Here is a 57,671-nt window from a genome sequence, read left to right as displayed (position 1 = left end):
ACCGAGTATCCAGACTCCGGCAAAAAGAAGGCCAAAATCGCCTAAAGCAGCACTGGCATTCCCAAAAATGGGTAAAATGAATACATCGCCAAGAAATGATACGCCAGTTAATAATACGCTGGTAAGCAAAATATCGCCAACAGAAACGCCATAAAATGCACCTAACACAATCCATAATACTGCAGTTATCATGACCAATTTGATTACCAGCGCTTTTACATAGTCCATTCTTCAGTCCTCCCTATTATTATACTGCAATTATCTTTTCCTTTAGGTTATATTTCATTCGGACGATATGGATGAACTACGTACTGAAAAACGGGACAAAGGGACAGGTTCCTCGTCCCACTTGAATTGAAAATGGGACGAGGAACCTGTCCCTTCGTCCCATGGGAATTGGCTAGGATGACAGAACCCTAGCCAATTCCAACCTTATTCATATTCAAAATAACTACACCCGATAAAATCAGCAGGATACCGAGCACACTTGCTAACGACATTGCTTCTTTCCAAACCACTACACCAATAATAATTGTCAGAGCGGTTCCGATACCGGACCATAGGGCATACCCGATGCCTAATGGGATTGTTTTTAGTGACATGCCCAATAAGAAAAAAGAAAGAACATAGCTCACAACGACAATAATAGACGGGAACAAGTTACTGAAGCCATTGCTTGATTTCAGTGCCGTTGTTCCAATCACCTCAGCGATTATTGCGATAAGAAGGTACATCATGCCTGCCATCACTTCATTCCTCCTTTGTTAGCTGAATCAACCTTTCCAGCACAAGCTCCCGCTGCCGTTTTTCGAGCGGAGCTAACCCAAAAATTTCAGAAAACCAAAGACCATCCACTGCAAGGCGCAAAACAGTCGCATTAACCGGATTAAGCCCATCGTTTTCGATGTTATCTTGCCATTTCTCATAGGCGTCTTGGATAGGTTTCAGCAAATCAGGGTTGATGGCTGCTGCTGCCATTAAGCCCGCATCCATGTTTTTGCTTGGAGTGCTCTGCAGAAATGTTTCTTTAATAAAGGCACGAGTCCATCGACCTTTTTCTGCAGTGTCCTGATCAGCCTCTTTCTTCATATTTGCAGCATAGCCTTCCATTAGATGCTGAACCATTCCCTCAATTAATGCGTCTTTGGAAGGGAAGTGATACAGCAGACCGCCTTTACTGACACCAGCCTGTTCCGCTGCAGCTTCCAAGGTTAAATCCAGTATTCCATCCTGTTGTACAATGTTTGAAGCAGCCTCGAGAATTTTATGTCGTGTATCATTTTTAGCCATCGTTATTTACCTTTCTTTGGTGATTTTCTAAATTTAGTATACCGTCTGGACGGTTTTATTGTCAAGAAAATAATTTAACGTCCGTTGCCGTAATTGACTCGGTTAATAGTGATTGTCTTACATTTATTGGATTGTTTAACTTAACAAATTTTCTTTCATTTGCCGAAATTGTATGATAAAGTAGTATCATTATTTTTAACATCAATGAAAATTAAGAAAGTTGCAAAGTGCTCAACGTTATGGAAATGTTCATAACGTTAATTGTATATTTATAACTTTATAGATATGTTTATGCACTTCTGCAAAGCTAGATTAGTGAACAAAGGATTGCATCGCAATTCAAGAATTTCATTAATCTTTTCATTTACATCACGAAAAGGGGGAAGTTTTTTATGCTAAGTAATCCACTTATAGCAACAGTAATCATTTTTGCGTTAATCGCATTGGGGGAATGGATTTCCATTGTTTCCAGAGCAAGAGTGCCGATGCTTTTAACCGCAATGGTCGGTTTTCTTGTCTGTAAATGGACGGGCATCTTTCCGGCAGATATATTGGAAAAATCAACGTTTGCCGCTTTGGGGGCTATCCTGGTTGGTCCGGCCATTTTGCATATGGGGACGTTGATACCTTTATCGACATTGAAGCGACAGTATAAGGCTGTTCTTGTTGCACTGGGCGGCATGCTTGTATCAGGTATCCTGATTTTAACAATTGTACCGCTTGTTTACGATTATCCGACTGCAGTTGCCGGGGTTGGTCCGGTCAGCGGAGGAATTATAGCTTTAATTATCACGTCCGAAAAATTGACGGAACTGGGACTTACCAGTCTGGTTGTCATCCCCGCTTTAATTGTTGCGTTCCAGGGTGTTCTGGGGATGCCATTGGCCATGAATTTTATGCGTCGTTATGCAGTTGGTTTGAAAAAAGAAATGGACAATGGGACATTCAAGGCTACTGGCGGGCAGGAAAAAAAGGCTACAGAAAATAGCGGTAAAAGAGTGAGTCCGCTGAAATCCAGTATGACATTGAAATTATTCTTTATTTTCGTCGGTGCTGCGATTGGTACCGCGCTGGGAGAAGTAACCGGGATTCATTACAGTATATGGTGTTTGACTATTGGTATAATTGGTTTGAAACTGGGACTATTTGAAGAAAGATCTCTTGAAAGAGCAAACTCATTTACGATTACTATGATCGGAATCATTTTTGTTGTAATCGGTACAATGGCAAATGTAAGTCCGCAAGATGCGCTGGAAAACCTGCCAAGCATCATTTTGATCCTTCTGCTAGGGACTATTGGGCTTAGTATTGGCGGATACTTTATGTCCAAGATAGTTAAGTGGCATCCATATAAAGGAATGCCTGTAGCATTAACAGCACTGTTTGGATTTCCAGGCGATTATATTTTGTGTGAAGAAGTAAGCCGTAGTGTTGCCGAGAATGAGGAAGAGGAGAAACAAATATTTGACGAGTTATTATCACCAATGCTGATTGGTGGATTTACAACAGTCACCATCGTTTCCGTCCTTATAGCTGGAGTTCTTGTTCAAACTTTATAAATGGGAGTGGTTATTAATGACAAAAACAGTTATTAAAAATGGTTTATTAATTGATGGTAATGGAGGAGAGCCACAGCAGCATGCCTTGGTGGCGATTGAGGAGAAAAATATCGTATACGCTGGGCCGGAAGATGACTACACCTTTACGGGTGAAGAGACTATTGTCGATGCGAAAGGCGGTACTATTTTACCTGGCATTATTGATTCACATGTTCATATGATGATGGAATTTGCCCCGATTGCCAAGCGTTTGGAAACACCATTTTCGTTTATGTATTATCAAGCTGCTGAGTACTTGAAAAATACGCTGCAAGCTGGTGTTACCTCTGTTCGGGATGCATTAGGCACCGATCGTGGTGTGAAAAAGGCTGTAGAAGAAGGGCTAATTTCCGGTCCGCGTTTACAGTTAAGCATCAATGCGCTGACGATTACCGGCGGGCATGGCGATGGTTATACCGTTTCCGGCAGTGTTCAGGATCTTCTGCCTTCTGGTCACCCCGGCATGCCGCATGGACAGTGTGACGGGGTGGAGGAAGTGCGCAAGAAGACCCGTGAAATGCTGCGTGCAGGTGCTGAAGTGATCAAAGTTCATGCTACAGGAGGAGTTCTGAGTGCGACCGATCATCCGGAATTCACCCAATTTTCCTTGGAAGAACTTCAGACGATTGTTCAGGAAGGTCAATTTCGCAAAGGTGTTAAAGTCATGGCTCACGCGCAAGGAGCAGAGGGTATCAAAAATGCTGTTAAGGCAGGGATCCACTCCATAGAACATGGCATCTTTTTGGATGATGAATCCATTGAAATGATGCTGGAGAAAGGGACATTCCTGGTTCCGACATTGCTGGCTCCGGTTGCAGTGTTAGAAACGGCCGAGGAGAAAGGCATGCCGGATACAGCTGTTGAGAAATCCAAAGAAGTCATTGAATACCATAAAGCCAGTATTGAGAAAGCTCACAAGGCCGGTGTCAAGATTGCAATGGGAACAGATGCCGGCGTCATGAAACACGGTACCAACTTACGGGAGCTTGGACTAATGGCTGGCATTGGCATGTCACCAATGGAGACGATTGTAGCTTCCACCAAAACTGCTGCAGAATGCCTGGGCTGGGAAGATAAAGTTGGAACATTGGAAGAAGGAAAACTTGCTGATGTGATCGTTGTTCAAGGAAACCCATTGGATGATATCAATGCTTTGGCGGATAATGATACCGTTCAGGTTGTTGTAAAAGACGGCAAGATTGAAAAGAACGTGTTAGGTTAATCAGTTTAAGGGAAATGCGCCGCATATTCGACGCATTTCCCTTTTATGTTGAAAGATTTTATTGAAAGTTTGCAGGGGTGATTTTAATTTTAAACAACAAACCAGAGCTTAGGTGTTCTCAATCTCTGGTTTGTTGGTGTGCCCCACTGTTGCACAATCTAGGTGGTTTAAATCCACACGGTAACTTTGCCCTTTTAAGTACCGTAGCCGAAGTAAGGTCCTCGCCAAATAATGGCAGGATTGACAGGGTGTCCTCTGCGAAGAGGAATCCGGAAGGTCTGCAGGCAAAGTCCAGCCCGGAACAACATGTGAACCAGAGGTGGCGGCGATGATGGGTGACCCGCCCAAAAAACGGGGAAACCTGTGCGGAGGCATATCTTATGGGAAAACTGGAAAAGGGAGACGACCTATAGGACACATCGACGTGATTAGGGTCAGGATGGATGGAATAGAATGTGTAATTACTGGGGGAAGCACTGTAGGCTCCTATCGGTAAACATCGATAGGTAGGGGAGGTATAACCCTTGAGGGAAAGCCAAACCGATGGCACTGCAGGTGGCGGATGGCTCCGTAGTAGTGAAGAAATCCGAGCCAATGAAGGCTGGCGACAGTACGGAGGGGAAAACTCGGATGAGTGGGTGCATGAAGTTGCCCAACCCATTACGGAATCAAAAGTTCCATGATGGAGGTGAAGGGACCTGCTTTGTCAACATTGTGAATGGAAGTGAGTGGGAAACGTAGCGCCTTAAATGAAAAGAGGTTCTTCAAGAGGGGATATCCCGCCAAACATGAATAGCCATGTAAGGACACAGAGGAACTGGCGACCTGAGTATATCGTAGAGGGATAGGGGCGATTGGTTTTACCTAGACACGCAATGCCTTGCGATGGAACAAGAAAGGAATCGTTTCCTGTAGCGACTGTAAGACCAATGTGGTGAGTAAGCGCGAAGGTGGTGATATGTATGCGACCGAAGCGCAAATATTATTCCATTATTGATAAGGTATACCGAAGAAACAACTTAAATAACGCATGGAACGCTGTGAAAGCCAACGAAGGAAGTGCCGGGGTAGATGGTGAGACGATTATGTGGTTCGAGACTCAGCTTGACCAAAATCTGGGAGAAATAGAACGACTTCTGAAGCACAATCGTTATCGGCCGGAGCCGGTATTACGACACTATATCCCAAAAGGTGATGGCAAGAAAAAGCGACCCTTGGGAATACCCACTGTAAGAGACCGAATCATTCAACAAGCAGTACGACAGATGATGGAACCTTTATTTGACCGAGACTTTTATCCACACAGTTATGGATTCCGAAAGGGACATTCGCAACATCAGGCGTTGGATGTAGTTAGGCGTGCTAAGAAAAGTGGGTATGAGTACGTAGTTGATTTAGATATCAAATCGTATTTTGACAATATCCCACATGACTTACTGATGGAGAAAATCAAGGACAAAATCGCCGACGGGCGGGTGCTTGATTTAATAGAAATGTGGTTAAAAGCTGGTGTCATGGAAGACGATCGGTTCTATGACACGCATCAAGGATCGCCGCAAGGAGGCGTCATTTCACCATTGTTGGCGAATATATACTTGGATGAATTTGATTGGTCTATGAAGAAAGCAGGCTTTCCAGTGGTACGTTTTGCGGATGATGCGGTCATCTTCTGTAAGTCGAAGAGACAGGCAGACCGGGCGTATAAACAAGCTAAAGAAATACTTGAACAAAGGCTCCAACTGACAGTACATCCTATCAAAACAAGAGTTGTCCATTTTGATGAAGGTTTCCGGTTTCTGGGGTTTGACTTTTGGAAAGATTACATGGTACTTCCAAGTGACAGAGTTCAAAAGTTTAAGGATAGGATCAGGCAGCTTTCAAGAAGACAACAGGGTAAGAGCTTATTCGAGATGATTAAGAAACTCAATGAAGTCATCCGGGGCTTTGCCAACTATTTTAGGATAGGAAATGTCAAGAAGAAGTTCGAGCGTTTGGATGAATGGATTCGAATGCGGGCGCGAGCCTATATGAGAAAGAAACGTTCGATGGAGTCGAACTGGCGTATACCAAATAAAATTTTAGCACAAGCTGGCTTAGTATCAATGGTCGGCTTACTCACTAACCGTTTCTAATCCGAGGATGAAATAATGAAAACTCACTCCCGGAAATGGGGAACTGACAAAGTGAAAGCCGTATGCGGGAAATCTGCACGTACGGTTTGACGAGAGGTCGGAGGGTGAAAACCCTCCTCCTACTCTACTTTAGATATTTATTAAATCAAACCTTGCATTTGTAACACTAATTCCGCTATAAGTGCTGAACCAAGAAAAGTTCCCAGCATTACCAGGCTTGCTACGATAATTGTTTTCCAGCCAAGTTGCACAAAATCTGTCCAGGACCTTCCGATTGATATTCCGGCATATGCAAGAATTGGCGTTGTTAACGCAAGCAGTTCAACTTCTGTTGTCCACGCTACTACTATTTCTGATCCCGGCATCCATGGCATGGAAACCAGAACGCCGATAAGGGCAATATATGCAACGCTTGGAAAATCAATAGGGATTACTTTATTCAAAATAAAGCCTGCTAAACAAATAAGAATAAGAATGATCATTCCTGGAAGAGCTTCCAAAGGTAAGATGTTATAACCTATCCAGTTACTAATGATTGAAATAAATCCAAATATGACTAATAATAGCGTCCATTCCTGAATATTTCGAAGCATGAAATCCCTCCCTTTTATTTGATAGCTTCCTTATTCTTACGCCGGTTTGTCATGACACTATACAGTTTTTCTGTTAAAGGTAAACCTATAAAAATACTTACATAAAGTCCTGTTGATAAAGAAAGCAGATTACTTGCTCCGGCAAAAGCAATAATTTGTGTTTCCAGTTCCGGAAAAATAGCAACTAATGAACCACTTGCAGCGGCCATCATACTGCCACTTCCGATACCTGATGCCATTGCAAATGATAAAGGATGAATCGGCGTTAAGGTTGCCAGAAATCCGGAAATTAGCCCCATAAATACGGCACCGAACACAGTACCAAAGATGTAAACTGCCAAAACCCCCCGTGTTTCCGCTGAGTCCATTCCGTATTTATCCATTACCAACCCCACATTTGGTTCGCGAGCCACAGAGTGAGTCATTCCAATCGTTTCCCGCTTCAATCCTAGCCAAACAGCAACCGGTAATGCTAAAAAGATTGTCCCGAGGTTACCTAATTCCTGCAATAACAATGCGGGTCCTGCCTCGATTAACTGAGGAAGGGAAGGACCTATGATGACTCCAATTTTTGCAAGCAGTAATGCCACACCTAAAATGATAATCGGTTCGGCATTTTTCGATTGTTTTTCCTTTACCAGAGGGGTGAAATACAAAATTAATCCAATTATCAACGCATATAACATGGGTAAAAGCAGGATAACTCCCGGACCTACTGAAAAACTGTATGTTCCAATTGCTTCAGTCACAATTACCGTTACCAACACCAGTGCGTGCAGACGCCAGTCCTTCCACAAACCTTGTGTCATTTCGCTGTCCATCGTTCTACCTCCTTGTATTATTGTATTTTTAAAAATAGCCTAACAGTGCTTTCATGCTCTGTTAGGCTATTTATCTATTTATCCTGGTAAGCAAAATACGCTGAAATCAATGTTTTAGCTGCAACTGGAATAGCCCGTTCATCTATATCAAATTTTGGGTGATGATGCGGGTAAGGGTTGTCCTCTTTTTTTGCACCGGTGAAGAAATATGCCCCCGGTTTTTCCATTGTATAATAGGCAAAATCTTCACCACCCATAACAGGTTTAATATCTTCTGCAGTATCAATCTCATCGACTTTGCTGCTTGCCTTCATCACCAGTTCCGCGTCTTCAGCATGATTTTTTAATGGAGGATAACCTTGTACGTAATTAAATTTGTAAGAGGCATCATATCCCTCACATGTCCCCTTAATTATCCTTTCCATTTCTGCCATTACCTTTTTCTGAACGTCTTTGTTTAAATACCGGACAGTGCCAACCAGTTTAGCGGAATCTGCAATAATATTGAATGCTGATCCACTTTCGAAGATACCAATTGTTAAGACAGCCGTGTCAAGCGGATCTAATCGCCTGCTGGTAATCTGCTGAAGATTGGAAACCAGTTGCGACGCAATAACAATAGCGTCTTTTGTCTCGTGCGGGTAGCCACCATGTCCGCCTTGTCCTTGGACTTTTATTTCAAAGCGGTCGACACCCGCCATAAATACATCTTTGGAAGTTTGTAATACACCAAATGGGGTGGTAGCCCATAAGTGTGAGCCGAAAACCGCATCCACATGATCGAGTTTTCCGGATTCAAGAATAGGTTTAGCACCACCTGGAGCGTATTCTTCAGCATGTTGATGAACAAAAACTATTGTTCCTGATAAGTCCTGCTGGAAAAATTTCATTGCTTTTGCAAGTGTAAGCAATGAAGCTGTGTGCCCGTCATGACCGCAAGCGTGCATCACTCCATCTACTTTTGATTTATAGGGAACATCATTTTCTTCTTGAATTGGAAGTGCATCGAAGTCTGCCCTGAGAGCAACTGTCTTGCCGGGTTTTTCACCCTTTAACGTCGCAATCACTCCGTTACCGCCAACATTTGTTTCATAGGGGATGTCCAGTTTTTCATAATAGTCTGCAATATATTGAGCTGTTTTTGTCTCATGGAATGAGAGCTCCGGGTATTGGTGCAGATATCGTCGTATTTCGATCATTTCCGGAAAAAGTGTATCAATGAAGTCATGTATATCACGTAACAACGTAATCCCTCCTTATTAGAGTGATTATACCATATCAGTAGTTCTGGTGGGGACTGTAAATCATGGTAGAGTAATAATCTATCGAACCCTTTGTCAGAATGGTATGGACTATGTATTATTTTTCTTGCTTTTGCATAGCTGATTAATTATGGACCTGATCGAAAAGTCGTTAGTTAATGATCTTGGATCAGTCTTTTTTATGCGAAATTTAAGCGATAAGCCTGCAGGGGGTGTCGATTCCAAAATTAAACAAGTGAAAAAAGTGGAAAAATTATAGACATAACTGAATATTTCTAGTAATATACCTTTAAGGAATATAAAAGGAAAAATTCCTTTAATGAAATGACGGCTTATGTATTATTTGATGATGATTCTGTGAGAGGGGGTGGATATATTGCGTATTACAATTGGTATAATTGGGCCTAGTGAGTCAGTCAGTCGTATATTGAAAGTTGCAGATGATTTTCTCGGGGTTGAATTTAAACCCTTCATATATCTGGAAGTAAATGAAATCGAATCTATTTTAAAAAATAACAGGTTTTTGGTTGATCAGTGGTTGTTTTCCGGAATTATGAATTATTCATTAGCAATTGAAAGAAAATATATTACCCAAGAGGAAGGTAGTTATCCAACATTACATGGATCCAGTTTCTTCGGCATTTTAATGGAAGAACAACTCAACAAAGGAGTCATTTTTCGAAACATAAGCATTGATTCGATTACAGATGAGGAAATGTCCAAGGTAATGTCGTTTTACAAATTAGACTCACTTTCGTATTTTAATGAGCCATATGGGGGTTACGACAGGATTGCGAACCTTGCTAAATTTCATAAGGAACTGTATTACGAAGGTAAAACCGAGGCTGCTATAACTTCTATTAGGTCCACTTATAATGAGCTAAGGAAAGAAGGTATCCCTGCTTACCGCCTGACACCTTCTTTTATATCGATCAAATCAACCATTGAGTTGTTGATAGAGAGAGCACAAGCCAATCGGTATGAAAGTATGCAGATGGCAGTCGTAGGGTGCAGGGTGGTGACTGAAATTGTCGAAAATGAAGCATATGATTTATTTAAGTGGAAACATCATGAACTGGATATCCAAAAGTCCTTAATGTATCTTACCGAAAAGATGAATGGGTCGTTTGTAGATGTAGGGGACGGATTATACTTTATTTTTACTACGAAAGGTGAAATGGATGATGAGGCGATGAAGAACTTATTTCATTTCATTCATGAATTTAAGGTAAGAGATCACCTGTCCATTGGAGTTGTAATTGGCTATGGAGAGAATGTATCCCATGCAGAACAGAATGTCCGTTATGGTTTAAGCGGAATGAAGCCGGATGATCGTGCGTCTATCGTAGTAATTGATGAACAACAGTCGAGAACCATTAAATATCCGAATGATGAAAACGCTTCACTAAACATAAAACATATTGAACAGGTGCTGCGTGAAAAGTTTAGTGAAAAAATTAATATACGTGATGCTGTTCGGCTTATCATGTATTCGTATAAATACAATAAACAGGCTTTTACATCCCAGGATATATCCAGGTGGCTGCAAAGTACCGATCGTAATGGAAGAAGGATATTGGCAAATTTGGAAGATGCCGGAGTTATTGAGAAGTGTGGTACTACACATTTAAAACAAAAAGGGCGTCCGAAAATTATGTATCAGTTTGTCGAGGATATTTCGCTATCACCATGATTTGGATGGCGCTTGTATATTAATTCGAAAATGAGGTAGTGTCATGCTCAATTTACAAGAATGGATAGAACAAAAACTATGTGAATTAAATTTGGTTGAACGAATGGAGGACCCGCACGGCTATAATCGTTTGGGTTATACAGAAGAGGAACGCAAATCACACCAGCAATTTATACGTATTGCCAAAGAGTTAGGGCTGAATACGTACCAGGATAGGGTGGGGAACCAATGGGCGATATGGAACGTTCATAAGACTGCTCCCACCATTGCCTTGGGGTCTCATCTTGACACAGTTTACAATGGCGGTGGGTATGACGGCGTAGCGGGTGTGTTATCTGCTCTGGCAGCGGTTAAAATTCTGAAAGATAATCAGTTTACCCCCAAAAAAAATATTGCGGTTGTTTGTTTTATATCAGAGGAGTCAGCTCGTTTCGGTGTCTCGACTATTGGAAGCAAAGCTATTTCGGGTGAACTGATGATTGAGGAATTAGAAGGAGTCAGGGACAGAGATGGTATTACTGTAAAAGAAGCCGTAGAGCAAATGGGAGTGAAATGGGAAGACTTAACTGATGCTACTCTGCCACTATCACGGCTGGAACAATTTGTGGAATTGCATATTGAACAGGGAAGAAAATTACAGGACTGTCATGCTGATTTAGGCGTAGTAACAGGCATCGCACGTCCTACCCGATTGTTGGTAACGGCATCTGGCATTGCCAATCACACCGGGACTACATCGATGAATAATCGAAATGATGCACTAGTTGCCATCGCCCCACTGGTTCAATATGTATCAGAATTAACAAAGCACATAAATAAACAGGAAGATCCGCACCTTGTAGCTACGGTGAGTACAGTTGATGTAAAGCCAAATTCGATGACAAGTATTCCATCGAAAGTAGAGTTTGGCATTGATATCCGCAGTGTGGATGATACAGCTAAACAAAGCCTTGTAACGAAAATCAAGCAATTTTGCAAAGAAGCGGAAAAGAAACACCAGGTGAAAATTGAAGTGGAAACACTGGTGGAAAATAAATCGGTCTTTCTTGACGACACAATTAAATCAAAATTACTTGAAACGGGTCATCAGCTTGGGTTTAAAACGGAATTGATGGTAAGTGGTGCGGGTCACGATGTGATGAATATGGCTACAAGGTGGCCATCGGGCTTATTATTTATTCCCTGTCGTGACGGTATCAGTCATCAGCCAAAAGAATATACGGAAATTAGCAATCTGGTAAATGGAACGAAGGTATTAACGGAATACCTGCAAATAGAAGCAAAACAGTAATGTAATAGAAACATAGTCGGAGGAATCGAAAATGAAAAAGTTTGTTGAACAGTATTTAAAAGATCATGAATCCTATTTCAAAGAAGTTAGTTCATTTATATATAATCATCCGGAAACAAGGTTTGAGGAGTATACTTCAGCCGAATATTTGGCAAAGGAATGTGAAAAACAGGGGTTTACGGTGAATCAAAATGTTGCCAATATTGAAACGGCATTTAGCGCAACGTATGGCTCCGGTCAACCGGTTATTGGCTTTTTGGGCGAATTTGATGCGTTATCAGGTTTAGGTCAGAAACCGAATGAAACATCCTATCAGTCAACGGAGCCTGATGTTGGTCATGGCTGCGGACATAATCTGTTAGGAACCGGCGCTTTTGCTGCGGCATGTGCAGTGAAAAGTTACCTTAAAGCAAACAATTTTCCTGGCACTGTGAAATTTTTCGGGTGTCCCGGGGAAGAAGGTGGATCTGGAAAAACCTTTATGGTTCGAGAGGGAGTATTTGAGGGTGTGGATGCAGCATTAACATGGCATCCTTCCCCGGCCAATGCGATTATGAGCCTGTCGAGTCTGGCAAACTACCAAGTATTTTTCAAGTTTAAGGGTACAGCAGCACATGCTGCTAATGTCCCACACTTGGGAAGAAGTGCGCTGGACGCAGTGGAGCTTATGAATGTTGGTGTTAATTATATGCGGGAGCATGTCATTCCGGAAGCACGCATTCATTATGCCGTTACGAATACAGGAGGTATTTCACCGAATGTGGTCCAAGCGAATGCGGAAGTTCTTTACCTCATACGTGCCCCAAAGGTTAAACAGGTAGATGAGATGTATAAACGAATCTGTAAAATTGCTGAGGGTGCAGCGATGATGACGGAAACAGAAGTAACAGTAGAGTTTGATAAAGCATGTTCCAACTACATTCAAAACCGCAGTCTGGAAAAATTGCTGTATCAGAATTTGAAAGAAATTGGGGCGGGAAGTCCATCGGAAAGTGAAAAAGCGTTTGCTAAAGAGATATGGTCTACTTTTAAGGAGTCTGAACAGGAAAATTATTTGGATCCGATGACAGGTTTTGGATATATGGGTGATGGTAGTGAATTTGACGGAAAATATCTAGCTGACACTATTTCGCCTTATGTTGAATCCAGGGGGATTCTGGCGGGATCTACAGATGTTGCTGATGTAAGCTGGGTTGTACCGACTGCACAGTTGACCTCTGCAACATCAGCACTGGGAACTGCACTACACACGTGGCAAATGACATCACAGGGGTTAAGCAATTATGCAAATCGAGGAATGCTCCGGGCAGCTGCAAGTATGGCTTTAACCGGGATTAACCTATTTGAATCTGAAGAAGATTTAAATAATGTTAAAACGGAATTTCAGCATTTTAGGAAAAAAAATGACTACACCAATCCTATTCCAAAAGGTGTAAGTCCTTCCAAATTGAATGAGCGTTAACAATAATTTTCAAAAGTGAGGGATTTGATGAAAAACAAAAAGGGTTTGTTTCAAAGATTTCTGGATTTGGTTGAACGGGTTGGAAATAAGTTGCCGGATCCATTTGTTTTATTTATTGGTTTGGCTTTGCTCATGGTTGTTATTTCCTATTTTCTTAATCTTACGGGTGCCTCAGTAGTTCATCCGGGAAGTGGCGAGGAAATACCAATCAAAAATTTACTTTCTGAGGAAGGTATACAGTTTATTCTCACATCGTTGCTGGAAAATTTCACTGGATTTGCGCCATTAGGACTCGTATTAGTTATGATGTTGGGAATTGGATTAGCTGAAAAGGTTGGGTTATTGGATTATGCCATTAGAAAGACAATATTAAAGTCACCTCCTTTTCTGCTCACATATACTGTGGTTTTCGTAGGTATATTGGGTAACTTAGCATCTGATGCTGCTGTTGTTCTAATACCCCCTCTAGGTGCATTGGTTTTCTACAAAGTGGGAAGGCACCCGCTTGCGGGTTTAGCAGCTGGTTTCGCTGGTGCCGGAGCAGGTTTTACCGCCAATCTATTTGTTGCTGGTACGGATGCCTTGTTGGCAGGGATATCAACGGAAGCAGCTGCACTAATAAATGATTCCATTACGGTTACTGCTGTAGCTAACTGGTACTTTAATATTGTTTCTACATTTATGTTAACTATTGTTGGCGGACTGGTAACTACCAAGATTGTTGAACCAAGGTTAGGTGAATATAAAGGGGGCGCAGTAGAAGAGGAAGATACGGAGGAACTACCAAATGCTAAAAAGGGTTTTATTAATGCCTTAATTGCAGGTCTTGTATACTGGGCAATTGTTGTGACTGTAATATTTCTGCCTGACAGTCCGCTGCGCAACGACGAAGGTGGGATTGTACCATCTCCATTTTTGGACGGAATCGTTCCAATAATATTTGTGTTCTTTGTAGTAATTGGTGTTGCCTTTGGTATAACTGTTAAAAAGATTAAATCCGGTAAAGATGTAAGTGATTATATGGCTGAATCAATGAAAGATATGTCCAGCTATATAGTTCTCGTATTTGCGATCGCACAGTTTATTGCATTCTTTAATTGGTCCAATCTGGGTACATGGGTTGCAGTAAATGGTGCCGAATTTTTGAAAGACATTGAATTTACGGGAATTGGATTGATTATCGGATATATTATTTTTACTGGTTTAATGAACTTCCTGATCACATCCGGTTCAGCTAAATGGGCAATAGAAGCACCTATATTCGTTCCAATGTTTATGCAGTTGGGATATTCTCCGGGATTTACACAGGTTGCTTATCGTATTGCGGACTCGTCCATCAATATAATAACACCATTGTTTCCTTATATGGTTATTATTCTTGCTTTTATGCGCAAGTATGATAAGAATACTAATATCGGAAGTTATATCTCACTGATGCTGCCATATTCTATTACGTTCCTTCTTTCCTGGATCGTATTGCTGTTAATCTTTTATTTCACAGGTCTTCCATACGGTCCTGGTGTCCATACGTATATGTAATAAATTTATCCTAAAATTATTTGGGGAGAGAGTAAAATGAGTAAAGAGGTTTTAGCACAAAACTTAGTGAAGTGGAGAAGGGATTTTCATCAATATCCGGAAACCGGCTTTTTGGAAATGCGAACAGCATCTATTGTGGCAAGTATTCTTGATGATCTAGGATTTGAATTGCAAATGGGTAAAAAAGTTATGTCGGCGGATCACTGTATGGGGAAACCAAATGAAACGGAGACAAAGAAACACCTTGCCTGGGCAAAAGAGAATGGTGCGAATGCTGACTATCTCGATTATTTTTCAGAGGGCTATACTGGAATCGTTGCAATTCTGGATACGCATAAGAGTGGTCCCACGATTGCTTACCGGGTTGATATGGATGCACTTCCTATCTATGAATCTACCAGTGAAAATCATGCACCTTTAAAAAAAGGCTTTCGTTCCATCAATAATAATATGCATGCTTGCGGTCATGATGCACACACATCGATTGGACTCGGGCTGGCCTCCTTACTTGCGGCAAAGAAAGATGAGTTACGCGGCAAATTCAAATTAATTTTTCAACCTGCAGAGGAAGGAACCCGCGGTGCTAAATCGATGGTGGAGGCAGGTGTAGTATCTGATGTTGATTATTTGATTGCTTCACACATCGGAATCGGTGTACCGCATAATCATGTTGTAGCTTCCAATAATGGGTTTTTATCCACTTCCAAATTGGATGTTTCATTTAAAGGTGTCGCTTCGCATGCAGGAGGAAATCCGGAAGAAGGAAAAAATGCATTATTGGCAGCAGCGAATGCTGCAATTAATCTGACTGCAATCTCCCGTCACTCTAATGGCAAAACAAGAATTAATGTTGGGGAGATGCATGCAGGTAGTGGTCGAAACATAATTCCGGATAATGCTGCGTTGAAAGTGGAAACGCGTGGAGAAACTTCCGAAATTAATGAGTACGTAAAAAAACAGGCTGAGTCCATTGTGGCTGGTGCAGCCGCTATGTATCAGCTGGAATATGACATTGAACTTGTTGGAGAAGGAAAAAGTTGTACCTGTTCCACAGAGGTTGCTGCAGTTCTTCAAGAATGTGCGCAGGATGCTGGTCTTACCGGTGTTCTTGAAAGTAATGAAAGTGCTGGGTCAGAGGACGCTACATTCTTTATTGATGCTGTTCAAAAGAGGGGCGGTTATGGAACCTACTGTATATTTGGAACAGAATTAGCCGCAGGACATCACAATGAAAGGTTTGATATAAATGAAGATACACTTTTACAGGCAGCAGAGATTTTATTTGATTCAGCGGCCAAGTTGAGTACGATAGAAAAATAATACAATAAGAGCCCTATCCTTTTTGGAGGATGGGGCTGTTTTTTTGGTAGTTAAGAAAGTCTAAAATCCTTTCTTATTGCATAAGTGCAACTATGGTTGTCACCCAAAGGCTTGGTGACAACCGAGTTTTCTAATTGATTATCATGTTCTGATAGAGTACACCATCCATCCGACACTATTCCCCGGGAAATAACAAATTTAGACGACAAATATGCAACTGACCGGTATTCCTTTCTACCAATCCAAGAAAACGATATAATATCAATAGATTCAGTCTGAAAGGAGATGTCATATGCCCGAAAACACACAGCATCAATCTAAAATTGGGAGCGAATTTTCAATAGAAGAAAGACGGGCGGCACTGGAGCAATGCTTTCCAGAGTGGCCACGGCATACGGTTGCGGAGCATTTTTCAGAAATGTGCCGGCAATACGCGAACCGGCCATTCATTTACATAGAGGATGACACGGTGACATATGGGAAGGTATGGACAGAGGCACTTCGTTATGCCAAATCATTCCTGAAACTCGGTGTAAAACGACGTGAGCATATCGCTGTGTTAATGGAAAATGATAAGGTCTATCCATCGCTGATGATTGCCGCATCAATAGTTGGGGCTGTTTTTATCCCAATCAACACGATGTTAAGCCGGGATGAACTGGGGTATATCCTGCAACAATCTGATTCCAGCTATCTTTTGCTTCATGATCGGATTAAAGGCAATGATACTGCTGGTTTTGTAAAGGATTTATTGGATGATCCGGCATTTCAGGAAGCTAGTGTCTTGGAGCATGTTGTATGTATGTCCACTGGAGATTCTGCAGATCAGTTTTTTATAGACTGGGATGATTTTTATGCCGGGGGCGAGGCTGCTTCAGAGGCAGAACTGGACGCGAGATATAATGCATCATTATATCCGGATGAGGTGGCACAGATCATGTATACATCGGGCTCAACCGGTAAGCCAAAAGGCGTGATGCTGACCCATGATCATTTGCTGCGTTGTTCCTACAGTACATGTTTGAGCCGTGCGATTGAAGATGGCCGTGTAACATTTGCGCCGTTGCCATTTTACCATTGTTTTGCCATCGTTGAAGGTATTTTGGGAATGTCGTTTGTCGGTGGATCGTTAATATCGGCATCACGGTTTTCCCCGCTTTCGGCGTTGGAAAAAATGGAGGCGTACAAGGCGAATGATTTTCTTTGTGTGCCATCGATGCTTGTCCCACTGCTGAATGAACCGGAGCGGGTGTCCGAATTTGATTTGTCACACTTGTTTGCAATATGGTGTGGTGCGGCACCCGCTCCGGTTCATGTGTGGGAAAATGCTGTGAAGACGCTGGGCTTAACGGAAATTCTCACCGGATATGGACAGACGGAGGTGACGTCATCTGGTGTGACGACTGAGCTGGATGATCCTATCGAACGAATTGCGACACGTGTCGGACGGCCAAAACTTGGAGGCGCCGCTGGGCTTCCCGAATTTAATGGCAGTACGGTTCAATATAAAACAAGCGATCCGGAAACGGGTGAGGATTTGGAGCCGGGTTCTGTTGGTGCGCTAGTCATTAGGGGCTGTACGGTTACAAACGGGTATTATAATAAACCTGATGAAACGGCCAAGGCAATTGACAAAGACGGCTGGCTGCATACGGGTGATGTCGGGCGTATTGATGAAAATGGATACATTGAACTGCTTGGGCGGACAAGTGACTTGTACAAGGTATCAGGGGAACTCGTGGCACCGAGAGAGGTGGAAGAAGTGATTGCTGAACATCCTGCGGTTAATCAAGTTTTCATCGTTGGTGTTCCGGACAAGGTAACAACAGAAGCAGGCGCTGCTTTTGTGGAATTAAAACCTGGTGAATCGTGTGTACGCCGGGATATTATTGATTGGTGCTCATCGCGTGTTGCACGGTTTAAGATTCCGCGCCACGTCTGGTTTATCGAAGCATCTGACTGGCCGTTAACAAGTACGAGTAAGGTACAGAAATTCCGGTTGAAAGAAATGGCGGAGGAACGAATTGAGCGGAAACGCTGAGAACAGGCGAAAGGTTTAAGCGATGTACAGACAGGAGTGATAATGGTGGATGAGACTTGGCATGAACATTTACTGCGTGTTTATTACAAAGATACCGATCAAATGGGTGTCGTGCATCATGGCAACTATGTTAACTGGTTTGAGATGGGCCGGACAGAGATGATGCAGGAGGCTGGCATTGCCTACAGTGATATCGAGGATTTGGGACTGCTTTTGCCAGTCCTGAATCTGGATATTAATTACCATAAGTCGGCAGCCTACAATGAATGTGTAGCAGTGTATACTAAAATTGGACATTATACACCAATTAAACTGCAGTTTGACTATGAGGTGCGCAAGATTGACGAAGAAAGGTTTTTGGCGCAAAAGGTTTCAGGCGAGGGGGCTGGCAAAGAAAAGGAGGGAGAGCTGCTTGTAAGCGGAAGTACGCTCCATATGTGGCTCAACAAAAAGTGGAAACCTGCCCGGATTGATAAAACTGCTCCGGATATTTTTGAACGAATCAAACGTGAGGTATCCAATCAATAAAGGAATTGGTATCGCGAAAAGGAGTTGACTTGAATTTGATAAATCTTGAGCAGATTCATCAAGCAAGAGAAAATATTTCCGATATCGTAAAAATGACGCCGATGATGACTTCCAATATGATTTCTGCCAATGCCAGAAATCAACTTTTTTTAAAGTGTGAACACTTGCAAAAGACGGGATCGTTTAAAATAAGAGGTGCGACAAACAAAGTAAAGGATGCAGCAGCACGATTGAATCCGAACTCAATCATTGCTGCATCATCCGGCAATCATGGCCAAGCAGTTGCCTACATTGCAAATCAGCTTGACATTCCATCGACAATTGTTGTTCCAGAAGACGCTTCGGTTAATAAGCTTAAAGCAATCAAAGCATATCATGGTAACGTGGAGTTTTGCGGAACCACGTCAGAAGAACGTATTAAAAGGGCAAAGGAAATTTGTGAAGTGGAGAAAGGGACGTATATTCCGCCCTATGATGATCCCCTGATTATGGCTGGTCAAGGAACGGTAGGACTGGAAATAATTGAACAAGTTAAAGACATCGATGAAGTATATGTACCAATTGGCGGTGGCGGATTAATATCCGGTGTATTAACAGCAATAAAAGAAACCAAGCCGTCCATCCGGGTGATTGGGGCAGAACCAGCAATAGCGAATGATACATACTTATCACTCAACAAAGGTGAACGCGTAAATATTGGCGGTACGACCACCATTGCGGATGGGCTGCGGACTTCAATACCGGGAGAACTAACATTTCCGGTGATCCAGCGTTATGTGGATGACATTGTATTAGTAGAAGAGGAAGCGATTAAGGAAGCTTTTAGCATGGTGTTAACAAGAATGAAGCAGGTTATTGAAGCCTCCGCTGCAGTTTCCGTAGCGGCTGCTTTAAGGAGCACGCCAAACGGTAAGCGAATGGTTGCACTTGTCTCAGGTGGGAATATTGATAATAATGTGATTCAATCGTTGTTATGAAAGGGTTAAATCCGGATTGAGTCCGGAATTGAAAGGAGATAAAATAATGGATTTGGAATTACAAGGAAAATCAGTGATTGTTACAGCTGCAAGTAAAGGGTTAGGGAAGGCAACTGCAAAAAAGTTTGCCGCAGAAGGTGCGCATGTGTTAATTTCCAGCCGCAGTGAAGAAGAATTGAAGAAAACACGGGATGAAATTCGTTCTGAAACGGGAAATGATCATGTTGAAAATACCGTTTGTGACATTACAGATATACAGTCGATTAAAGATTTAGTATCAAAAGCAGTGGAGTTAAACGGAAAAGTTGATGTGCTGATAAACAACGCTGGTGGCCCGCCGGCAGGGATGTTTGATGACGTTAATGATGATGATTGGTATCAGGCATTTGAACTGAACCTGCTAAGTTTTGTACGGACCATCAGGGAGGTGTTGCCACATATGCGTAAGCAGAACCGTGGCCACATCATCAATCTAGCGTCGTCATCGATTAAACAGCCAATCGAAAACTTAATTTTATCGAATACATTCAGAGCAGGAATTGTCGGGCTTTCGAAAAGTTTGTCACAGGAACTGGCACCGGATAATATTTTAATCAACACAATTGGCCCAGGACGTATTGGCACAGATCGGGTAGCGCATTTGGATAAAGTAAATGCGGAAAAAACGGGCAAACCTTACGAGGAAGTCAAGGCGGAAGCGGAAAAATCGATACCAATCGGGCGCTACGGCCAGCCTGAAGAGTTTGCCAATATGGTTGTGTATTTATGTTCCGGCGCAAATTCTTATGTTACCGGGCAAGCATTGCTTGTTGATGGTGGAATGGTAAAGGCGTTGTAATTTGCTTAGTGGATTGGACAACGTATGGTGTTAAACCTCTTACAGTTGGTGTAAGAGGTTTAGTTTGAATGAAATAGTTTTGTGGCAAAACTCAGAATCTAGCACACTTCCTGATTTTGAAAATAGAGGTAGATTCAAATAATATAGTTCTATATTATTTGTTTCCTGTTTTTGATAGTTTTAGTGCAAAGCTTAAAAGTACTGTTGCAATTATTGTTAAGCTTGTTAAGTACAGCCATCCGAACATGTATTCAGTTGAAGTTTCCACAATATATCCGAAAATGGGAGGTCCAAATACAATACCCATTGTTCCCAGCATAAGGCTTATTCCGCTTGCAGCACCTGACTTTTCACGGGGGACAATTTCAGTGGCTGCATTCATCCATATCCCGTTGAAGCCGGATATGCAAAACCCAAAAATGATAATAATACCTATTACGAATGAAAAAGGAGTACTTTGTGGTAAAAATGCAATTGTCAAAGAAGCAATTCCACTAATAACAGCAATAATAATTAATGCAATAACTCGTTCTCCCTTAAATATTTTATCGCTTATCATACCCCAGCCTATCCTTCCAAGGGATCCGCTTATTTCCGAGATGACAAGTAGTATGCCAGACAAAAATATAGATAATTGGAGCTGTTCATAGGCAAAGAGAACTATGTATGTATTAAGAATTAACTGACTGCTACATAAGGCCATTGCAGCCATGCTAATTAAAATCAACGTTTTTTGTTTAAATACCGAAATAAAAGAAGAGAAAATACTTTTTGGTTGAATCAATGTTTGTTGTTTTTTAATAGATGATGGTTCTGAGTAGTAAAAAAAGGCTATCGTTCCAAAAACCATTAATACAATACTAGCGACAAAAATCGTTGGTCTCCATCCAAAGGAATTGGAGAGCGGCAGTAAAATAAGTGCAGATAAAGCTGACCCCAGTGTTACGCCCATCTGTTTCATCCCCATAGCAGTACCACGGGTTTTTGTTGAGAACCAATAAAGAACACCTCGATTGGAAGTTGGCTGCATTGCCCCATAACCGGCACCACTTATAAATAGCAATACAAGAAGAAGCACTAATCCACCTGTAAAAGTTGCCCCCATAAAACTAAGTCCAAGACAGTATGTTACGAGAATAATCATCTTTTTGGAACCAATCGAATCAGTTAAAAGTCCCATGGGAATTGATGTTATAGATTGCCCCAGGTAAAATGCCGCAGGGAGTAATCCAATTTGTGTTTTGGACAATGACAAATCTTCACCAATAACAATACCTAGCGGGGAAATACTTCTGCCAATTAATGCTACAAGAATCTGAAGTATAAACAGGCAGATAAGCATATTCCATGCACTAAGCCTTTTGGAACCGAAAATTGTTGCCTTTTCCATATTTCACTCATCCTGTTCGATTTTTAAAGTAGATGTAACTATTATAATATACCAAAATTTAAAACAGTGTAAACTGTTGACAAAAATCTGATAACAATTTACACTCTTATAAAAGCGCTTACATTAAAGCTGTTTATTTAAAAGAGATAATCAACAGGATCTTCACATTCATAAATTTGTAATCTAATTTAAATATTGTTAATAGGATGGGTGATGATGAGACAAACATTAGAAGGTTTAAAGGTTGTTGAACTTGGAAGCCTGATTGCTGGTCCATTTGCCGGCAAGCTAATGGCTGAATTTGGGGCTGATGTAATAAAAGTTGAGCCTCCGGAAAAAGGTGATCCCCTCCGTGAATGGCGACATATTTATGAAGGACAGTCTCTATGGTGGAGGTTACAGTCCAGGAATAAAAAATCAATCACGGTAAATATGAAAAAAGAAAAAGGACAGGAAATAGTTCGGTCATTAGTTAAGGAAGCGGATATCGTTATAGAAAATTTTCGGCCGGGTACGCTTGAAAAATGGAATTTGGGCTATGATCAGCTTTCTGAAATAAATCCCGGTTTAATATTGGTTCGTGTATCCGGTTACGGGCAGACAGGTCCTTATCGGGATAAACCCGGCTTTGGCAGTGTTGGTGAATCAATGGGGGGTATCCGTCACGTAACAGGTCATCCAGACCTTCCCCCAACAAGGGTGGGAATAGCACTAGGCGATTCACTTGCAGCGATGTATTCCGTAATTGGCGCGTTAATGGCGGTTTACCATCGGGACGTTGTTGGAACCGGGGAAGGACAAATCATTGATGTGGCACTTTATGAATCTGTATTTAGTTTAATGGAGGGTATGCTGCCGGAATACGATAAGTTTGGAACAATCAGGGAACGAACAGGTACATCTTTGCCTGGAGTCGCACCTTCCAATACGTATCAGTGTGGTGATGGAAAATATATAGTGATTGGTGGAAATGGTGATGCAATATTTAAACGTTTAATGAATGTTGTTGGCAGGCCGGATTTAGCAGGAGTCCCACAATTTTCGAGTAATGATGGCCGAGCACGTCAAGCTGATTTTCTTGATGATGTTATTGAGAATTGGACAAAGACGGTTGATTACGAGACTGCTATAAAAGAATTGGATGATGCCAGTGTTCCAGCAGGTCCGATATATAATATTTCGGATATAGTCAAGGACCCACAGTATCTTGAAAGGGAGATGATTCAGGAGTTTGATTTGAACGATAAAGAAAAAATTAAAATCCCGGGTATTATACCAAAGATGAGTAAGACACCGGGTAGAACGAATTGGTTAGGGCCCGAACTCGGCGAGCACACAAATTCTATTCTTAAAGACTTTCTGAATTTGGACGATACGGAACTATCAAAACTTAGGGACCAGGGTGTAATATGAATCTTTTAATAAGAAAGGTGATACGTTTGAAGCAAATTTATCTGAATGATGTTGTTGGAAGAGACGGGCTCCAAAATGAAGATGTGTTTGTTCCGACTGATGACAAGATAAAATTGATTAATCAATTGAGTGATGCGGGAGTTGACAAAATTGAAGTGACATCATTCGTTTCACCAAAAGCTGTTCCCAATCTACGGGATGCAGAGGAAGTTATGAGAGGGATTAAGCGTAAATCTGATGTCGTATACAGTGCATTGGTACCCAATATGAAGGGAGCTGAACGTGCCCTGGATTGTGAGGTCGACGAGATCAATCTTCTTGTGTCTGCCAGTAATACACATAACTTGAAAAATGTCAGAAGATCTACGGATGATACTTTTGAAAATTTTAAACCAATGATGGAGTTTTTATCCAATAAGGATGCAGCAATTAAAGGTTCTTTGGGTACTTCGTTTGGTTGTCCATTTGAGGGGGATATTCCAGAAGAACGGGTGTTGGAACTTATTGAAAAATATTTGGAATTAGGTGTTGATGGGGTTACATTAGCGGATACCACAGGCATGGCAACACCTAATCACGTATATAATTTGTGTAAAAATATATTAAAACAGTGGCCGCATCTTGATATTACGCTTCATTTTCATAATACAAGAGGAATGGGGCTTGCCAATGTAATGGAGGGAATAAGGGCTGGCGTTAATAGTTTTGATGCGTCCCTCGGCGGATTGGGAGGATGTCCATTTGCACCAGGAGCTACAGGTAACATTTGTATGGAAGATCTAGCTCATATGCTTTATTTTATGGGATATGAAATTGAGGCTGATGTCGATAAATTGATTGGTACCTCAAAATATTTGCAAACGCTTGTAAATCATGAACTCCCCGGACAGGTAGTTAAAGCCGGTAAAATTGCGGATCTGCATTCAGTAGCGACTTTCTGACAAGGCCTGATTGGATAAGCAGTCATTGTCTGGATGACATGGAACAGATAATGACTGCCTGGAACGAAAAGAACCTTGTATGGATTTATGCACCACTATAATTCTGAATCTTAGGAGGAATAGGAATGTTAAAAATTAAGAAGGAACCAATTAAAAACTGGAAGCTGTGGGTTGTATTTGGTGTTCTTTTTTTGCTGAGTGTTCCCTGGTATCTGCCTACTGGAAGCTATAAGCCGGTGATTTTGGGAATCCCTTATTGGGGCTGGATTGTACTGATTGTTTCTGTAGCTTTTTCAGCAACCATTACCTTTGCAATTAAACGTCTTTGGGTTACAGAAGAAGATACAACCGAGGGGGAAGAGTAATGACTGATAATTTGGCTTTTGGTGGTTGGTCAGGTATTGTCATAATGGTTGCTTACGGGTTACTGATGCTTGGCATTGGGCTCGTAACTTATTTGCGAAACAAAAATATCAGAGAGAGTAACGAGGAGTACTATCTGGGTGGAAAGGGCCTTAGTGTCATGGTTCTATTCTTCACTTTTTACGCAACACAGTACAGTGGGAATACGATTATTGGTTATGCACCTCAAGGTTATCGTATGGGTTTTGAATGGCTTCAATCCATTACATTTATGATCTTAGTGATTGTTGGTTACTTATTATTCGCACCAAGGTTATATGTACTTAGCAGAAAGCACAATTTCATAACCCCGACGGATTGGTTGGCAAAACGTTTTAGATCAAAAGGAATTACTATACTAGGCTCGATTTTAATGCTTTATGGGCTGGGGAATTACCTTCTTGAACAACTGGTTGCTGTCGGACAGGGCGTTTCCGGATTGACTGGTGGAACTATTCCTTATCAAATCGGCGTTGTGTTCTTTATTGTAATTATGCTGATCTACAGTTGGCTTGGGGGAATGCGTTCGGTTGCATATACTGACACCATGCAGGGTGTAGCACTATTGATCGGTGTCTTTGTGCTAGTCATAGGATCGATCATATATTTTGGAGGACTTCCGTCGGCTACAGATTATATGGAAGCTTTTGCGCCTGAAAAATTGGGTGTTCCTGAAATGGATGGTATTGTTGGGTGGTTTAGCATGCTAAGTCTTGTGACGATTGGGGCTGCTATTTATCCCCACGCAATTCAGCGGATTTTTGCTGCAAAAAGTGAGGATACCTTAAAAAAATCATTGATTGGTATGTCATGGATGCCTTTTCTGACAACGGGTGTTATTTTCCTTGTAGGGATAATTGGTTTAAATGCATTTCCGGGAATGGAAGGCATGGAGGCTGAAAAATTAGTCGGAATGATGGCAAATGTGATTGCTTCGGAAAGTTTAATCTTTTATTGGGCTATGATTTTGTTGTTTGGCGGAATTATCGCCGCTATTATATCAACTGCTGATTCAGTATTGCTAACATTTTCCTCAGTCATTTCAAAAGATTTATATAGTCGATTTATAAATCCTAAAGCATCTGAACATCAACAGATTTTGGTAGGGAAGATAGTAGGTATTATAGCAGTAGGACTGTTACTTATTATCGCATGGTATCCCCCCGCGACACTGTATCAAATTTTTGTCTTGAAATTTGAACTGCTTATTCAGATTGCACCTGCATTTATTCTTGGACTGTATTGGAACAGAATGCATACCAGATCTGTCTTTATTGGAATGCTTGTGGGTACCATTGTTGCAACGGTCATGACATTTACAAATTTTACACCACTCGGAATTTTTAGCGGGTTATGGGGATTGTTAATAAATCTGATTATATGTGTTGGGGGTAGTCTTGCATTTGATGTATCTGAACAAGATGAACAGGAAAATAAAAAGGTAATTGGTTTATAGGAAAATTTTTAAATTAAAGTGCAGAGTGAGCACCATATGTTGACTCTGCACCTTTTTAAGAGGTGATTATGGTGAATCGTATTGTGAAATCTGAACCTTTTCATATTCAAGCATACAAAAGTATTCAAAAAAGTCTATTGGAAAATGAATTCATACCCGGTCAACGGATAACGGAAACGGGATTAGCAGAAAAAGTGGGAGTAAGCCGGGGGCCAATCCGTGAAGCAGTACGGATGTTAACTCACGATGGTCTGCTGTATCAGGAAAAAGGACATATTTACGTTTTTGATCCAACTTTTGAAAATGTAGTGGATTTATATCTTTGCAAAGAAAGATTGGAGCCGCTTGGAGCTAAATTATCCGCCCAGAAAATTACAAACTCAGATAAGCAGAAGCTAGAGAAAATAATTACCGATACGAAAGATGCGCTAAAAAATGGCAATCAGGAATCGGTTGTCGAGCTGAATACAGAATTCCATGATCTGATTGCTCAAACCTCAAATAACAATCAATTAGTACAGTTTATGGATTTGATCCGGGCCAAAACCATTTATATGAGAAATAATATTTTAAGCGATTATATTAAAGGAAATTCCTTTTTAGAGGAGCATCAGAAAATAGCTGAGGCTATTATTGATGGGGATAGTGAACTGGCAGAGGCTGAAATGAGACAGCATATCCATCATGACATTAAAATGCTGGATGAAGTTTTTTCAAAAACAGAGCACAAATTGTTTTAACGGCGCAGGAAATGATTTTAAAAAGCTGAAAGGGGAAATAGAAATGACACCGAGAACACTTTTTGAAAAAGTCTGGGACAGTCATGTAATTAATGCATTAGATTCGCCATTAATTTATATTGATCTCCATTTAATTCACGATGTCACATCACCTCAGGCTTTTTCATTGCTGAGGGAGCAAGGACGGGAAGTGCGGCGTCCTGATCTAACGTTTGCATCAGCAGATCATAATGTTCCTACAACAGATAGAAAATTGGAAGATTTTAAGGATATCCTGGCGAAGAAACAGGTAGAAGCCCTCATTAATAATTGTAAGGAATTCGACATTACGGTATATGATACACAGCATCAAGATAATGGAATCGTTCACATTATTGGTCCGGAACTTGGGTTAACTACCCCTGGAAAAACAATCGTATGCGGAGATAGTCATACTTCCACTCATGGTGCGTTCGGAGCATTTGCTTTTGGTATCGGATCGAGTGAAATCACGCATGTTTTGGCGACTCAAACACTCCCGCAGGCAAAGCCGAAAACAATGAATATCCAAATCGAGGGAGAAGTACCTGAAGGAATCAGCAGTAAGGATATTATTATGCATATTATTGGTGAAATTGGAACAAATGGTGGAGTTGGACATGTCGTGGAGTTCACCGGAAGCACTGTTAAAAAAATGTCTATGGAGGAACGAATGACGATTTGCAATATGATTCTTGAGGCCGGTGCACGTTCTGGTATGGTTGCTCCTGATGAAAAGACATTTGAATATTTGAAAAGCAGAAGTTTTGTTCCAAAAGGAGAAAAGTGGGAGCAAGCGGTACAAGAGTGGAGTGAACTTTATACCGATCCAGATGCTGTTTATGATAAGACGGTTACAATTAATGTAGGTGATTTGGCTCCACAAGTTACCTGGGGGACAAATCCGAGTCAAGTAACGAATATTGACAATGTTATTCCTGACCCGGAAAGCTACACAGATACGGAAAAAAGGCTGGCGGCAGAATCTGCCTTGTCTTATATGGATTTAAAGCCTGGTACATATATGAATGAGGTGTCTATAGATCATGTATTTGTTGGTTCATGTACCAACTCCAGAATAGAAGATTTACGAGCTGCGGCAAAAGTGGCTTATGGCCACAAGGTCAGTAGTAATGTTAAAGCTATAATTGTTCCTGGTTCTTACCATGTTATACGACGTGCTGAAGAGGAAGGGTTGGACAAGGTTTTTATCGATGCAGGGTTTGAATGGCGGGAACCTGGATGCAGCATGTGTCCTGGAATGAATCCGGATATCGCACCTCCGGGAAGCAGGGTTGCCTCCACCTCCAACCGGAATTTTGAAGGGCGGCAGGGAAAAGATGTACGGACACATCTTGTAAGCCCAGCCATGGCGGCTGCAGCAGCTATAGAAGGCCATTTAACCGATATACGAGGATGGAAATATCGCCAGGGAGTGAAGACGAATGAAGCCATTTAAGAAATACTCGGGCAGTGTGGTTCCGATCAATAAATCGGATATTGACACAGACATTATAATACCTACAGAGTTTTTAAAGCGAACGGAAAGGACCGGCTTTGGTAAACATCTAATGTATTACTGGCGTTATGATGATTCCGGGGCGATTCACGAAGACTTTGAATTAAATCAATCACAGTATAATGACGCTTCTATCTTGCTTGCAGGGTCCAACTTTGGATGTGGGTCTTCCAGGGAAAATGCTGTTTGGGCATTATATGATTACGGTTTTAGAGTAGTTGTAGCTCCTTCCTTTGCCGATATTTTTCAAAATAACAGTTCCAAAAATGGTTTGCTTTTAATTGAACTTGATGAACTTGAAATGGACAGCTTATTTGATCGAGAAAAAAATCACCCTGGATTTTCGTTAGAAGTAGATTTGAAGAGTCAGGTATTAAAGGATCAGACAGGATGGTCTTTACCTTTCTCAATTGATCCCTATGTTCGGATGAAATTTTTAGAAGGCCTAGATGATATTGACCTCACGTTGCAGGCTGAAAACCAAATTAATGAGTTCGAAAAACAAAGACCATTCTATCTGAATCCAATTAAATAAGGAAATCATTATACTCTGTCTATACCTGTAAAAAAGAGACCTAAGCCAAAACATTAGCTTAGGTCTTGTCCATCTATCATCTTTCCCTCAATACTTCATTAAACCGATCCGGATAGTTGGTAAACATCCCAGTCACGCCCCAATCCAGCACTTTCTTCATATCTTCTTTCGTGTTTACAGTGTATGGATGCATGAGCAGCTCATGTTCACGGACTTTTTGCACATATTCCTGATCAATTTTCGTATGGCTGGCCCCGATTCCCACTGCATATGATGCAATTTCATCCAATTCTTCATCAGTAATGGTTGCTGGCTCGGAATATGAGATTAATTGGATGAGTGGAATATCCGGGTTGATAGAATGTACGATTGATAGACTTTCTTCGCTAAACGATTGAATAAGCACTTTGCTTGATGGTGCGTTTGGTCCAATCAATTTATATCTGTTCAGGATTCTAAGTAATTCTTCTTCCATTCCGGGATAAACTTCCGGAGATTTTGTTTCGATATAGTACCTGGCATCTCTGCCGAATTTCCGAATGACCTCTTCCAAAGTAGGGACTTCCAACCCAACGTATGCCGGGTTTGCTTTTTCCGGGTATTTTTTATTGAACCAGGAACCTGCATCAAGCTGTTTGATTTCCTTCAGTGTCTTATCTTTCACGTAGCCTGTCCCATTTGTTGTTCGATTTACTTTTTCATCATGCATGGCAATCAGAACGCTGTCTTTCGTCATTTGTAAGTCTACTTCAATATAATCCCCGTGCATTTTTTCACCGAGTTCATATGCAGCCAGTGTATGTTCCGGTGCATGTCCGGATGCTCCGCGGTGCGCTACATTAAGGATGCGGTTTGGGTTCAGTGATGGTTCCCCCGTATTTGACGTTGAATGGGCGAGTGTTTGGATTGGCAACAATAGTGCTGATAGAACTAACAGTAGAACAAGACTTAATGACATTTTCCGCATGTTTTCCATCTCCTTTAAATTCAATACGTTGGTGTATAAATCACTCTTCGATGAGAAAGATAACAATGACGTTCCTCCTTTTCCAGATTTACTTTGATTCTATAAAACTATCGATATCTGAACAAAGGGCAAATTGACTATGACAAAATGCCTTAATGAAAAGGGTGTGTGTTAAAATGCGTCTATATTAAGGTTGGCAATATGTAAAATTAGGAAGGAATAAAAAAGTAAAGTTAATTTTACAAAAATGCAAATGAGTCTGTTTTTGAAAATTGTTGAATGGGGGAATGGCTGATAAAATCTCATCGAAATCATCTCTTACTGGAGTATGGACTGGAAAATCCGGTGATCAAGAAGAAGAAAAAGTAATGGAAAAAATCGGGTGATGTCCGGCATTACCCGATTATTAAATTGTGTATTTTCTAATCCGATATTGAAGACTCTGTCTGCTGATGCCAAGTTTCTTTGCAGCTTGTGTAACATTGTGATTGGTTTCAGCCAGCACTTGTTTGATGTAGTTTTTTTCCACTTCGCTGATTGTCGCATGCAGTGATCGGGAAGTGTTATTTGTTACATCCTGTTCGGGGCTGTCATCTTCACTGCTCTGATACCTTTTCCGGAACCGGATTGGCAGATGGTGTGTCTGGATTTCTTCCTCATCAATAATCAGATTCATGGCGCCTTCAATGGTGTGCTCCAGCTCCCGCACATTTCCCGGCCAATCATGCTGGTAGAGAAGGGCGATTGCGTCTTCGCTGATTTTCCGGACGTTCATGTGGAATAATGCGTTATATTTATGGATGAATTCCTGTGACAGCGGTATAATGTCTTGTTTTCGTTCCCGTAATGGCGGGATATGAAGGGTGATAACACTAAGCCGGTAAAACAGGTCTTTGCGGATGTGATTGTTTGCCAGAATATCTGCTGGATCATCGTTCACGGTTGCGATAATGCGTACGTCGACTTTTTTATCTTGTGTATCACCGATTCTTCTGATTGTTTTTTCCTGAATTGCCCGTAACAGTTTGGCCTGAAGTGCGGCATCAAGTGAGTTGATTTCATCAAGCAGTAAAGTTCCGCCGTCTGCCTGCTCGAAAAGGCCTGGTGAATCGATAGCTCCCGTAAATGCGCCTTTTTTGGTCCCAAACAGCAAACTTTCCATCAGGCTCTCCGGGATTGCCGCACAGTTTTGGGCAATAAAAGATGCGCCAGACCTATCGCTGCCATTATGGATGCTTTGGGCAAACAATTCCTTACCTGTACCGGTTTCCCCGACAATTAGCACGGATGAAGCTGTGCGTGTGCCGAGTTTGGCTTCTTCGATAACCGAGGTGAATTCTGGGCTGTCCCCAATAATCTGATCAAATGTATAACTGCTGTTTTTCTTCCGCAGCACATTTTCCTTGATGACGTGTTCCAACTGAGTTACATCTTTGGCAATCTCGACAGCTTCAGTAATTTTTCCGTTTCTTACAATCGGAAATGTATTATTAATCGTAGTAATTTCTTCACCTTTGTTATTGAAATATGTTTGTCTGACGTCCTTGGTAACTTTCCCGGTTTTCAGTGCATGCACAAGGGTGCTGTGCTGATTTTCATTGAAGGAGAAGACATCCAATACATTTTTGCCAAGCACATCGGCACTTTCCATCGACTCAATTTCCATCATCTTTTTATTATAAATGATTGTTTTTCCCTGTGCGTTTATCGCATGAACCCCGACATTCACTTCATTGAGCAGTTGTTTATATAAATCATTCATATGAATTAACGACTGTGTATCATCTTTATTCATAAGCTATCCTCCTGTACTTTATTTTAAGGTAAAACAGTAAATACTGCAAAATACATTTGCGGCAATACTTGACATAGTGCAATTTGATTTTGCAGCTATGAACCTGAAATCCCGCCAATTCAGCATTTGAATAGTTGGCATAAAATTTGCTTTTATAGAAAAGGAACAAATAATAATTTTGGGAGGGCTTACATGTTAACACGATATAAACACGAACCATTTACAGATTTTAAAGTTGAAGAAAATCGTCAAACACTGGACGCCGGAATGAAAACAATCCAGGCGGAACTGGGAAAAAATTATGATCTTCTAATTGGTGGCGAGCGTGTTTCCACCGAGCAAAAAATTACTTCCATTAATCCCGGAAATAAAGAAGAAGTTATTGGAACGGTAGCGAAAGCAGGCAAGGAAGAAGCTGAAAAGGCAATTCAGGCTGCTGCTGAAGCGTTTAAAACATGGAAATATACAAAAGCAGTGGACCGTGCCAACATTTTGATTCGCGCGGCGGCCATTGTACGTCGCAGAAAAGCTGAATTCACGGCGCTGCTTATTAAAGAAGCAGGTAAACCGTGGAAGGAAGCAGATGCAGATATTGCAGAAGGTATCGACTTCATGGAATATTACGCCCGTCAGATGATTGAACTGGATCAGGGTAAAGACGTAAACAGCAGAATCGGCGAATACAATCGATACATGTACATTCCAACGGGGGTTGCCGTTACGATTCCGCCATGGAACTTTGCATTCGCAATTATGGTCGGTACAACTGTTGCACCACTTGTAACAGGAAATACGACGATTCTGAAACCGGCAAGTGCCACACCTGTCATTGCAGCTGAGTTTGTTGATGTCTTAGTGGAAGCAGGTATGCCGGATGGCGTCATCAATTTCCTTCCCGGAAGCGGCGGGGAAGTCGGTGATTACTTGGTCGATCATCCAAAAACTGCTTTAATTACGTTTACCGGCTCCCGTGATGTTGGTACACGTCTGTATGGCCGTGCTGCAGCTGTCCAGGAGGAGCAAAACCATCTGAAACGTGTTATTGTGGAAATGGGTGGAAAGGATACTGTTGTTGTTGACAAAGAAGCCGATATTGATGTTGCAGTAGAATCAATTGTAACCTCTGCATTTGGATTCTCCGGGCAAAAGTGTTCTGCCGGATCCCGTGCTGTCGTGCATGAAGATGTCTATGATGAAGTGCTCGATAAAGTTGTGAAGCGCACAAATGAACTGACCGTGGGCGAAACAACGACACCTGATATGTATATGGGTCCTGTTATTGATCAGGGTGCTTATGATAAAATTATGGATTATATTGAAATTGGCAAACAGGAAGGAAAACTTGCTGCCGGCGGCGAAGGAGATAACTCCACAGGCTTCTTTATTCAGCCAACCGTTTTTGCTGATGTCGATATTGAAGCGCGTATTATGCAGGAAGAAATTTTCGGTCCGGTTGTTGCCTTTGCCAAAGCAAAAGATTTTGATGAGGCGCTTGATATGGCCAATAACTCAGAATACGGCTTAACTGGTGCTGTCATTTCCAGAAACCGTGAGCATCTGAATAAAGCAACGATGGAGTTCGATGTTGGGAACCTGTATTTCAACCGAAACTGTACAGGTGCGATTGTTGGATACCAGCCATTCGGCGGATTTAAAATGTCCGGTACTGATTCCAAAGCAGGCGGTCCGGATTATTTGGCACTGCACATGATGGCAAAAACAGTATCTGAGACATACTAGAAATATTTGGAGCGGGATGTGTCAGCATTCTGCTCCAATCAGATTTACAAGGAGGAGTTTTTCATGGCATCGTCTAAAGAAATTATTGAACAGACAGAGCATTATGGTGCGCATAATTATCATCCGCTGCCGATAGTCGTTGCAGAAGCGGAAGGTGTATGGGTGAAAGATCCTGAAGGCAATAAATACATGGATATGTTGAGTGCTTATTCTGCTGTAAACCAGGGCCATCGTCATCCGAAAATTATTGGTGCGCTGAAAGATCAGGCGGACAAAGTAACGTTGACATCCCGTGCGTTCCATAATGAATTGCTCGGACCATGGACCAAACGAGTTGCAGAAATAACCGGAAAAGATAAAGTGCTGCCTATGAACACTGGTGTGGAAGCTGTCGAGACAAGTATTAAAGCTGCACGCCGGTGGGCATATGAAGTAAAAGGAGTGGAAGATAACAAAGCAGAAATCATCGCTGCGAGAGGAAACTTCCATGGCCGGACGTTAAACGCAATTTCTTTATCCGATGATCCCGGTGCTACTAAGGATTACGGTCCATTTGTACCAAACATTAACAAAGTGGAATACGGAGATGCTGATGCAATCCGTAAGGCAATCACACCAAACACTGCTGCTATAATTGTAGAGCCAATCCAGGGTGAAGCAGGCATTATCATTCCGCCAGAAGGATATTTAAAAGAAATCCGTAAAATCTGTGATGAAAATAATGTATTGTTCATTGCTGATGAGGTGCAAACTGGTTTTGCACGTACCGGTAAAATGTTTGCATGCGAATGGGAAGGAGTCACTCCGGATATTTTTGTGATGGGTAAAGCTCTAGGCGGCGGCGTCATGCCGGTATCAGCAATTGCTGCCAACAAAGATATTATGGATGTTTTCACACCGGGTTCACATGGTTCAACATTCGGTGGAAACCCACTGGCATGTGCTGTGTCAATGGCTGCGCTTGATGTAATTGAAGAGGAAAAGTTGGTTGAACGTTCACTGGAACTTGGTGAATACTTTGAAAAAGCATTGAGCAAGATTGACAATCCGGAATTGAAGGAAATTCGTGTTCGCGGACTGTTTATCGGAGTTGAATTTAATCATCCGGTCCGCAAATATTGTGAAGCACTGAAGGAAGAAGGCGTGTTGTGTAAAGAAACACACGAAAACACAATTCGTTTTGCACCGCCATTGGTTATTGAAAAAGAGGACCTTGACTGGGCGATTGAAAAAGTGAGTAAAGTTCTTTCCAAGTAATTGTAAAAATCGGGTGGTGCCTGACACCATCCGATTTTTGTTACATTATATTTACTGGTATTACAATCCTTTCACATCCAGTTCCCGGATAAATTTCACAAACGCATGGACAAGATTCATCTGCAGCGAATCTTCGTGATAATACATCCAGGTTTTTCGCGTGATGGTCTCACCTGAAGGATAATGCAGCGGTTTGGTCACCAATTCAGGATGTGGTCGCACAACAAGGTTGGCCAAAATGGCATAGCCAAGACCGTTAACAATCATTTCTTTACAGGTTTCGACCTGATTGACCTGTATGTTTATGTTGGGATGTTGTTTATAGTTGTTATACCACCAATTATCGACGATATGCCGCATTTTTTCATCCGTATTATAATCAATGCGGGGAAAATCCGGTAGCGTTTCCCATGTAAAATCCCATGGTGACGCAATGCATATTTCTTCCTCATAGAGCAGTTCTTTGTTGTCTTTCCAGCTATAATTCCCTTTGATAAAGCTGATATGGACATCATGATTTAAAATCCGCCGGTACATTTCACTGCTCCAGCCGGTCACCACCTGGAACTCCACGTTCGGATAGGTTTGCTTAAAAAGCCGCAGCAGTTTCGGCATTTTATTCAGCGCAAAGAAATTGGAAACCCCGACTCTTAGCGTGCCGGCAACTTGTTCTTTCATGTTGTTCAGTTTTTCTTCAATGTTTATCTGTTCATGGAGCATTTTTTTGGCATGGCGCGCGAGCACTTCCCCCTCGGGTGTAAAAGTAATTCCTCTTTGCTTTCTGATGATAAGTTTTACCCCGTAATAATCCTCAAGGCTTCTGATCCTTGATGTAAGTGTTGGCTGTGAAAGAAAGAGACGTTTCGATGCCTGTGTGATGTTCCCGGTGGCATACAACGCATCAAGCATTTTCCAATCCTGCAGTTTCATGGATAACCTCCTGTGCATATTTTCTGGTATTGAAAAAAACTATGGTTGATGATTAAAATTATATATTTTTCTGATTTCCATTTCAAACGTATAATAGACTTATAGAATGAGCAATACAATCACGAAGGTCATCATAAAAGGAATGGGATGGAGGTTTCATGATGAAAACAAAGGATGCGTTTGTTCCGGGGTTGGAAGGTGTTATCGCTTCTGAAACGGGAATTTCCCTTTTGGATACGGAACTGGAAAAAATCATTATCAGGGGTTATGATTTGATTGATCTGTCAACAAGAAAAACGTATACCGATGTGGTTTATCTGCTGCTTGAGGGCACATTGCCGTCAAAGGCTGAGCGACAAGCTCTTGAAGAGAAATTAAAGGGGAACTATCAGCTTCCTGCTACGATTATGGATGTGCTCAAATTACTTCCCAAAGAAACGCACCCGATGGATGGTCAGCGGACAGCCATATCCGCTTTGGCCGGGTTTGACTTGGCGCTGGATGACCGTTCGCTTGAGGCGAATAAACATCGGGCATATGACTTATTGGGAAAATTACCGGCTGTAACCGTGAACAGCTACCGGATAATAAATAATGAAAACCCGATTGATCCGGATCCGTTATTACCGTATAGCTCAAACTTTTTGTACATGATTACGGGTGAAAAACCAACGGAATTGGAAGCAGAAATTTTTGACCGATTGCTTCTATTATATAGTGAACACGAAATGCCCAATTCCACGTTTACATCGAGAGTGATTGCTTCGACACAATCAGATATGTACGGAGCACTGACCGGTGCAGTCGCATCGTTGAAAGGAAGTTTGCATGGCGGTGCCAATGAAGCGGTGATGTGTATGTTAAATGAAGCAGGCTCAGTTGATCAATTTGTGACATTACTTGAGGATAAAATGCAACGCAAAGAAAAGATTATGGGGTTCGGGCATCGTGTCTATATGAAGAAAATGGACCCGAGGGCTGCGATCATGAAAGAGTCTTTGAAACAGCTATGCGAGCGCAAAGGTGATTCGCAATTGCTTGATATGTGTGAAGCAGGGGAAACTGTTATGGCGCAGGAAAAAGGACTATATCCGAATCTCGATTATTATGCTGCTCCTGTCTATTGGATGCTTGGGATTCCTATTCCGTTATACACACCAATCTTTTTCAGTTCCAGAACGGCTGGACTATGTGCACACATTATTGAACAGCATGAAAACAATCGCCTGTTCAGGCCAAGGGTGAAATACATAGGTGAGCGGAATTTGTGAGAATTGGCTCGATTTATTGATTGATAAAGGACTTGCAGAAGTCCAGTATTTGCTGGACGATAGACAATAGAAAGGAAGTTGATGATGGAAAAATTGAAGGAACAAAAGGCTGTTGACGAAATTTTGGAGGAAATTGCCGATTATGTGTTAAATAAGGAAATAACCAGTGAAGAGGCTTTCTCGACCGCTCATCATGTGTTGATTGATACACTGGGATGCGGTATTCTGTCCTTGAACTATCCGGAATGTACAAAGCTGTTAGGGCCGGTTGTGCCAGGCACGATTGTTCCAAACGGGGCTCGGGTACCGGGGACTTCCTATGTGCTTGATCCTGTTCAGGGGGCATTCAATATTGGGGCCATCATTCGCTGGCTCGATTATAATGATACATGGCTTGCCGCTGAATGGGGGCATCCGTCCGATAATCTTGGCGGTATTTTGGCAGTGGCGGATTATGTCAGTCAGGAACGTCTCAGCAAGGGAGAAGACCCTGTACAGATGCAAGAAGTTCTGGAAATGATGATCAAAGCCCATGAAATTCAGGGGATTCTTGCTCTGGAGAACAGTCTCAACCGTGTTGGGCTTGACCATGTTTTGTATGTAAAAGTCGCCACTACAGCTGTGGTTACAAAAATGCTCGGAGGCGGGCGTGAAGAAATTATTAATGCGTTGTCCAACGCTTGGATTGATAATTCCAGTTTACGTACGTATCGGCATGCACCGAATACCGGTTCGCGAAAATCGTGGGCAGCAGGGGACGCGACCAGCAGAGGTGTTCGGCTGGCGTTGATGGCTGTTAATGGAGAAATGGGCTACGAGACTGCTTTAAGTGCACCTGGCTGGGGATTTCAGGATGTTTTATTTAACAAACAGGAGCTTGTGCTTAGCCAACCGCTTGATAGTTATGTCATGGAAAATGTATTATTTAAAGTATCCTATCCGGCGGAATTTCATGCACAGACAGCAGCAGAAGCAGCAATACAGCTTTATCCTGAAGTTAAAGACCGCCTGAATGAAATTGTTCAGATAACGATTACGACACATGAATCTGCCGTCAGGATCATCGATAAAAAAGGAACTCTTCATAACCCGGCGGACCGGGATCATTGCATTCAGTACATTACCGCGGTGGGACTTTTAAAAGGCGGCATAACGGCAGAGGATTATGAAGATGAAGCGGCTGCTGATCCGGTCATCGATGTGTTACGTGATAAAATGGTTTTAAAAGAAAATGAAGCATACACCGAAGATTATCTTGACCCTGAAAAACGTTCCATTGCGAATGCGGTGCAAGTCCACTTTGAAGACGGAACTGCCACCGAAAACATCATTTGCGAATATCCATTGGGGCACCGGTTCCGCAGGGAGGAAGCAATACCGCAAATACGACAGAAATACACGAATAACCTCGCTACCAAATTTGCAAAAAAACAACTGCAGGTGATTCAAGAAATCAGTTTTGATTACGAAAGATTAATCTCAATGAACGTAAACGAATTTGTGGCGTTATTTGTACATTAGAAGGAGGAACAACAGATGCCGTGGATTGTCAACCAGTCGTCAACACAGGAAGAATTAGCAAAACAGTTTAAGGAACTAATCGAAAAGAAAGATATTTTACAAATTCCCGGCGCACATGATGAAATGGCTGCACTTGTGGCTAAAAAGGCAGGTTTTTCATCTCTATATCTGTCAGGTGGTGCCTACACAGCAAGCGTTGGGCTGCCTGATCTCGGCATGATTACTTCCACCGAGATGGCTGATCGTGCCAGGGGATTAGTCCGGGCTGTCAATCTGCCGGTGCTTGTTGATATTGACACCGGATTCGGCGGTGTACTGAACGTTGCACGTACTGCTGCTGAAATGGTCGAGGCAAAGGTGGCCGCCGTTCAAATAGAGGATCAAAAGCTCCCAAAAAAGTGCGGTCATTTAAATGGAAAACAGCTTGTTGCAAAAGAAGAACTGGCGCAAAAGATCAGAGCAATCAAGGAAGTGGCACCATCTCTAGTTGTTGTGGCGCGAACAGATGCCAAAGCAGTTGAAGGGATGGATTCGGCAATTGAGCGGGCTAATTTTTACGTGGAAGCAGGTGCGGACGCAATCTTCCCGGAAGCATTGCAAACGGAAGAGGAATTTCGTTTATTTGCAGGAAAGCTGGATGTACCATTACTCGCGAATATGACGGAATTTGGCAAGACCCCGTACTTTACCGCACAGGAATTTCAGGATATGGGATTCGGTATGGTAATCTATCCGGTTACATCCTTAAGGGTGGCTGCAAAGGCATATGAACGGATTTTTCAGCTTATTATGGAAGAAGGTACCCAAAAAGAAGGACTTTCCGACATGCAGACACGCCAGGAATTGTATGACACGATTTCATTGGATGAGTTTGAGGAATTGGATGGAAATATTGCCAAGACCGTTTTGGATGAATAAAGATAAAAGGGTGAAAAAACCTTCTCTGACTGCGAAGTTGGGGAAGGTTTTTTACTAATCTCCGGGCGGTACAGGCACCACCCGGGTATGTCGACTAATATTTACAGATTCATCTGTTCAAACCGCTTAAAATATCGCTTGTCATAGCCCAGTCGTTCCGATGCTTCATTTCCGGCTTCTTTGACCTTTTTGGCAATATCGCGAATTTTATTGTCAGCCATGCGCTGAATGGGTCCAACAACTGTAATAGCGCTGACGACTTTTCCGGTATAGTCTCGGATGGGGGCAGCGACAGATCTAGTTCCTTCTGTCAATTCCTCAGTGCTGACAGCATAGCCCTGGTCATGAATCGTTTCAAGCTCATTCCGCAATTTGTCCGGATCGGTGATGCTGTTTTCTGTATAGGCGACCAGCCCTTGATCAATGATCTCTTCAACAGTGTTTCCATCATCAAACGCAAGGAGAACTTTTCCGGAACTGGTGCAATACGCGGGGTTTCGTCTGCCGACATGGGTTAGGATCCGAACTGGGTGAGTACATTCCTCTTTATGGATATAAATGTTATCCAGCCCGTCCAGAATCGATAAATGGGCGGTTTCTCCGGTATCGTTCACCAATTTATTAAGTACCGGAGCGGCTTCGCTGTGAATTTCCAGATTGTTGATCACAATTCCGCCAAGCGTCAATACAGACAACCCGAGACTGTAACCATTTGTCTTTTCGTCTTTTTTGACGAATCCCTCGCTTGCTAGGGTGGCCAGTAGTCTGCTGACGGTACTTTTTGCCAGACCCAATGATTCAGCGAGTTCCCCGACTTTTTTGGTCGACTCAAACGTGGAAAAACTTTTTAAAATACGTAATGCATTTGTTACCGATGAAAGAAGCTGTGGTTCTCCTTTCTTTTTTGCCATGGTGCTTCCTCCCCTATTCATAATGTTCCCTATACGGGAATTGTTGTAATTATAATGAATTGTTGTTTTACCAATGATTGGTGTCGCTTACTTAACAAGTATACAATAAAAAATTAAATTTTTTTAGTATTTGTTCCGCATAGAGGAACTGCTTCCTTTTTTTATTTTTTACCCAGTCGTATACTGAAGATGCAAGATTAATCAAACAACTTTCAAAGGAATTAAATAATGGAAATGATCTTTACATTTCCAACTAATTATAAGGAGGAATTTTTCATGCAAGCAACTGAAAATAAACCGAACGTAAAGCCAATTGATTGCAACCATTACATTAATGGTAAATATGTGCAGTCAGGTGATGGAAAAACTTTTGAAAACCCGAATCCTGCTACAAAAGAAGTGCTGGGAAACGTTCAGATCGGCAGCGCAGATGATGTTGATCAGGCGGTAAAGGCAGCACGAAAAGCTTATAATGGCGAATGGGGAAAAATGCCCTTGAAAAAACGCTCCAACATTCTTCGTAAAATCGGGGATTTGATTAAAGAAAGACAAGAAGAGTTGGCAACATTGGAAACATTGGATACCGGTAAACCACTGTGGCTTTCCAATAGTGTGGATATTGACCGGGCAGCAAATAACTTCTATTTCTTTGCTGACTATATGACAACAGTTGGGACTGAGTCTTACCAGCAGGATGATATCGCTATTCACTATGCGGTTCGTAAGCCGGTTGGTGTAGTTGGACTCATTAATCCATGGAACCTGCCATTGTTCCTGATGACATGGAAATTGGCACCGGCACTGGCAGCAGGAAATACAGCTGTTATGAAGCCATCGGAAGTAACGCCAATGACAGCAACGGTACTGGCACAAATTTGTTCCGATGCCGGTGTACCGGATGGTGTTGTTAATATGGTGCATGGTTTTGGTGATACCGGTGCTGCACTGTCATCCCATGAAGATGTCGATGCAATTGCCTTTACCGGTGAAACGGTTACTGGAACTGCTATCATGCAGGCGGCAGCACCAACATTGAAAAAACTGTCATTTGAACTTGGCGGTAAAAATCCGAACGTTATTTTTGCTGACGCAGATCTGGATGAAACAATTGAAACTACTATAAAATCAAGCTTCATTAACCAGGGTGAAGTGTGCTTGTGCGGGGCACGAATCTATGTGGAACGCTCTATTTACGATGAGTTTCTGAAGAAATTCACAGCAAGAGCAAAAGAAATGAAAGTCGGTGATCCGTTTGATCCGAATACAAACGTTGGTGCACTTGTCAGTGAAGAACATTACAACAAAGTGCTCAAGTATTTGGATATTGCCAAAGAAGAAGGCGGCAACTTCCTGCTCGGCGGTAATGCAGTTGATGCTGACAAAGGTTATTTTGTTGAGCCAACGATTATTACTGACCTTGACAAAGATTCCAGATGTGTCCGCGAAGAAATTTTCGGACCGGTTGTAACCGTTGCGCCATTTGATACAGAAGAAGAAGTTCTTGAGGAAGTAAATGATACACCATATGGACTGAGTGCCAGCGTTTGGACCAGTGATGTGAAACGTGCAGCACGCGTATCCGCGCAAATTGAAGCAGGTATGGTTTGGGTAAACACTTGGTTCTTGCGTGACCTGCGTACACCATTCGGCGGCATGAAGCAAAGTGGTCTTGGCCGTGAAGGCGGAGCGCACAGCTTTGACTTCTACTCCGAATTGACGAACGTCACACTGAAACTGTAGGAGGCTATTTATGGTAACAGAAAATAAATCGAAAATTGAAAGTCATGCCAAACATCTGGCAAGTGCCTGGGAGAATGGGGAAGGGGTTCAACCGCTGACTGCGGTGGATCCTGACCTTACCATTGATGAGGCATATTATGTTCAATTGCAGACAATCCAGGAAAGTGTTGAAGGCGGAAGGAAAATCACCGGAAAGAAAATTGGCCTGACATCAAAAGCGATGCAGGACATGTTGGGTGTCGGCGAACCGGATTACGGACATTTAACTGATGATATGAAAGTTTCCAACAGGGGAGAAATTCCAGCCAATAAAGTTCTGCAGCCTAAAGTGGAAGGCGAACTTGCTTTTATTTTAAAAGATGATCTGGTCGGACCGGATGTTACGTCACTTGATGTGCTGCAGGCAACTGATGTGGTAGTTCCGGCACTTGAGATTGTCGACAGCAGAATCAAAGACTGGAAGATTACCCTGCCGGATACGATAGCCGATAATGCTTCATCAGGTCTGTATTTACTGGGAGATAATCCGAAAAAAGTGACCGATATTGATTTGAAGCAAATCGGCATGGCCGTTTATAAAAACGATCAATTGCAAAACACTGGTGTCGGTGCTGCGGCATTGGGCGATCCAGCGAAATGTGTGGCCTGGCTTGCAAATAAACTAGCCAAATACGATATTACGCTTAAAGCAGGAGAAGTTATTTTGTCAGGTGCTCTATCAGCAGCAATCGAGGCAGAGCCCGGCGATCATTTTTATGCGAAATTTGCTGAACTGGGTGAAGTAAGCGTAACGTTTACTGAATAGATGAGGTTATTTCAAAGCTTGGTGAAAATTTTATTCATGAGTGGCGGGATCTTCGGTTGTTTTGGATGGTTAAGTCCGTATAATTGTGTAAAAGCGAAATAAGAAAAGGCCATATTAATTCCTATGATACAATGTTTTCAACCACAAAAACATAAGGAGGAATTAATGATGACCCAACTACATTTTAACCTAAACATGGACAAGTTAAAAGATGAGATTATGAACTCCAATATGAACGCTATCTATAAATCAACAGCTGTATTAATTCTGAATGAGTATATGGAAAAGGAACGGGATGAATTTTTGGATGTTCCGCCATACGCCCGTACTGGTAGTTCACGTGATTATCGAAACGGCTATTATGAAAGAGAATATTTGATGAGTATTGGAAAGATCAAGTTACGGGTTCCACGGACTCGCAGCGGTGAGTTTTCACCAAGTATTTTTGAAAAGTATCAACGCTGTGACCAGGCTTTCGTCCTTGCCCTGCTTGAAATGGTGGTGAACGGGGTCTCCACACGCAAGGTTCGAAATGTAGTAGAAGAATTGTGTGGAGAGAGCGTATCCAAGTCCTTTGTATCATCGCTTACAGAGAAACTAGACCCTATCGTCAATAAATGGGCGAATCGAAATTTGGCAAACACCTATTATCCGTACATTTTTGTGGATGCCATGTATATCAAAGTTCGCGAGCATCGTAAGGTTGTATCCAAAGCTGTCTACATTGCGACAGCGATAAGCGAGGATAACCAACGGGAAGTGCTCGGATTAAAAGTTGACCATACCGAAAGTTACGAAGCTTGGAAAAGCTTTTTAAAAGAGCTGAAAGGCCGGGGGCTGCATTCACCAAGACTTATGATTTCAGATGCCCATAAAGGGCTCAAAAAAGCAATACAGGAGGAATTCCTCGGAACCTCATGGCAACGCTGCACCGTTCATTTTAAACGAAATATTGTGGATCAACTGCCAAAGAAGGGTATGTCAGAGGTAATCACGGGGTTAAAACGGATTTTTAAAGCCGTTACACCAGATGACGCAAGAAACTTCAAGGAGGAGTTCGTCACGCGTTACGAAGAAGATCCAAAGCTAAATCAAGCACTTAAGACATTGGAAGAAGGCTTCGATGATGCCATTCAGTATCTCAATGAAGAAGAGAAATATCATACGTTCATACGCAGCACGAATTCATTGGAACGCCTAAATGAAGAAGTTAGAAGGCGGGAAAGAGTCATTCGTATATTTCCGAATACACAATCCGCCTTCCGCCTAATTGGCGCAGTACTAATGGATTATGAAGGGCAACAAAAGAATAAAAAAAGGTTTATTCGAAACAAAAGTTGAAGAGGATTCCAGCGCGCGAAAATTTGATGTGGTGGGAAGGGCCCTTCCCACCACATCAAATTCACATAAATACCATCATAAGGTTGAAAACTTGTATTGGACTTTTACACATAGATAAGGACTTGACTTTTTGGATGGGACTTCGCACGTTTCGGCCGGATTTCGCACGATTTGAAGTAAGGTTCGCATGTTTCGGCTGGAGTTCGCACGTTTTGATGCAGATTTCGCACGTTTCGGCCGAAGTTCGCGCGTTTTGATGCAAGGTTCGCACGTTTCAGGCGAAGTTCGCTTGTTATAACGCAATCCAACCAAATGAAAAGAAACGGTTAAAAGAATGTATCGGGAGGAAAACCATGGACAAAAATCTAATTAAAGAGCTTGCCGATTATACACATAATGCGGAAAAGGAAAAAAGAGAAATCACGAAGATAACAGCAGAATTATACCCGGAATTGACGATTGAGGAAGGGTATTTGGTGCAGGAAGAAGTCATTAATCAAAAGCTGGAAGCGGGCCATAAAATTATTGGTCCCAAAATGGGGATTACCAGTGAAGCCAAGATGAAACAGATGAACGTGGATAACCCGATTTATGGCTATGTATTTGATAATATGGTTGTTAATGAAGGAGATTCCATCTCAATCGATGATTACATCCATCCGAAAGTGGAGCCGGAGATTGGATTTATTTTATCACGGGATCTGGAAGGACCTAATGTGACTCCACTTGATGTACTAAGATCCACGGAATATGTTTTCCCGGCGATTGAAATTATCGACAGCCGTTATGAAAACTTTAATTTCACCTTGCCGGATGTCGTTGCAGATAACACTTCTGCAGCTGGAGCGGTTTTTGGAACAAATCTGAAACGGCCGGATGCGTTGGATTTGGATGTAGTCGGCGTGACCCTTTCTATTAATGGTGAGATTCGGAATTTGGGTGCAGGTGCAGCTGTGCTTGGGCATCCGGCGAATTCCGTTGCGAGACTGGCAAACATGTTAAGTGAAAAGGGAGAAAAAGTAAAAGCCGGCCAGCCGATTTTAACAGGTGGCATCACCACGGCGGTACGGTTATCGTCGGGAGATTACGTAAGTGCTAAATATGGCGGACTTGGAGATATTTCTTTCTTTGTAAAATAGATCGGAAGGAGCGATTAACATGCCATTGATTAATATTCAGGTTTTGGAGGGCAGACCACAGGAAAAGATTGACGCCCTTATGGCAAATGTAGCAGACACCGTAAGTGAAACATTGGATGCACCAAAGCAAAATGTGCGTGTGATAGTCAGCGAAGTGCCAAAAACGCACTGGTCTGTTGGCGGGAAAAGTGCTAAGGATTTAGGCAAGTAAGGAGTAGTGCCGGGAATTCTTTTGTAAGAATTTCCTGGCACATTTTTACATTATTTATCTAGCACTTTTCACCCAGTAAATTTTTCTTAAAAAAGTTTCGAAATGTTGCGTATAGAGGAACTCTGCGTTTTATTTACTGAATTATAACTATAAAATATAAGTTAAGAAGTGATTTACAAGTGTTTTACTCACATTATATTTTTTACAGACAGTGAAAGCGTTGTCAAATAAAAATTCAAGGGGAGGAATTTTACATGCTTGAAGAATTAAAAAGGTTTGATGTTGCCCAACTGGCCCATGTGGAGATGTTTACACCGGATCCGGATGGAACACTGTGGTTTTTTAAAGAAATTCTGGGGATGACTGAAGTGGAGCGGGAAGGACAGTCTGTTTACCTTCGTTCGTATGAGGATTTCTATCATCATTCATTGAAAGTAACAGAAAGAAATGAGCCGGGACTGGGTCATGTAAGCTGGCGGGCAAGCTCGAAAAATGCGTTAGAACGACGCGTGAAAGACCTTGAAAAATCCGGTGCCGGAAAAGGCTGGATTGATGGCGATCTTGGACATGGCGCAGCATACCAGTTTGTTACCCCGGACAATCACAATATGGAAATATTGTGGGATGTGGATTATTATCAGGCGCCTGATAGTGAGATCACATTGCTGAAAAATCGCCCGCAAAAGCGTCCGATCAAAGGAGTGCCGGTGCGTCGTATCGACCATATTAACCTGATGTCCAGCAATGTAACCGCAAACAAGAATTTTATGATGGATGATCTTGGATTCAAACTAAGAGAGCACGTCGTCAAAAATGATGGATCGGAAATCGGATCATGGTTAAGTGTCAGTCCACTGGTACACGAGATTGCTTTCATGGGAGATCAGTCGACATCTGAGCAAGGATTGGGACGATTGCATCATGTTGCATTCTGGTATGGCTTCCCGCAGCATTTACATGATCTGTCAGAAATTTTAACGGAAAATAACATTCCAATCGAAGCAGGTCCGTTAAAACATGGGGTATCTCAGGCAATGTGCATGTATGTTTTCGAACCAGGCGGCAATCGTATCGAGTTATTTGGTGATTCCGGTTATCTCATCTTCGACCCGGATTGGAAGCCGGTAAGATGGGAAGAGGATGAAGTGGAACAAGCAATCATCCACTATGGTGCGCCACTGCCGGACACGTACTTTAAACGTGGCACACCATTTGTGAAATCGCCAGCAGTTAAATAAAGCTATTAATGAAAGACTCTTTCTCGCATGTGGAAGGAGTTTTTCGTTTGGCAGTTAAGAAAGTATAAAATTCTTTCTTACTGCATAAGTGCAACTATGGCTGTCACCCAAAGGCTTGGTGACAACCAAGTTTTCTAAAAATTCAATAGTGATAGGTCGACCCGAATTAGGTCAAATAAAGTTCTTCGATAAATGTGCGTATATTCTTGACATTCCTGAAAGCGTTCCCTATACTAAAAATAAGTTAACTGTTAACTTTTCAGAATATTTAAGAGGGGATTAGCCATGAGGGTAGTGAAAAAGAATATATTCAATCAGGTACTTGATCATTTGCGAAAAGAGATCATTCTGGGGAGCTATTCCAAAGGGGATTATCTGGTTGAGGCGACATTGTCAAAAGAGCTTAATGTCAGTCGCGGCCCGGTGAGGGAAGCGATTACCAAGCTGGAATCGGAAAATCTGGTTGAAAAACACTCCAATGGCCGTACGGTTGTAAAAGGTTTTGATGTAAAGGAAATTAAGGATTTGTACAACAGCCGTATTCTTTTGGAAAACCATGCGTTAACGCAAATATCCGAGGAAGCGCTTGAAAAAAACAAGGATTTGCTTTTCCTGTATATTGATCAAATGTGGGAAGCCCATGAAAACGGAGAAAGGGATATTGAAATTGATCTTGCGTTCCATGGTCTGCTTGTAAAAATGACAACAAACAATACATTGATTCAGCTCTGGTCCTCATTACAGGAATTGTTCCGGACTCTGATTGATATTACCAGTGAAGCCAGTGTTTCCAATCAAAAACAGATTATTGCCCACCATTCCAGTATTGTGAAAATGTTAATGGATAGGGAAGTTGGTACGGCTCAGGAATTATTGAAGGGTCATTTGGAAGAAGCCTGTGAATATTGCTGTGAAGGAAAAAATCGAAATAAAAGGAGAAATGAACATGTCTCAGAAGAAAGTTAAATGTGCCATTATCGGTTCAGGAAACATTGGAACAGACCTAATGTATAAGCTGCTGCGTAGTGACAAACTCGAGGTTTCAGCATTAATCGGTATCGATCCGGAGTCAAAAGGATTGCAGCGCGCACGTGAAAACGGAGTAGAAGCAATTGATCACGGGATTGATGGATTGAAAGAAAATCCGGAACTTGCCGACATCATCTATGAAGCTACTTCGGCAAAAGCTCATGCGCACAATGCCCCGATTTTAAAAGAAATGGGTAAAAAAGCAATCGATTTGACCCCTGCTGCAGTGGGACCTTTTCTCGTACCTGCTGTCAACTTGAAGGAGGATGAAATTCCACACCTGGACAATGTAAACATGGTTACGTGTGGCGGCCAGGCAACAATCCCTATGGTAAAGGCGATTTCTGATGTGGTTGAGGTCGATTATGCCGAGATTGTAGCATCTATTTCCAGTAAAAGTGCCGGACCGGGTACACGGCAGAATATTGATGAATTTACCGAAACGACAGCTGATGCATTACGGGAAGTGGGCGGAGCGAAAGAATCAAAAGCGATTATTACGCTTAATCCGGCAGACCCTCCAATTTTGATGCGAAATACAATTCACGTGAAAACAGCTGGCAATGCTGAAGAACACAAAGAAGAAATTTTCAAATCATTGGAATCCATGCTTGAAACGGTACAAGGATATGTAAAAGGTTATCGCTATAAAGCAGATCCGGTTGTGAAAGGAAACGTTGTAACAGTATCCGTGGAAGTGGAAGGGAACGGTGACTTCCTGCCAAAATATGCAGGAAACCTGGATATCATCACGTCCGCTGCTACCAAAACCGGAGAAGTTATCGCAGAAAGTCTGTTGAAGGGAGAGACAGTTCAATGAGTAAAGGCAAAGTAACCATAAATGATGTAACGTTACGTGATGGGATGCATGCGATCCGCCATCAGTATTCCATGGATCAAATCGCTGAAATTACCAGATTAATAGATGAATCAGGTGCAGATATTATTGAAGCAACACATGGTGATGGCCTGGGCGGAAGTTCCATTCAATTTGGTTTTTCCAAAGAGACGGAAAAAGACATTATTACAACTGCAGTAAACAATGCAAAAAATGCTAAAGTTAGCGTACTGTTGTTACCTGGAGTTGGTACAATTGAACACCTGAAAGATGCGCATGAATGGGGGGCACAGGTTGTCCGTGTTGCAACACATTGTACGGAAGCAGACGTATCTGAGCAGCACATCAAAACTGCCAATGAATTGGGAATGGAAACGGTTGGATTCCTGATGATGTCACATCGTACTTCCCCTGAAAATCTATTGGAAGAAGCGAAAAAGATGGAGTCGTATGGAGCAAAAACGATTTACGTGGTAGACTCAGCGGGGGCTCTTACAATGGACGATACACGCCGCAGAATCTCCCTGTTTAAAGAAAATCTGGGTACAGAAATTGGTTTCCATGGACATAATAACCTATCCCTGGGTGTGGCCAACTCGATTGCAGCGTATGAAGAGGGTGCAAATCGTATTGACTCAAGCTTAGCCGGAATGGGTGCAGGCGCCGGAAATACCGCGACAGAGCAATTGGTTGCTGTATTGAACAAATTGGAAATCCAGCATGGTGTTGATTTGTATAAATCAATGGATGCCGCAGAAAACGTCATCAAGCCAATTATGGAACGCCCTGTTCAAATTGATAATTTAAGCTTAACAATGGGGTATACAGGAGTCTATTCCAGTTTCTTGCTGTTCGCCGAAAGAGCCGGCAAAGAGTATGGAGTGGATCCACGTGATATCTTAACGAAAGTTGCTGAAATGGGAGCAGTTGGCGGCCAGGAAGATTGGATTATCGGGGTTGCGCAGGATTTGGCGAAAGAGAAGAAGGTTTATGTTTAAAGTTTATTTAGATCAAGGCACAATAATTGGTGTCTTGGTCTTTTTTTTTGCAGGTTGCTCTGCTTAATAAAGGGAGTATAGTTCTGCGTCGCTCCATTGATAATCACTTAGCATGTTCTGCTTTAGCTGGATATGTTAATGAATTAAAAACCGATGAAAAACTAACAGATATGTTTGCTAAAACAGTTTCTGCTGCTTTAAACGGCAACATGTTGGCTGGAATTAAAAGGGATAGGGAAGGTAACTGAAATAATTTTTGTATTTTCATCTGCATTATTTATACATTTTGATACTTCACCTGCACATTCCACAGTTGAATGGCCTCCATATAAAGAGTCTATTGCAATGATAATATTCAAAAAATCACCCCTGTTCATTTACCCTGATTAAATGGCTGTAATCAATAGCGATTACAGCCATTCAATTTATGCCTTGTTGTAGACGCTCGAAAGACTGTTGATGATTGCGTTTGTAATGTCTTTGGTATCAGCTGTGCCTCCAATATCCCGTGTTAGGATACCTTGATTTGTAGTTTCTTTAATTGCATCATTAACTTGTTTTGCCTCGTCCTTCAATCCAAAATGTTCGAGCATAAGCGCAGCGCTGCCTATAGTACCTATTGGATTTGCGATACCTTTTCCCGCAATATCCGGGGCTGATCCATGAACCGATTCAAACATACTTGGAGTATGCCCCTCAGGGTTGATGTTTGCACTTGCCGCAATTCCCAGACTTCCAGATAAGGCGCTGCCCAAATCTGATAAAATATCTGCAAAAAGATTAGATGCAACTACTACTTCCAATTCTTCTGGATGCAGCACAAATTGTGCAGCCATTGCGTCTACCAGCCATTGATCTGTTTCTACATCCGGATATTCTTTGCTAACCCGGTCGAATACTTCATCCCAGAGCACCATTCCATATTGTTGAGCGTTACTTTTTGTTACACTCGTAACTTTCTTTCTCTTACGTGTACGCGCCATGTCAAATGCATAGCGTATAATTCGTTCACAGCCATGTTCAGTAAACAAGGAAGATTGAACAGCTACTTCTTTGCCGTCACCACGGCTGGAGAAGTTCCGACCTCCAATACCAGAGTATTCACCTTCTGAATTTTCTCTGATTAAAACCCAATTCAATGAATCTATATCCGGGTGATTTAATCTTTTTGGCACTCCAGGTAGAAACTCCACAGGACGAATGTTTGCCCACTGGTCTAACCCCTGGCAAATAGCTATTCGTAACCCCCATAAACTGATGTGATCAGGCACACCAGGGTAACCAACTGCCCCAAAGTAAATCGCATCATAGTCTTTAAGTTTCTCAACCCCATCTTCATCCATCATTTTTCCATATTTTAAATAATATTCACATCCCCAAGGAAAATAATCATATTCAAAAGCAAATTTTTCTTCGGATTGTTTTGCTAAATGTTCCAGTACCCGAATTCCTTCGTTTACCACCTCAATACCTATACCATCTCCTGGGATTACCGCTATGCGATATATCTTCTTTTCCAAAGAATGTTTCCCCCTTAATTATTTTTTAAAGAGCTTTTAACCTTTTGCATATTTCACTAGTTACTTCTTTAGTGGTCGCCTTTCCACCAATATCACTGGTTTTGATGTTGTCACCAGTGACATCTTCAATCACATCCAATAATTGTTGTCCCAATTCTCTTTGTCCAAAATGATCCAACATCATTTTGGCAGTCCATATTTGACCGATGGGATTGGCAATTCCTTTGCCGTAAATATCAGGAGCTGAACCATGGACAGGTTCAAACATAGATGGATATTCGCCAGTCAAATTAATGTTGGCAGCTGGCGCAATACCTATACTACCCATTATGGCTCCACCAATGTCGGTTAAAATATCACCGAATAAATTACTGGCTACAATTACATCTGATTTTTCTGGTTGTGTGACCAGAAAAGCAGATAGTGCATCTATATGAGTGGAGGAAGTTTTTATGTCGGGATAATTTTCTTTAATGTCATTAAAGATAGAATCCCAGAATGGCATTGAATGAAAGATACCGTTCGATTTTGTTGCGCTGGTTACGTGTCCGTGTCTGTTCTTAGCCAGTTCGAAGGCATAGCGTATAGCTTGTTCACTCTTTTTTCGGGTGAAAACAGCGTTTTGTACGGCTATTTCATCTTCATTTTTATGAATACGACCGCCTATTTCACTATATTCACCTTCACTGTTCTCTCTAACAACAACTAAATTAAAATCGTTCGGGTTGGATAGGGGAGATCTTAATCCCTTGAAATATTTTGCTGGTCGAAGATTAATTGATTGCTCAAATGAACGGCGTATTTTTAGTAATAGCCCCCATAATGAAATATGATCAGGAACCAGTTTAGGGTTTCCAATTGCTCCAAGAAAAATGCCGTCAAACCCTTTTAATGTTTCTATTCCATCATCAGGTAACATTTTTCCATGTGTAATATAGTAATCACAATTCCAGGGGAATTCTGTGAATTCAAAAGATAGGTTGCCATGTACTTCACCAATTGTATGTAGAACATCAAGTGCTGCCGGTACTACTTCTTTACCAATTCCATCCCCTGGAATCACAGCTATTTTGTATTTTGGCATATACAAACTCCTCTGTTGTTTTTAATCGAAGTAAAAACCGCTGCGTTAACAACGGCTTTTACCTCTGGTTAGTTGTGTTTTATTTTCCTGCATTTTTGGCTGCTTTTATAACATCCTTACCTATTTCGTCAGCAAATTTGTCATATACAGGTTGCAATGCTTCCTTTAAAGTTTCCCGTTCTTCGGTAGTCAGCTCATGAATTTCCATTTTCCCTCGCTCTTTAATTGTCTTCAAAGCCTCTGAATTAAGTTCTTCTGCTAAGGTGCGGGCTTGCTTTGTTCCATGGTCGATACCGGCTTTTACGACTTCTTTTGTTGCTTCATTCATACTGTTCCAGAACTTTTTATTCGTTAATAATGCATAGTCAACTCTGGCTGCTCCCCAGTTAGTGGTTATATACTTTTGTACATCACCCAGTTTTTTAGTTGAAATATTACTGTAAGTGTTGACTTGACCGTCTACAGTTCCTTGTTCAAGCGCAGTGTACAATTGACCGAATGGAAGTTGTAGCGGACCAGCTCCAACAGTTTTGAAAATTTCTGCCAGTACTTGTCCACCCTGCACACGAATTTTCAGACCTTCAAGATCTTCAGGACCTGTAATTGGACGTACAGTATTTGTGATATGTTTCGGACCATTTGGCCACATTCTTAATCCAATTATACCCTCGCTTTCAAGGCTCTGGAGGATTTTTTGTCCAGTTTCTCCATCCCAAAAAGCGTAGGCTTCTTCGTTAGAGTCAAATATAAATGGAAGGGCTGGGATATTAAAAGCCGGATTCATACCAACCATTTTGGACATGTCAGGAATAATGAATTGAACGTTATTTGCTCTAAGGTTTTTGACTTCTGTTTTATCATCGAATAACTGTCCATTTGGATACACCTGTACAGTGATTTTACCATTGGAATTTTCTTCTATATATTCGGCCATTGCCAAAGATGCTTGGTGTTTTGGAGTATTTTCCGCAACCACGTGCGAAATTTTGATTGTCATTTCCTGAATTTCATTGCTATTGCCATTTTCAGATGATGAAGCTGTTTCAGAATTACCACATGCTGAGATAATAATAGCTACCATTAATAATAGAAAGGTTAGAAATCCCTTTTTAAACTTATGCATCTTACTTCCCCCTTTAAAAAAAGTTATTGAGTGAGTATTTTACAGATTGATAAGCGAAATAACGAAATAAAAATAGTAACCGCTTTCAAAATTCAAAGATAGATTTAAATATGTGGAAGTTAAGTTGATTATTTTTTATCACACTCCTTTAAGGCTTTAAATTAACTCTACAATAATTGGTTAAAACGGAAACTATCAAATTATTATTTGAAGATTTCTAAAAATGCACCTCCCATATTATTTTCTAATATGTTATAATTTTTAAAACAATCTTCATAGTTTTTGTAGGTAAAAAAATAATTTTGTAACTAAAGTAAGTCGAAAAAACCCATATAAATGGATTTTTTATTATTGAACATTTTGGATACAATATCCAAAATGTTAGGTGGAGAGGATAGTACATGAGGTTAAAACACAAGGGGTTAAGTTTGCAAGTAATTATTATTTTGTTTGTATGTACAGTGGTTATTCTTGCTTTTTCGGTAACGGGTTTTCTAATCAGCAGAGAACTTACCGGGCAAACGAAAAATGAATTAGCCGAAAAGACGAGGAATATTGCACGTATGGTCAGTCACTCACCGTTAGTAATTAAAGGATTACAGGATAAGCAAAAAGAGGATGATATTCAGGAATTTGCACTGGAAACTCGTCAATTGACCAATGTTCGTTATATTGTTGTTTTCGATATGAATGGGATTCGAAAATCACATCCTGACGAATGGAAAATTGGCAATCATTTTGTAGGAGGGGATGAACAAAGAGCATTAAATGGAAAAAGCTATAGTTCAATTGCCAAAGGGACACTGGGTATGTCAATGCGTTGGTTTGAGCCGGTTTTTACAACTGATGGGAATCAGGTCGGTGTGGTAGCGGTTGGGATAATGCTGGATAAAGTGAATGAGGTTGTACAAAACAGTAACAAAATAATATACACCGGAGTTGGATTAGGGATAGTGCTGGGGGTACTTGGAGGGGTTCTTTTAGCTGGAAGGATCAAGAAAATTTTATTTGGCCTGGAACCCCCTGAAATTGCAAACCTGTGGCAAGAACGGAATGCGATGCTTGAATCCGTTCGCGAAGGTATAGTAGCCATTAATCAGGAGGGTTATATTGTGATAGCAAACGCTGAAGCTGTTCGGATTTTTGAAAGAGCAGGTATTGACGGTAATCCGATTGGCCATAAGGTTGATGAATATATGGAGTTTTCCCGCTTAATTGATGTTTTAGAATATGGAAAAGAAGCTTATGATCAGGAAAGAGATTTAAATGGGATGACTATTGTTGTAAATCGACTTCCAGTTAGAGTGGATGGGCAGATTGTCGGCGCAATTGCAACTTTCCGTGATAAAACAGAATTAAAACAGCTTGCTGAACAACTTTCAGGGGTGAAAAAATATGCTGATGCACTCCGTGTAAAGTCTCATGAATTTATGAATAAATTACATGTAATTTTAGGGATGGTCAATATTGGTGAATATAAAAAACTGCAAGCTTACATTCATGAGATCACGGATAAATATCAAATGGAAGTTGGTTCCATATCAAGTCTCGTTAAAGATCCCATCTTGGCAGGCTTTCTATTAAGTAAAATGAGCTATGCTCGAGAACAGGGGGTGAAGCTAAACATATGTGGCGATTCCGTGTTACCTCTACCAAGTGATTCTGAAATCATGGATAAAATTATTACAATCATCGGAAATCTAATTGATAATGCAATGGAAGCAGTACAGGATCACAATCAAAAAGAGATTGAAGTGAGAATCGGATATGATAACAAGAAGTTTTCATTTTCTGTTCAGGATAACAAAGGCGGAATTCCTGCAGAAGTACAAGTGAATATGTTTTCGAAAGGATTTTCCACTAAGGGTGAAAATCGTGGTTTCGGACTATTTTTAGTTAGAAAAAATATAGAAAAATTAGGTGGAAATATTAACCTTTTTAGTAATGAAGAGTACACGATGTTTACAGTAGAAATTCCATATCAGGAAAAGGAGGAATCGGCGTGATTAAAGTATTAATCGTTGAAGATGATCCGATGGTTGCGGAAATTAATAAAAATTATTTGGGTTTTGTTAAGGGGTTCTCCTGTGAAGGAATTGTTCAGGATACGAAAGAAGCAGAGTCGTTTCTTGAAAAAAATCAAGTGGATTTAATCCTGTTGGATTTATTTATGCCAGAAAAAAACGGAATAGAGCTTTTAATGGAAATAAGGAAAGAAGATAAAAGCATAGATGTCATTGTCATATCGGCTGCAAGCGATATCCAAAGTGTTAAATCTGCACTAAGACTTGGGTCAGTGGACTATTTAATAAAGCCATTTGAATTTGATCGATTTAATGATGCTTTAAAAAAATATAAAAATGAGCACGAAATAATAATTCGACACGATAAGTTTGATCAGGAAGAACTTGATGAACAGCTGCTGCATCAAAATAAATTCACGATAGACTCATCCACACAACTCCCAAAAGGACTAACAAAAGAAACACTTTGCAGTGTAGTTGAAGGAATTTTTACTGAGGTGAAAACGAAAGAAAAATTTTCTACGGAAACACTTGCTGCACTGGTGGGTATATCTCGTGTTTCCATGCGCAAATATTTGAAGTTTCTGGCTGATATTGAAATGGTATCGGTGGAACTGGATTATAAGAAGACCGGTCGCCCTACTTATACGTACAACATAAAAAAAGAAAATAAAAATCGTATTAAACCTTATTTAAATTCTGAGGTAACATTTTGATTATTTTAATTACAAAAGATTTTTTTTACCTATTTAAACTACAAAGAATCTTCAAAAAGTTATAGTATAGCCTAAACAAGTTGATGAGGGTGCGATTAATAGTTTTTCTATATTTGAAAGCGTTTGCTGAACTTAACTGTGCAAGGATGGTGCAGTAGGCAAAATAATCACAGCCTTTCTTAACTAAAATTATTAATCAAGGGGGATTATTATGAAAAAACTTTTAAAATGGTTTGACGTCATTGAGGAAGGAGCAACCCTGATTTTGTTTTTGGGAGCAGTTTTAGCAATGTTATACGGTGTTTTTATGCGCTATGTGATGAATTCACCAGTATTCGGTCTGCTTGAGGTTGTACGATTTTTGTTACCGTGGGCAATTTTTATCGGGTTTGGAAGAGCTCTTAAGAGTGATCATCATATAGCTGTTGATGTTGTATATGACCTGTTTCCTTTTAATGTAAAAAGGGTGCTGGCAGTAATAGCTAATCTTATGGGAGTTGGATTTGCAATTTTTATGACAAAAACAGGCATACAAACCATGATGACTGAATATGAAACTGGCTATACGACTATTGCACTTGGTATACCTTTGTGGATTCAGTATATTATATTACCTATTTCTATGGTGTTATTTGGTATTTACTTTGCTATTAAAACGTATAAAGCAATTATAGGGGATAAAGAAGAAGTAGACGGACCTGATTATGAAGAACACGAAAATTACATTATTGAAGAAGATGAGAAGAAAGGGGGAATTTCAGTATGAGTCCGGTACTCGTTTTGTTTATAGTTTTTATTGCACTTTGCCTTATTCGAGTTCCTGTTGCAGTTAGTTTAGCGCTATCCAGTATTGTTGCATTAAATATGATTGACTTTACCATGTATACAGTTATTCAAAAAATGTTTAGTCAGTTAACACATGTTTCGTTAATGGCAATTCCGGGGTTTGTATTTACTGGAATTATTATGTCAAAAGGTGGAATTTCAAAGCACTTAATTGAAGCCTTGAAGTCATGGGTCGGACATTTACGCGGTGGACTTGCTGTGGTAACTATTCTTGCATGTATGATTTTTGCAGCGATATCCGGGTCAAGTCCTGCTACCGCAGCAGCAATTGGGAGTATTATGATTCCAGGTCTCGTCAATGCAGGTTACAATAAACGTTATGCAATGGGTCTGGTTGCGGCTGCTGGTACCCTCGGTATCTTAATTCCCCCTTCCATTCCGCTGATCCTTTATGGAGTTGTTGCTGAAGAGTCTATAAGTGAGTTATTTATGGCGGGGATTGTGCCCGGTATCTTGTTAGGTGGTACTTTGATAGCGTCAGCTGTTATATATGCAAAAATTAATAATTACGGATCACTACCTAAACAATCATGGTCTGATCGCTGGAAAAAGGGTATGAAAGCCATTTGGGGGTTTATACTTCCAATTGTTATTTTAGGTGGGATATATAGTGGGGTCGTTACACCTACTGAAGCTTCTTTCCTCGCCGTTCTATATGCCTTTATAGTTTCTGCTTTCGTCTATCGTG

53 protein-coding genes (2 of these 53 only partly in view) are annotated in these 57,671 nt (G+C 41.4%); 39 read left to right on the top strand and 14 right to left on the bottom strand.

Annotation, left to right across the window (positions count from 1 at the left end; all coding sequences use genetic code 11):
* The 3 genes from HUX68_RS09085 to HUX68_RS09075 all read right to left on the bottom strand — a co-directional run.
* A protein-coding gene (locus tag HUX68_RS09085; protein ID WP_174614527.1) for a YndM family protein crosses the window boundary here: on the bottom strand, nt 1-228 show its beginning. 249 nt of this gene lie to the left of the window's left edge; the window shows 228 of its 477 coding nt (coding positions 1-228); its start codon is at nt 226-228; its stop codon lies off the left edge, out of view.
* Between the two features lie 188 nt (nt 229-416).
* Nucleotides 417-746, bottom strand: a complete 330-nt coding sequence (locus HUX68_RS09080; RefSeq protein ID WP_174614526.1) for a DMT family transporter — start codon at nt 744-746, stop codon at nt 417-419.
* 4 nt (nt 747-750) lie between these two features.
* Complete coding sequence (locus HUX68_RS09075; RefSeq protein WP_174614525.1) at nt 751-1,290, bottom strand: TetR/AcrR family transcriptional regulator; 540 nt, start codon at nt 1,288-1,290, stop codon at nt 751-753.
* A 392-nt stretch (nt 1,291-1,682) separates the two neighbouring features.
* Here HUX68_RS09075 and HUX68_RS09070 point away from each other — a divergent pair, with 392 nt between their 5' ends.
* From HUX68_RS09070 to ltrA, 4 genes are all read left to right on the top strand, one after another.
* On the top strand, nt 1,683-2,849 hold the full coding sequence (locus HUX68_RS09070; protein ID WP_174614524.1) for a hypothetical protein: 1,167 nt from the start codon (nt 1,683-1,685) through the stop codon (nt 2,847-2,849).
* A 16-nt stretch (nt 2,850-2,865) separates the two neighbouring features.
* Complete coding sequence (locus HUX68_RS09065; RefSeq protein ID WP_174614523.1) at nt 2,866-4,110, top strand: metal-dependent hydrolase family protein; 1,245 nt, start codon at nt 2,866-2,868, stop codon at nt 4,108-4,110.
* A 524-nt stretch (nt 4,111-4,634) separates the two neighbouring features.
* Nucleotides 4,635-4,793 (top strand): hypothetical protein, encoded by a 159-nt coding sequence (locus HUX68_RS09060; RefSeq protein ID WP_174614522.1) that lies wholly within the window; start codon nt 4,635-4,637, stop codon nt 4,791-4,793.
* Nucleotides 4,794-5,072: 279 nt separating this feature from the next.
* Nucleotides 5,073-6,242 carry a group II intron reverse transcriptase/maturase gene (ltrA, locus tag HUX68_RS09055; RefSeq protein ID WP_174614521.1) on the top strand — a complete coding sequence of 390 codons (1,170 nt, stop codon included), beginning with the start codon at nt 5,073-5,075 and terminating at the stop codon, nt 6,240-6,242.
* Between the two features lie 140 nt (nt 6,243-6,382).
* Here ltrA and HUX68_RS09050 read toward each other — a convergent pair whose 3' ends face one another.
* The 3 genes from HUX68_RS09050 to HUX68_RS09040 form a co-directional block, all read right to left on the bottom strand.
* Entirely contained in the window at nt 6,383-6,835 is a 453-nt protein-coding gene (locus HUX68_RS09050; RefSeq protein ID WP_174614520.1) for a hypothetical protein, read from the bottom strand.
* Between the two features lie 14 nt (nt 6,836-6,849).
* Complete coding sequence (locus HUX68_RS09045) at nt 6,850-7,656, bottom strand: DUF3100 domain-containing protein (protein WP_174614519.1); 807 nt, start codon at nt 7,654-7,656, stop codon at nt 6,850-6,852.
* A gap of 74 nt (nt 7,657-7,730) precedes the next feature.
* Nucleotides 7,731-8,900, bottom strand: coding sequence for a M20 family metallopeptidase (locus tag HUX68_RS09040; protein ID WP_281355716.1), 1,170 nt, complete (start codon nt 8,898-8,900; stop codon nt 7,731-7,733).
* A 394-nt stretch (nt 8,901-9,294) separates the two neighbouring features.
* Here HUX68_RS09040 and HUX68_RS09035 point away from each other — a divergent pair, with 394 nt between their 5' ends.
* The 9 genes from HUX68_RS09035 to HUX68_RS08995 all read left to right on the top strand — a co-directional run bounded on the left by HUX68_RS09035 (nt 9,295) and on the right by HUX68_RS08995 (nt 20,607).
* Nucleotides 9,295-10,611, top strand: coding sequence for a hypothetical protein (locus tag HUX68_RS09035; RefSeq protein ID WP_174614518.1), 1,317 nt, complete (start codon nt 9,295-9,297; stop codon nt 10,609-10,611).
* 43 nt (nt 10,612-10,654) lie between these two features.
* Nucleotides 10,655-11,902, top strand: a complete 1,248-nt coding sequence (locus HUX68_RS09030; RefSeq protein WP_174614517.1) for a M20 family metallo-hydrolase — start codon at nt 10,655-10,657, stop codon at nt 11,900-11,902.
* A gap of 31 nt (nt 11,903-11,933) precedes the next feature.
* On the top strand, nt 11,934-13,364 hold the full coding sequence (locus HUX68_RS09025; protein WP_174614516.1) for a M20 family metallopeptidase: 1,431 nt from the start codon (nt 11,934-11,936) through the stop codon (nt 13,362-13,364).
* A gap of 27 nt (nt 13,365-13,391) precedes the next feature.
* Nucleotides 13,392-14,903, top strand: coding sequence for an AbgT family transporter (locus tag HUX68_RS09020; RefSeq protein ID WP_174614515.1), 1,512 nt, complete (start codon nt 13,392-13,394; stop codon nt 14,901-14,903).
* A gap of 36 nt (nt 14,904-14,939) precedes the next feature.
* Complete coding sequence (locus HUX68_RS09015; protein ID WP_174614514.1) at nt 14,940-16,223, top strand: amidohydrolase; 1,284 nt, start codon at nt 14,940-14,942, stop codon at nt 16,221-16,223.
* Between the two features lie 292 nt (nt 16,224-16,515).
* Nucleotides 16,516-18,264 (top strand): class I adenylate-forming enzyme family protein, encoded by a 1,749-nt coding sequence (locus tag HUX68_RS09010; protein WP_174614513.1) that lies wholly within the window; start codon nt 16,516-16,518, stop codon nt 18,262-18,264.
* Nucleotides 18,265-18,309: 45 nt separating this feature from the next.
* Nucleotides 18,310-18,792, top strand: a complete 483-nt coding sequence (locus tag HUX68_RS09005) for an acyl-CoA thioesterase (RefSeq protein WP_174614512.1) — start codon at nt 18,310-18,312, stop codon at nt 18,790-18,792.
* 35 nt (nt 18,793-18,827) lie between these two features.
* Nucleotides 18,828-19,769: a threonine ammonia-lyase gene (locus HUX68_RS09000; RefSeq protein ID WP_174616402.1), complete on the top strand. Its 942-nt coding sequence runs from the start codon at nt 18,828-18,830 to the stop codon at nt 19,767-19,769.
* Nucleotides 19,770-19,815: 46 nt separating this feature from the next.
* On the top strand, nt 19,816-20,607 hold the full coding sequence (locus tag HUX68_RS08995) for an SDR family oxidoreductase (RefSeq protein WP_174614511.1): 792 nt from the start codon (nt 19,816-19,818) through the stop codon (nt 20,605-20,607).
* 154 nt (nt 20,608-20,761) lie between these two features.
* On the opposite strand, the gene HUX68_RS08990 is transcribed toward HUX68_RS08995, so the two are convergent.
* On the bottom strand, nt 20,762-21,997 hold the full coding sequence (locus HUX68_RS08990) for an MFS transporter (RefSeq protein ID WP_174614510.1): 1,236 nt from the start codon (nt 21,995-21,997) through the stop codon (nt 20,762-20,764).
* A gap of 216 nt (nt 21,998-22,213) precedes the next feature.
* Here HUX68_RS08990 and HUX68_RS08985 point away from each other — a divergent pair, with 216 nt between their 5' ends.
* The 7 genes from HUX68_RS08985 to leuD all read left to right on the top strand — a co-directional run bounded on the left by HUX68_RS08985 (nt 22,214) and on the right by leuD (nt 29,021).
* Nucleotides 22,214-23,410: a CaiB/BaiF CoA transferase family protein gene (locus tag HUX68_RS08985; protein ID WP_174614509.1), complete on the top strand. Its 1,197-nt coding sequence runs from the start codon at nt 22,214-22,216 to the stop codon at nt 23,408-23,410.
* A gap of 26 nt (nt 23,411-23,436) precedes the next feature.
* Entirely contained in the window at nt 23,437-24,351 is a 915-nt protein-coding gene (locus HUX68_RS08980; protein ID WP_246206639.1) for a hydroxymethylglutaryl-CoA lyase, read from the top strand.
* Nucleotides 24,352-24,476: 125 nt separating this feature from the next.
* Nucleotides 24,477-24,716, top strand: coding sequence for a hypothetical protein (locus HUX68_RS08975; RefSeq protein WP_174614507.1), 240 nt, complete (start codon nt 24,477-24,479; stop codon nt 24,714-24,716).
* On the top strand, nt 24,716-26,209 hold the full coding sequence (locus HUX68_RS08970; protein WP_174614506.1) for a sodium:solute symporter family protein: 1,494 nt from the start codon (nt 24,716-24,718) through the stop codon (nt 26,207-26,209). Before HUX68_RS08975 ends, HUX68_RS08970 begins: the two co-directional genes overlap by 1 nt.
* Nucleotides 26,210-26,280: 71 nt before the next feature.
* Nucleotides 26,281-26,949, top strand: coding sequence for a GntR family transcriptional regulator (locus HUX68_RS08965; RefSeq protein WP_174614505.1), 669 nt, complete (start codon nt 26,281-26,283; stop codon nt 26,947-26,949).
* 43 nt (nt 26,950-26,992) lie between these two features.
* Nucleotides 26,993-28,426, top strand: coding sequence for a 3-isopropylmalate dehydratase large subunit (gene leuC / locus HUX68_RS08960; protein ID WP_174614504.1), 1,434 nt, complete (start codon nt 26,993-26,995; stop codon nt 28,424-28,426).
* Complete coding sequence (gene leuD, locus HUX68_RS08955; RefSeq protein WP_174614503.1) at nt 28,413-29,021, top strand: 3-isopropylmalate dehydratase small subunit; 609 nt, start codon at nt 28,413-28,415, stop codon at nt 29,019-29,021. Before leuC ends, leuD begins: the two co-directional genes overlap by 14 nt.
* Before the next feature lie 76 nt (nt 29,022-29,097).
* On the opposite strand, the gene HUX68_RS08950 is transcribed toward leuD, so the two are convergent.
* Nucleotides 29,098-29,997 (bottom strand): glycerophosphodiester phosphodiesterase, encoded by a 900-nt coding sequence (locus HUX68_RS08950; protein WP_425509537.1) that lies wholly within the window; start codon nt 29,995-29,997, stop codon nt 29,098-29,100.
* Nucleotides 29,998-30,394: 397 nt separating this feature from the next.
* Nucleotides 30,395-31,783: a sigma-54 interaction domain-containing protein gene (locus HUX68_RS08945; protein WP_174614501.1), complete on the bottom strand. Its 1,389-nt coding sequence runs from the start codon at nt 31,781-31,783 to the stop codon at nt 30,395-30,397.
* Between the two features lie 192 nt (nt 31,784-31,975).
* On the opposite strand from HUX68_RS08945, the gene pruA reads away from it, so the two are divergent.
* The gene (gene pruA / locus HUX68_RS08940) at nt 31,976-33,523 is read left to right on the top strand and encodes an L-glutamate gamma-semialdehyde dehydrogenase (protein WP_174614500.1); all 1,548 of its coding nucleotides are present in this window, start codon (nt 31,976-31,978) and stop codon (nt 33,521-33,523) included.
* Nucleotides 33,524-33,586: 63 nt separating this feature from the next.
* Nucleotides 33,587-34,780, top strand: a complete 1,194-nt coding sequence (locus tag HUX68_RS08935; RefSeq protein ID WP_174614499.1) for an ornithine--oxo-acid transaminase — start codon at nt 33,587-33,589, stop codon at nt 34,778-34,780.
* 60 nt (nt 34,781-34,840) lie between these two features.
* Here the strand turns inward: HUX68_RS08935 and HUX68_RS08930 are convergent, their stop codons facing one another.
* Complete coding sequence (locus HUX68_RS08930) at nt 34,841-35,710, bottom strand: LysR family transcriptional regulator (RefSeq protein WP_174614498.1); 870 nt, start codon at nt 35,708-35,710, stop codon at nt 34,841-34,843.
* Between the two features lie 158 nt (nt 35,711-35,868).
* Here HUX68_RS08930 and mmgD point away from each other — a divergent pair, with 158 nt between their 5' ends.
* The 3 genes from mmgD to prpB all read left to right on the top strand — a co-directional run bounded on the left by mmgD (nt 35,869) and on the right by prpB (nt 39,420).
* Nucleotides 35,869-36,981, top strand: a complete 1,113-nt coding sequence (gene mmgD / locus HUX68_RS08925) for a citrate synthase (protein ID WP_174614497.1) — start codon at nt 35,869-35,871, stop codon at nt 36,979-36,981.
* Between the two features lie 84 nt (nt 36,982-37,065).
* Nucleotides 37,066-38,502: a bifunctional 2-methylcitrate dehydratase/aconitate hydratase gene (locus tag HUX68_RS08920; RefSeq protein WP_174614496.1), complete on the top strand. Its 1,437-nt coding sequence runs from the start codon at nt 37,066-37,068 to the stop codon at nt 38,500-38,502.
* 15 nt (nt 38,503-38,517) lie between these two features.
* Nucleotides 38,518-39,420 (top strand): methylisocitrate lyase, encoded by a 903-nt coding sequence (gene prpB, locus HUX68_RS08915; RefSeq protein WP_174614495.1) that lies wholly within the window; start codon nt 38,518-38,520, stop codon nt 39,418-39,420.
* A gap of 101 nt (nt 39,421-39,521) precedes the next feature.
* Here the strand turns inward: prpB and HUX68_RS08910 are convergent, their stop codons facing one another.
* The gene (locus HUX68_RS08910) at nt 39,522-40,331 is read right to left on the bottom strand and encodes an IclR family transcriptional regulator (RefSeq protein ID WP_174614494.1); all 810 of its coding nucleotides are present in this window, start codon (nt 40,329-40,331) and stop codon (nt 39,522-39,524) included.
* A 276-nt stretch (nt 40,332-40,607) separates the two neighbouring features.
* On the opposite strand from HUX68_RS08910, the gene HUX68_RS08905 reads away from it, so the two are divergent.
* The 10 genes from HUX68_RS08905 (at nt 40,608) to HUX68_RS08860 (ending at nt 49,918) form a co-directional block, all read left to right on the top strand.
* Complete coding sequence (locus HUX68_RS08905; RefSeq protein WP_174614493.1) at nt 40,608-42,071, top strand: aldehyde dehydrogenase; 1,464 nt, start codon at nt 40,608-40,610, stop codon at nt 42,069-42,071.
* A gap of 10 nt (nt 42,072-42,081) precedes the next feature.
* Nucleotides 42,082-42,876, top strand: coding sequence for a 2-keto-4-pentenoate hydratase (locus HUX68_RS08900; protein WP_174614492.1), 795 nt, complete (start codon nt 42,082-42,084; stop codon nt 42,874-42,876).
* Nucleotides 42,877-43,044: 168 nt separating this feature from the next.
* Complete coding sequence (locus HUX68_RS08895; RefSeq protein ID WP_174616299.1) at nt 43,045-44,217, top strand: IS256 family transposase; 1,173 nt, start codon at nt 43,045-43,047, stop codon at nt 44,215-44,217.
* Nucleotides 44,218-44,570: 353 nt separating this feature from the next.
* Nucleotides 44,571-45,356 carry a 2-keto-4-pentenoate hydratase gene (locus tag HUX68_RS08890; protein WP_174614491.1) on the top strand — a complete coding sequence of 262 codons (786 nt, stop codon included), beginning with the start codon at nt 44,571-44,573 and terminating at the stop codon, nt 45,354-45,356.
* 19 nt (nt 45,357-45,375) lie between these two features.
* On the top strand, nt 45,376-45,567 hold the full coding sequence (locus HUX68_RS08885) for a 4-oxalocrotonate tautomerase (RefSeq protein ID WP_174614490.1): 192 nt from the start codon (nt 45,376-45,378) through the stop codon (nt 45,565-45,567).
* Nucleotides 45,568-45,821: 254 nt separating this feature from the next.
* The gene (locus tag HUX68_RS08880; RefSeq protein WP_174614489.1) at nt 45,822-46,805 is read left to right on the top strand and encodes a catechol 2,3-dioxygenase; all 984 of its coding nucleotides are present in this window, start codon (nt 45,822-45,824) and stop codon (nt 46,803-46,805) included.
* 285 nt (nt 46,806-47,090) lie between these two features.
* The gene (locus HUX68_RS08875) at nt 47,091-47,771 is read left to right on the top strand and encodes a GntR family transcriptional regulator (protein ID WP_174614488.1); all 681 of its coding nucleotides are present in this window, start codon (nt 47,091-47,093) and stop codon (nt 47,769-47,771) included.
* Nucleotides 47,752-48,654, top strand: a complete 903-nt coding sequence (locus HUX68_RS08870; protein ID WP_174614487.1) for an acetaldehyde dehydrogenase (acetylating) — start codon at nt 47,752-47,754, stop codon at nt 48,652-48,654. Before HUX68_RS08875 ends, HUX68_RS08870 begins: the two co-directional genes overlap by 20 nt.
* Entirely contained in the window at nt 48,651-49,670 is a 1,020-nt protein-coding gene (gene dmpG, locus HUX68_RS08865; protein ID WP_174614486.1) for a 4-hydroxy-2-oxovalerate aldolase, read from the top strand. The genes HUX68_RS08870 and dmpG overlap by 4 nt, the downstream gene beginning before the upstream one ends.
* Nucleotides 49,671-49,699: 29 nt before the next feature.
* Entirely contained in the window at nt 49,700-49,918 is a 219-nt protein-coding gene (locus HUX68_RS08860) for a hypothetical protein (protein WP_174614485.1), read from the top strand.
* 177 nt (nt 49,919-50,095) lie between these two features.
* On the opposite strand, the gene HUX68_RS08855 is transcribed toward HUX68_RS08860, so the two are convergent.
* From HUX68_RS08855 to HUX68_RS08845, 3 genes are all read right to left on the bottom strand, one after another.
* Nucleotides 50,096-51,190, bottom strand: coding sequence for a tartrate dehydrogenase (locus HUX68_RS08855; RefSeq protein WP_174614484.1), 1,095 nt, complete (start codon nt 51,188-51,190; stop codon nt 50,096-50,098).
* 25 nt (nt 51,191-51,215) lie between these two features.
* Nucleotides 51,216-52,274, bottom strand: a complete 1,059-nt coding sequence (locus HUX68_RS08850) for a tartrate dehydrogenase (protein WP_174614483.1) — start codon at nt 52,272-52,274, stop codon at nt 51,216-51,218.
* Nucleotides 52,275-52,353: 79 nt separating this feature from the next.
* On the bottom strand, nt 52,354-53,397 hold the full coding sequence (locus HUX68_RS08845) for a DctP family TRAP transporter solute-binding subunit (RefSeq protein ID WP_174614482.1): 1,044 nt from the start codon (nt 53,395-53,397) through the stop codon (nt 52,354-52,356).
* Nucleotides 53,398-53,798: 401 nt separating this feature from the next.
* Here HUX68_RS08845 and dcuS point away from each other — a divergent pair, with 401 nt between their 5' ends.
* The 4 genes from dcuS to HUX68_RS08825 form a co-directional block, all read left to right on the top strand.
* The gene (gene dcuS, locus HUX68_RS08840) at nt 53,799-55,403 is read left to right on the top strand and encodes a DcuS/MalK family sensor histidine kinase (protein ID WP_174614481.1); all 1,605 of its coding nucleotides are present in this window, start codon (nt 53,799-53,801) and stop codon (nt 55,401-55,403) included.
* Nucleotides 55,400-56,137 carry a response regulator gene (locus tag HUX68_RS08835; protein WP_174614480.1) on the top strand — a complete coding sequence of 246 codons (738 nt, stop codon included), beginning with the start codon at nt 55,400-55,402 and terminating at the stop codon, nt 56,135-56,137. Before dcuS ends, HUX68_RS08835 begins: the two co-directional genes overlap by 4 nt.
* A 211-nt stretch (nt 56,138-56,348) precedes the next feature.
* A complete protein-coding gene (locus HUX68_RS08830; protein WP_174614479.1) occupies nt 56,349-56,903 on the top strand; it encodes a TRAP transporter small permease in 555 nt (184 codons plus the stop codon).
* A protein-coding gene (locus tag HUX68_RS08825) for a TRAP transporter large permease (protein WP_174614478.1) crosses the window boundary here: on the top strand, nt 56,900-57,671 show its 5' portion. 497 nt of this gene lie beyond the right edge of the window; 772 of the gene's 1,269 nt are visible here — the first part of the coding sequence; it begins with the start codon at nt 56,900-56,902; the stop codon falls past the right edge of the window. Before HUX68_RS08830 ends, HUX68_RS08825 begins: the two co-directional genes overlap by 4 nt.

Origin of the sequence: Virgibacillus ihumii (assembly GCF_902726655.1) — a bacterium.
In the GTDB taxonomy this organism is placed as follows: Bacteria; Bacillota; Bacilli; order Bacillales; family Amphibacillaceae; genus Lentibacillus; species Lentibacillus ihumii.
The sequence above is the reverse complement of the archived record's forward strand: the minus strand, read 5'-3'. Positions and strand labels throughout refer to the sequence as shown.

What these genes read in the sequence shown, in the direction of transcription:
- HUX68_RS09080 (WP_174614526.1), bottom strand. Translation starts at nt 746, where the DNA reads ATGGCAGGCATGATGTACCTTCTTATCGCAATAATCGCTGAGGTGATT.
- HUX68_RS09075 (WP_174614525.1), bottom strand. Translation starts at nt 1,290, where the DNA reads ATGGCTAAAAATGATACACGACATAAAATTCTCGAGGCTGCTTCAAAC.
- HUX68_RS09070 (WP_174614524.1), top strand. Translation starts at nt 1,683, where the DNA reads ATGCTAAGTAATCCACTTATAGCAACAGTAATCATTTTTGCGTTAATC.
- HUX68_RS09065 (WP_174614523.1), top strand. Translation starts at nt 2,866, where the DNA reads ATGACAAAAACAGTTATTAAAAATGGTTTATTAATTGATGGTAATGGA.
- ltrA (WP_174614521.1), top strand. Translation starts at nt 5,073, where the DNA reads ATGCGACCGAAGCGCAAATATTATTCCATTATTGATAAGGTATACCGA.
- HUX68_RS09050 (WP_174614520.1), bottom strand. Translation starts at nt 6,835, where the DNA reads ATGCTTCGAAATATTCAGGAATGGACGCTATTATTAGTCATATTTGGA.
- HUX68_RS09045 (WP_174614519.1), bottom strand. Translation starts at nt 7,656, where the DNA reads ATGGACAGCGAAATGACACAAGGTTTGTGGAAGGACTGGCGTCTGCAC.
- HUX68_RS09030 (WP_174614517.1), top strand. Translation starts at nt 10,655, where the DNA reads ATGCTCAATTTACAAGAATGGATAGAACAAAAACTATGTGAATTAAAT.
- HUX68_RS09025 (WP_174614516.1), top strand. Translation starts at nt 11,934, where the DNA reads ATGAAAAAGTTTGTTGAACAGTATTTAAAAGATCATGAATCCTATTTC.
- HUX68_RS09020 (WP_174614515.1), top strand. Translation starts at nt 13,392, where the DNA reads ATGAAAAACAAAAAGGGTTTGTTTCAAAGATTTCTGGATTTGGTTGAA.
- HUX68_RS09015 (WP_174614514.1), top strand. Translation starts at nt 14,940, where the DNA reads ATGAGTAAAGAGGTTTTAGCACAAAACTTAGTGAAGTGGAGAAGGGAT.
- HUX68_RS09010 (WP_174614513.1), top strand. Translation starts at nt 16,516, where the DNA reads ATGCCCGAAAACACACAGCATCAATCTAAAATTGGGAGCGAATTTTCA.
- HUX68_RS08995 (WP_174614511.1), top strand. Translation starts at nt 19,816, where the DNA reads ATGGATTTGGAATTACAAGGAAAATCAGTGATTGTTACAGCTGCAAGT.
- HUX68_RS08990 (WP_174614510.1), bottom strand. Translation starts at nt 21,997, where the DNA reads ATGGAAAAGGCAACAATTTTCGGTTCCAAAAGGCTTAGTGCATGGAAT.
- HUX68_RS08985 (WP_174614509.1), top strand. Translation starts at nt 22,214, where the DNA reads ATGAGACAAACATTAGAAGGTTTAAAGGTTGTTGAACTTGGAAGCCTG.
- HUX68_RS08975 (WP_174614507.1), top strand. Translation starts at nt 24,477, where the DNA reads ATGTTAAAAATTAAGAAGGAACCAATTAAAAACTGGAAGCTGTGGGTT.
- HUX68_RS08970 (WP_174614506.1), top strand. Translation starts at nt 24,716, where the DNA reads ATGACTGATAATTTGGCTTTTGGTGGTTGGTCAGGTATTGTCATAATG.
- leuC (WP_174614504.1), top strand. Translation starts at nt 26,993, where the DNA reads ATGACACCGAGAACACTTTTTGAAAAAGTCTGGGACAGTCATGTAATT.
- leuD (WP_174614503.1), top strand. Translation starts at nt 28,413, where the DNA reads ATGAAGCCATTTAAGAAATACTCGGGCAGTGTGGTTCCGATCAATAAA.
- HUX68_RS08950 (WP_425509537.1), bottom strand. Translation starts at nt 29,997, where the DNA reads ATGGAAAACATGCGGAAAATGTCATTAAGTCTTGTTCTACTGTTAGTT.
- HUX68_RS08945 (WP_174614501.1), bottom strand. Translation starts at nt 31,783, where the DNA reads ATGAATAAAGATGATACACAGTCGTTAATTCATATGAATGATTTATAT.
- pruA (WP_174614500.1), top strand. Translation starts at nt 31,976, where the DNA reads ATGTTAACACGATATAAACACGAACCATTTACAGATTTTAAAGTTGAA.
- HUX68_RS08935 (WP_174614499.1), top strand. Translation starts at nt 33,587, where the DNA reads ATGGCATCGTCTAAAGAAATTATTGAACAGACAGAGCATTATGGTGCG.
- HUX68_RS08930 (WP_174614498.1), bottom strand. Translation starts at nt 35,710, where the DNA reads ATGAAACTGCAGGATTGGAAAATGCTTGATGCGTTGTATGCCACCGGG.
- mmgD (WP_174614497.1), top strand. Translation starts at nt 35,869, where the DNA reads ATGATGAAAACAAAGGATGCGTTTGTTCCGGGGTTGGAAGGTGTTATC.
- HUX68_RS08920 (WP_174614496.1), top strand. Translation starts at nt 37,066, where the DNA reads ATGGAAAAATTGAAGGAACAAAAGGCTGTTGACGAAATTTTGGAGGAA.
- prpB (WP_174614495.1), top strand. Translation starts at nt 38,518, where the DNA reads ATGCCGTGGATTGTCAACCAGTCGTCAACACAGGAAGAATTAGCAAAA.
- HUX68_RS08910 (WP_174614494.1), bottom strand. Translation starts at nt 40,331, where the DNA reads ATGGCAAAAAAGAAAGGAGAACCACAGCTTCTTTCATCGGTAACAAAT.
- HUX68_RS08905 (WP_174614493.1), top strand. Translation starts at nt 40,608, where the DNA reads ATGCAAGCAACTGAAAATAAACCGAACGTAAAGCCAATTGATTGCAAC.
- HUX68_RS08900 (WP_174614492.1), top strand. Translation starts at nt 42,082, where the DNA reads ATGGTAACAGAAAATAAATCGAAAATTGAAAGTCATGCCAAACATCTG.
- HUX68_RS08895 (WP_174616299.1), top strand. Translation starts at nt 43,045, where the DNA reads ATGACCCAACTACATTTTAACCTAAACATGGACAAGTTAAAAGATGAG.
- HUX68_RS08890 (WP_174614491.1), top strand. Translation starts at nt 44,571, where the DNA reads ATGGACAAAAATCTAATTAAAGAGCTTGCCGATTATACACATAATGCG.
- HUX68_RS08885 (WP_174614490.1), top strand. Translation starts at nt 45,376, where the DNA reads ATGCCATTGATTAATATTCAGGTTTTGGAGGGCAGACCACAGGAAAAG.
- HUX68_RS08880 (WP_174614489.1), top strand. Translation starts at nt 45,822, where the DNA reads ATGCTTGAAGAATTAAAAAGGTTTGATGTTGCCCAACTGGCCCATGTG.
- HUX68_RS08875 (WP_174614488.1), top strand. Translation starts at nt 47,091, where the DNA reads ATGAGGGTAGTGAAAAAGAATATATTCAATCAGGTACTTGATCATTTG.
- HUX68_RS08870 (WP_174614487.1), top strand. Translation starts at nt 47,752, where the DNA reads ATGTCTCAGAAGAAAGTTAAATGTGCCATTATCGGTTCAGGAAACATT.
- dmpG (WP_174614486.1), top strand. Translation starts at nt 48,651, where the DNA reads ATGAGTAAAGGCAAAGTAACCATAAATGATGTAACGTTACGTGATGGG.
- HUX68_RS08850 (WP_174614483.1), bottom strand. Translation starts at nt 52,274, where the DNA reads ATGCCAAAATACAAAATAGCTGTGATTCCAGGGGATGGAATTGGTAAA.
- HUX68_RS08845 (WP_174614482.1), bottom strand. Translation starts at nt 53,397, where the DNA reads ATGCATAAGTTTAAAAAGGGATTTCTAACCTTTCTATTATTAATGGTA.
- dcuS (WP_174614481.1), top strand. Translation starts at nt 53,799, where the DNA reads ATGAGGTTAAAACACAAGGGGTTAAGTTTGCAAGTAATTATTATTTTG.
- HUX68_RS08830 (WP_174614479.1), top strand. Translation starts at nt 56,349, where the DNA reads ATGAAAAAACTTTTAAAATGGTTTGACGTCATTGAGGAAGGAGCAACC.